Origin of the sequence: Serinibacter arcticus, from assembly GCF_004786095.1 — a bacterium.
GTDB lineage: Bacteria > Actinomycetota > Actinomycetes > Actinomycetales > Beutenbergiaceae > Litorihabitans > Litorihabitans arcticus.
In genome coordinates this window covers 633,265-689,210 of record NZ_RHPJ01000002.1, presented here as the reverse complement: position 1 = coordinate 689,210, position 55,946 = coordinate 633,265, and the positions used below count along the sequence as shown (strand labels likewise).

The following is a 55,946-nucleotide window of genomic DNA, read 5'->3' as shown; positions in this document are numbered from 1 at the left end:
CCTCACTGCACCCCGCTCCGCCCCCGGCTCGCCGGGGCGGAGCACCGGACCCTGGAGCCCCTGATGACCCCCACCGCACGCACCACCCCCCGTCGCGCCCGCGGCTCCCTCGCGATCGCGACCCTCGCCGTCGCCGCCCTCGGTCTCTCCGCCTGCTCCGGCGGGGACGACGCCGAGAGCGCCGCGACCTCCGGTTCCGGCGACGCCGCGGTGTCGCTCGGCGATATCAGCGTCCAGCTCAGCTGGATCAAGAACGAGGAGTTCGCGGGCGAGTTCTTCGCCCTCGAGAACGGCTACTACACCGACGCCGGTCTGGGCGAGGTCACGCTGACCGCCGGCCCCTCCACGGGTGCCGCCGAGCTCATCTCCGGCACCACCGACGTCGCACTGTCCGACGCCGTCTCGATCGGCTCCGTCGTCGCGAGCGAGGGCGCCCCGCTGAAGATCATCGGCACCACCTTCCAGAAGAACCCCTTCACGGTCCTCTCGCTGGCTGACGGTGCCGACATCGCCACGCCCGAGGACCTGATCGGCAAGAAGATCGGCGTCCAGGACTCCAACACCGCCCTGTTCCAGGCGCTGCTGGCGGCCAACGACATCGACCCGAGCGAGGTCGAGGTCGTGCCGGTGCAGTACGACCCCGCGCCCCTGGTCTCCGGCGAGGTCGACGGCTTCATCGCCTACCTCACCAACGAGGCCATCACGGTGGAGTCGGGCGGCAACCCGACCACGAACCTCGCCTTCGCCGACAACGGCCTGCCGTTCGTCGCGGAGAGCGTGGCCGTGACCGACGACGCGATCGCGAACGACCGCGAGAAGCTCAAGGCCTTCCTGGTGGCCGAGATCAAGGGCTGGACCGACGCGGTGAACGACCCCGAGGAGGGTGCGCGCCTCGCGTACGAGGTGTACGGCGCCGATCTCGACCTCGACCCGGAGAAGACCCTGGCCGGCGCGACCGCGCAGAACGAGCTCATCGTGTCCGACGAGACCGAGGCGAACGGCCTGTTCACGATCTCCGAGGAGCTGCAGGCCTCGACGGTGGAGAGCCTCGCCGGCGCCGGCATCGACCTCGAGGCGTCCGACCTCTTCGACCTCTCGCTCCTGGCCGAGGTCTACGAGGAGAACCCCGAGCTCGTCGACTACGCGGGCTGAGGCGCGGCAGACCATGAGCGCTCCCACGAGCCCGACCACCGCCTCCGCACCGACCGGAGCCACGGGCACCACCGGCAGCCTCGGCACGGGGCTGCGCCTGGAGGGCCTGTCGAAGGTCTTCGCCACCGGGCGCAACCGCGTCACGGCCCTGGCGGACACCGACCTCTTCACCGACCAGGGCACGTTCCTGTCGCTGCTCGGCCCCTCGGGCTGCGGCAAGTCGACGATCCTGCGCATCCTGGCCGGACTCGAGGAGCCGACGGGCGGCACGGCCCTGGTGGACGGGATGACCCCGTGGGAGCTGCGGCGCGGGAACCACCTGGGCATCGCGTTCCAGGACTCCGCGCTGCTGCCGTGGCGCAGCGTGCTGTCCAACGTCCGGCTGCCGTTCGAGGTGGCCGGGCGCAAGGTGGACGACGACTACGTGCGCGAGATGATCGCGCTCGTCGGGCTGAACGGCTTCGAGAAGGCCAAGCCCGCCCAGCTCTCCGGCGGGATGAGGCAGCGGGTCTCCATCGCCCGCTCCCTCATCCTGCGGCCGGACGTGCTGCTGTTCGACGAGCCGTTCGGCGCGCTGGACGACATGACGCGCCAGCGCCTCAACCTCGAGCTGCTGCGCATCTGGACCGAGCGGCCAGCCACCACGCTGCTGGTCACGCACGGCATCTCCGAGGCGATCTTCCTGTCGGACAAGGTCGCGGTCATGAGTCCGCGCCCCGGTCGGATCAAGGAGGTCATGACGATCGACCTGCCGCGACCGCGGACCCCGGAGATGATGCGGACGCCGGAGTTCCACACGTACGTGGACCAGGCGTCCGAAATCCTGTTCGGCGAGGGCGGGGCGGCGACCGATGACCACTGACGCGCCGGCCGCCGTCGTGCCGGTCTCTCCGGACAGCCGCGACAGCCGGGATGCGACGGCCCTGCCCGCCCCCGGTGCGCGGCGGCTCCCGCCGTGGGCGATCGGCGTGCTGGGTGGCGTCGTCATCGTCGCGCTCTGGTGGCTGCTCGCGCTGTGGGCCGCGGCCATCCCGACGCCGGTCGAGGTCGTGGCGGAGCTCGGCGACGCCGGGTGGGCCTACTTCTGGCGAAACTTCTCCGTCACGCTCGCGGGGGCGGGGACGGGGTACCTGTGGGGAAACGGGCTCGCACTCGTGCTGTCCGGCCTCGTGATCGTGGTGCCGCGCCTCGAGGGCCTCATCACGCAGCTCGCGATCATCACCTACTGCATCCCGATCGTCGCGGTCGGGATCCTCGCCGTCGTCCTCATCCAGCCGCCGGCGGCCGGACAGCCCTCGGGAACGGCCGTGCTGCTCGCATCGCTGTCGGTCTTCTTCACCACCGTCGTGGCCACGCTGCTCGGCCTCAAGTCCGCCGACGCCTCGGCGCTCGACGTCGTGGCGGTCTTCGGTGGCAGCCGCTTCACGCAGCTGGTCAAGGTGCGGCTCGTGGCCGCGCTGCCCGCCATCCTCAACGGCCTGCAGATCGCCGTCCCCGCGGCCTTCCTCGGCGCCGTGCTCGGCGAGTTCTTCGGCAAGATCGAGGCTGGCGTCGGTCTCGCCATGACCCTCGCGATGCAGAACTCCGACGCTCCCCGGGTCTGGGCGCTCGCGCTGGCGAGCGGCGTCGTGGCGCTGGCCGGGTTCGCGCTGGTGGGTCTCGTCGCACGGCTCGTCGCCCCGTGGTCGAAGGGGGCGGCGTCGTGACCGCGGGAACCGTGGCCGCGCCGACCTCACCGGCGGCGCCCACCGCGCCCGACGCCGTGACGTCCCGCGTCAGCCGTGAGGCCCGCCAGGCGGTGGTCAAGGCGCTGACGCGCTCGCTCTCCACGTTCGCGCTGACGATCGTGGCGGTCGTGGTGCTGTGGTTCGGGGTGCTCGCGGTCTTCGACATCTCGCCGTTGATCGCCAAGAACCCGCTCGACGTCTGGAACTACCTCACGACCGTTCCGGCGGCGCCCGCCAACCGTGAGCTGATCGCCGCCAACCTCGGCGTGACGCTCGGTCATTCGCTGATCGGCTTCGTCGCCGGGCTCGTGGCGGCGATGGTCGGGGCGCTGCTGTTCCAGCTCAGCAAGGGCGTCGAGCACGCTCTCATGCCGGCGGCGATGCTGCTGCGCTCCGTCCCGCTGATCGCGATGGCACCCGTCATCATCCTGATCTTCGGCCGCGATCTCGCCACCGTCGCCGTCATCGGCGGCATCGTGGTGCTCTTCCCGGCGCTCGTGACGATCTCGTTCGGGCTGCGGTCCGCGGCCGGTCACATGAACGACCTGGTCGCCGTCTACGGCGGTGGCACCGTCTCGACCCTGCGACACGTGGCGATCCCGTCCTCGCTGCCCGCGTTCTTCGCGGCCGTGCGGATCTCGGTGCCCGGCGCGATCACGGGCGCGCTCCTGGCCGAGTGGCTCGCCGTCGGCGGCGGGATCGGTGGCTCGATCGGCGGCTTCGTCCCGCAGGCGCAGTTCACGGCCCTGTGGACGTCGGTCGTGGCCGTCACGGCGGTCTCGCTCGTGCTCTACAACGTGGTGCAGATCCTGGAGAACGTGGTGCTCGCCCGCATGGGCATGACACCCCAGAAGGGCCTCTAGCCCGGACGTCCGCCCCGGGTGAGCACGGCCGGAACCGCCCGCCCCACCGTTGGCTGTCACTCCTGGTCCGGATCACCGCCGGCAACCGGACGCACCGTGACAGCCAACGGCGACGACCACCCGGAACCGGCCGTACCGTGCCAGTCACCCGGTCACCCGGTCACCCGGTCACCCGGTCACCCGGTTACCCGGTTACCCGGTCGCCGTCGGCGGCTCGTTCGCTGTGCGCCCGTGGTCGCGTCGGCCCACCCGGTGCGGCCACCCGTGCACACCGAGCGGGCGAGACGGCTATCCGTGCACAGCGAACCAGCCCTGCGAAGGACGGCCCGATGACCGACTCGCCGGCCCGTCCACAGCCGGCCCGTCCACAGCCAGCCGGCCGGTCGGTCGGTCGGTCGGTCGGCGTCAGTGCCTCAGCGGGTCAGGACGCCGTCGCTGTCGCCCCACCCGTCGCACCGGCCTCGGCCGCCGCCCGCCACACGCGGTCGCGCGAGAACGGCTGCGTGAAGACCCGGGCGCCGGTCGCGCGCGCGATCGCGTTCCCCACGGCGGGTGCCACCGGGTTGTACGGCGACTCGCTCATCGACTTGGCGCCGAACGGCCCCAGCTCGTCGCTCGTCCGCGCGAAGTACACCTCGGTCGTCGGCACGTCCGCGAACTGCGGCACGCGGTAGAACCGGAACACCGAGGAGGTGACCGTGCCGGCGCCGTCGGTCATGACCTCCTCCAGCAGCGCGCTGCCGAGTCCCTGCGCCGCGCCGCCCTCGACCTGACCGCGGCACTGCGCGGGGTTGAGGACCACACCGGCGTCGGCCGCCTGGACCGACTGCAGCACCCGCACGCTGCCGGTCTCGACGTCGACGGCGACGCGCACCGCGTGCACGTTGAACGCCAGCGACCTGACGTACGCGCGCTCCTCCACGCTCGCGCGCAGCCCGTCGGTCACGAGGTCCTCCGGCGCGGCGGCGGCCAGCACGTCCGCCCACGGGACGGTCCGGCCGTCGACGATCGCGCCGCCCGGCCCCAGCTCGACGTCGTCGGCGGCCACGTCGCCGGCGAACACGTCGTCACCCTCGCCGCCCCCGACCACCCCGCGCGCCAACCCCGCCACCAGCGTCCGCAGCTTCGTGCAGGCCGCGTGCAGCGCCCTGCCCGCCACGGTGATGCCCGAGGACGCGAACGCCCCCGTGTCGTGGCCGACGAGGTCGGTGTCGGAGCGGCGCAGCACCAGGCGGTCGCCGCCGATGCCGAGCACCGTCGTGGCGATCTGCCGGTGGACCGTGGAGGTGCCGTTGCCGAACTCGGCCGATCCGACGTCGAGCACCACCACGCCGTCGGGCCGCAGCGTCGCGCTCGCGTCGGAGAAGTGTCCGCGCGGCGCCATCGTGGACAGCATCGAGAGCGCCATCCCCTCCCCCACGGCCCAGCCCGCGGGCGCCTCGACGCCGTTCCCGCGCCGCAGCGCCGCCTGCGCCAGGTCGAGGCACTGGTCGAGCCCGTAGCTGCCCCACACGATGTCCTCCTCGTGGTCGGGGTGCGTGACGTGGATCGGATCGCCGCGCCTGACGGCGTTGAGCCGACGCAGGTCGAACGGGTCGATGCCGAGCTCCTGCGCGAGCAGGTCCATCGCCGACTCCACGCCGAGGATCACCTGCCCGAGGCCGTACCCCCGGAACGCGCCCGAGGGCACGTTGTTCGTGTACACCGCCTCGGCGTCCACGCGCGTCACGGGCGAGCGGTAGACGCCGATCGACTCCGAGCAGCCGTGGAACATCACACCGATCGCGTGGTTGCCGTAGGCGCCCGTGTCGCTCAGCACGTCGATCTTCATGGCCGTCAGGACGCCGTCGGTGCCGGCCCCGAGGGTCACCGAGACGCGCATCGGGTGCCGGAACGAGGACCGCACGAACTCGTCGTTGCGGGAGAACTCGTAGGCGACCGGCCGGGACGTCCGCAGCACCGCGAGCGCCACCAGGTCCTCGGTGAAGATCTCCTGCTTGCCGCCGAAACCGCCGCCGACGCGCGCCGCGAAGACCCGCACCCGCTCGCGCGGCAGGTCGAGCAGCAGCGCGAGCTCGTCGCGCACGAGGAACGGCACCTGCGTGCTGGAGCGGATGACGAGGCGTCCGTCGTCGTCGAGCCACCCGATCGAGCCGTGCGTCTCCAGCTGCGCGTGGCTCACGCGACTGGTCTGCCACGTGCCGCCGACGGTGACGGCGCTGGCCGCGAGCGCCGCGTCCACGTCGCCGCCGTAGCCGCCGTGCAGCGCCGCGACGACGTTGCGCCCCGACTCGTGCACGCGGTCGCTCTCGTCGAGCTCGGGGTGCAGGACCGGGGCGCCCGGTGACCGGGCGGCCTCGGGCTCGAAGACGGCCGGCAGCACCTCGTAGTCGATCCGCACCAGCGCACACGCGGCGGCCGCGGCGGCCGCGGTCTCCGCCACGACGGCGACCACGCGCTGGCCGATGTGGCGCACCACGTCGTCGAGCATCCGGGTGTCGTCGGGGTCGTCGTCGCGGAACTGGTGGCGGGCCGTGGAGTACCGGCGACGGGGGACGTCCTCGTGCGTGAGGATCACCACGACGCCCGGCACGGCGCGGGCCGCCGTGGTGTCGATGGCCACCACGCGCGCGTGCGCGTGCGGTGATCCGACGACACGCAGCGTCAGCGTCCCCGGCACCACGGTGTCGAACGTGAACGGCTCCAGACCCTGCACGATCTCTCGTCCGCGCGGCGGGCGGACGGAGTCGCCCACGCCGCCGGACATCGGGGCCCCTGCGGGGTCGACGGCCTCGACGGGCTCGGGCTCAGCCTCGACCGGAGCCGCAGGAGCCGACGCGAGCGCCGCCGTCGGGCAGCCACCGCACCCGTCGCCCGCTCCCCCGCCCACACCGGCGCAGATCGCCTCGCGGATCGGCCGGTAGCCCGTGCAGCGGCACAGGTTGCCCTTCATGCGGCGGTCGAGGTCGCCCAGGTCCTCCGGGCCCAGCGTCGAGGCCGTCACGCTCATGCCCGGTGTGCAGAAGCCGCACTGGAACCCGAAGCTCTCCACCAGCGCCTCCTGCACCGGGTGGAGCTCGTCGCCGGGCGCGAGGCCGGCGGCCGTCGTCACGCTCCGGCCCTCGGCTCGCCCGGCCGGGACGATGCACGAGTGCACGGCCTCGCCGTCGAGCAGGACCGAGCACGCGCCGCAGTCACCGGCGTCGCAGCCCTTCTTGACCTCGAGGTGCCCGCTCTCGCGCAGCAGCGTGCGCAGGCACTGCCCGGGCGCCGGCGCGGGCGTCTCGACGGCGGAGTCGTTGATCGTGAGCCTCATGCGGTCTCCTGCAGCAGGTCGTGGCGGACCCGGAGCGCGAGCGTCGCGCTGACGGCGCGCCGCCAGTCCGCGGGTCCCATCGGGTCGGAGTAGTAGCCCTCGGCGGCCTCGACGTCGGCGCGCAGCTCGGCCGCCGTGGGCACACCGGGGTAGCGCAGCACGACGGGTCGCGACGTCGCGGCGGTCACGCCGACGACCACCGCGCCGTCGGCGTCCACGCGTCCCGTCACCACCGACCCGGACCGTCCCAGCTCGGCCAGCGCGATCCGGCGCAGCGTGGCGCGCGAGCGCAGCGCCGCGGCGGGGATCTCGACGGCGCGCAGGATCTCCCCCGGCGCCAGGGCGTTCGTGGTGTCCCCGGTGGGGAGGTCGGCGACGGGCAGCCGGCGCTCGGACCCGTCAGCGGCCCAGCAGTGCGCGACGCCGTCGAGCGCGACGGCGAAGCTGATCATCGCCGCCGCCGCGTAGGTGCGGCAGACGTTGCCGCCGACGGTCGCCGTCGTCCAGATCTTGAACGACGCGAGCAGCGCGTCTGCCGCGCGCGGCGCGAGCGCGAGGGCAGCCCAGTCCGACGGCGGCGTCGCGAGCGAGGTGGTCCGCCGCGTCTGGCGGCCCTGCGCCCACTCCACGAGCGTCGCGATCGGGCACGTGGCCCCGATCCGCAGACCCTCGGGCCCGACCTCGAGGTCGGGCCACCCCATCGTCGTGAGGTCGACGAACCCGGTGGTGCGCGGCTGCGGCTCGCTCATCAGCCACGTCCCGCCCGCGATGGGCACCTCACCGGGCGCGAGCGCGAGGTCGGCGCGGGTGCGGGCGGCGCGGAAGGAGCTGATCGTCGTGACGTCCACGGCGTCCTACAGCCGCTCGGCGAGCGCGCGCGAGGCCGCCGCCACCTCGCGGGCGATGACGGCCTCCTCAGCGGTGACGAGCGCGCCGTCGGCCACGATCGTCCGGCCGCCGACGAGGCTGCGCACGATCGGGGGCAGCGCACCGAGGCCGAGTGCGGCGACGGGGTCGAGGATGCCGGCGTGCTCCACGCCGTCCACCCGCCACACCACCAGGTCGGCGAGCATGCCCGCCGCGAGCGAGCCGAGGTCGGCCTCACGCCCGAGCACGCGAGCGCCGCCCGCCGTCGCCATCCACAGCCCGTGCCGCACGCTCAGCGAGTCGGCACCCGACCGCAGGCGGCCCATGAGGACCGACTCGCGGATCTCGACGCCGAGCTGTCCCGACTCGTTGGAGGCGGCACCGTCGACCCCGAGCCCGACGGCGACGCCCGCGGTCAGGAGGTCGTGCACCGGCGCGATACCGGCGGCCAGGCGGCCGTTGGAGGACGGGCAGTGCGCCACCCCCGTTCCCGTCGCGGCGTAGCGGCGGATCGCGCTCTCGTCGAGGTGCACGCAGTGCGCCATCCAGACGTCCGGCCCGAGCCACCCGAGGTCCTCGAGGTAGGCGGTCGGGCTCTTGCCGAACCGCTCGGCGCAGTACGCGTCCTCCTCCACCGTCTCGGACGCGTGCGTGTGCAGCCGGACCCCGAGGTCGCGCGCGAGCACGGCCGACTCGCGCAGCAGGTCGGCCGTGACCGAGAACGGTGAGCACGGCGCGATCGCGACCTGCACGAGCGCGTCCGGCGAGGGGTCGTGGTAGCGCTCGACCGCCTCCTGCGACGCCGTCAGCGCGGCCTGCGTCGTCTCGACGGCGAAGTCCGGCGGCAGCCCGCCCTGCGAGGCGCCGAGGTCCATCGAGCCGCGCGTCGCGTGCAGGCGCACGCCGATCCGGCCCGCGGCCTCGACCAGCGCCCCGACGATGTCGCCCGACCCCCGGGGAAAGATGTAGTGGTGGTCACCGACGGTGGTGCAGCCCGAGCGCGCCAGCACCGCCATCGCGCCCGCCGCGCCGGAACCGGTCAGGCCGGCGTCGATGCGTGACCACAGCGGGTACAGCGCCGTGAGCCAGTCGAACAGGATCGAGTCCTGCGCGTACCCGCGCGTGAGCCACTGGTAGAGGTGGTGGTGGGTGTTGATCAGCCCGGGCGTGACGAGGCAGCCGGTCGCGTCCACGACGTCGGCGCCCTCGCGGAGCGCGGCGGGAGCCGGCCCGGCCCCGACGGCCAGGATGCGCGCTCCCTCCACGACGACGTGGCCGCGCGCGTGCTCGGTCCCCGCGCCATCGACCGTGGCGACGTAGCCGTTCTCGATCACCGTCCGCCGCGCCCCGGGCGCGCTCGTGCGCGCCGTCTTGTGCGGCGTCGCCGCCGTCGTCCTCGGGTCCGTACCGCTGCCGGTCATGCCACCGCTCCTGCCGCGACCGCCGGGCTCACCGCGGTCGCCGTCGTCGTGACCGGCCGGTGGACCCGGCCGGTGAGCTCGTTCAGGGGGCGCGCGCTCGCGCCGTGCCGGGCGGCGACGACCTCCGCGAGGATCGCCAGCGCCGTCTCGCCCGGGCTGCTGCCCCCGAGGTCGAGTCCGAGGGGCGAGCGCAGCCGCGCGATCCTGTCGGCGCGCAGCCCGCCCTCGTGGAGCAGACGTCGACGGCGCGCGACCGTGGCCCGCGATCCCATCGCGCCGACGAACGCGACCGGCAGCGCCAGCGCGACCAGGAGCACGGGGACGTCGACGCGCTCGTCGTGCGTGAGGACGCAGATCGCGGTGCGCGGGTCGACCCCGTGCGGAGCGAGCGACGCGAGGTGCTCGGCCGGGTCGGCGACCAGCACCGCGGCGGCGTCCGGGAACCGCTCCGCCGTCGCGAGGAGTCCCGAGTCGTCGCACACGGTGACCGCGAACCCGACGGCGGCGGCCACGCGGCACAGCGCCACGGCGTGCTCACCGGCGCCGACGATCAACAGCGGGGGGCGCGGCTCGTGCCGCAGCACCAGGAGACGCGCCTCGCCGGAGTCGACACCGTCGGCGCCGGGGGCGCCAGCGCCGTCGTCGCACCCGGGCACGACGATCGTTCCCGTCCCCGGACCCGAGCGGATCAGCCCGACGGCGGCCGCGCGTCCGGCGGTGGCGTCCGCCAGCGCGGCCACCGCCACGGTGTCCGTGGGCAGCACCCGGTGGGCGACGACGTCGATCGATCCGCCGCACGCGAGCGCGAACGTGGCCGACGACGCCTCCCCCGTCCTCAGGGCGTCGAGCGCGAGCAGCACCGCGTCGGACTCGGCGCACCCGCCCGAGAGCGATCCGAGCACCTGCGCCTGCGCGGTGACGGCCATGGTGGCGCCGACCACGCGCGGCGCGCTGCCGCGGACGCGCGTGATGGTGACGAGTGCGACGGCGTCGCCACCCCGCAGCAGGGGAAGGAGGTGGGCGGCGTGCTCGAACATTCCCTGAGGGTACGGACAACCTGTAACGACCGCGCTACGCTCGCGTATCGCTCAGGCTCGCGGCGCGCGTCGGCCCGGCACCGCGGCGAACGAGCCGGCCGGGGGTGTCGGCCCAGGGGGAGACACCGAGATGGTCCAGCCGAGCAGTCGCCCGACGGGGCGGGCGCTGCCCGCCGCACCGAGCGTGACGGGTGCGGCCCTGACGGGACTCGTGCTCGCCGCCGGTGCGGGCCGCCGCTACGGCGGCCCGAAGGCGCTCGCGATCACCGCCGACGGCACGCCCTGGCTCCACCTGGCGGTCGCCGCCCTGCGGGCCGGTGGCTGCGCACGCGTGCTGGTGACGCTCGGCGCCGGGGCCTCCGACGCCCTGCCGCTCGTGCCGCCCGGGGTCGAGCCCGTCCTCGTGCCCGGCTGGAACGAGGGCATCGCCGCCAGCCTGCGCCACGGGCTGGGGGCGGCGGGCGGGCACGGGGCCGACGCGGTCGTGGTGGTCACGGTCGACACCCCCACGATGCCCGCCGGGGCCGTGCGGCGGATCGCCTCCGCCGCCGGCCCGGATCCGACGGACGCGCTCGTCCAGGCCGTCTACGGCGGCCGCCCCGGGCACCCCGTGCTGATCGGTCGCCGTCACGTCCCGGCGATCACCGCCGCCGTCTCGCGGGACGTCGGAGCCCGGCCGTACCTGCTCGCGAACGCCGCGCGGGAGGTCGAGTGCGGGGACCTCTGGGACGGCGCCGACCTCGACGGCCGCAGTGAGGGGCCGGCTCAGCCCAGCAGGTCGTGACGCGCGATCGTCGCCTCGCGCTGCGGGCCGACGCCGACGGCCGAGATCCGGGTGCCCGAGATCTTCTCGAGGTGCTCGACGTAGCGCTGCGCGTTGACGGGGAGGTCCTCGAACGTGCGGGCGCCCGAGATGTCCTCCCACCAGCCGTCGAGGTGCTCGTAGATCGGGACCGCGTGGTGGAACGCGCTCTGGTCCACGGGCATCTCGTCGTAGCGGACGCCGTCGACGTCGTAGGCCACGCAGACCGGCACCTTCTCCAGCCCGGTGAGCACGTCGAGCTTGGTCAGCACGAGGTCGGTCAGCCCGTTGATGCGCGAGGAGTAGCGGGCGATCACGGCGTCGTACCAGCCGCAGCGGCGCGACCGCCCGGTGGTGACACCGAACTCGCCACCCGTCTTGCGGAGGAACTCGCCCATGTCGTCGAGCAGCTCGGTCGGGAACGGACCCTCGCCGACGCGCGTGGTGTACGCCTTGATGACGCCGACGACGCGGTCGATGCGCGTCGGGCCGATCCCCGAACCGGTGCACGCGCCCGCGGCCGTGGCCGAGGAGGACGTGACGAACGGGTAGGTGCCGTGGTCGACGTCGAGCATCGTGGCCTGGCCGGCCTCGAACAGCACGATCTCGCCGCGGTCGAGCGCACCGTTCAGCACGAGCGAGGTGTCGGCGACCATCGGCTTCAGGCGGTCGGACCACGCGAGCAGCGCGTCCACGGTCTCGTCCACCGTGACGGCGCGCCGGTTGTAGACCTTGAGCAGGATCTGGTTCTTCAGCTCCAGCGCGCCCTCGATCTTCTCGCGCAGGATCTTCTCGTCGTACAGGTCCTGGACCCGGATGCCGACGCGGTTCATCTTGTCCGCGTACGTCGGGCCGATGCCGCGGCCCGTGGTGCCGATCTGCCGCTTGCCGAGGAAGCGCTCCGTGACCTTGTCCAGCGTCCGGTTGTACGGCGCGATGACGTGCGCGCTCGAGCTGACCAGGAGCCGTGACACGTCCACGCCACGGGTCTCGAGGTGGTCCAGCTCGGAGAACAGGACCTGGAGGTCGACCACGACGCCGTTGCCGATGACGGGCGTGACCCCGGGGCTGAGGATGCCGGAGGGCAGGAGGTGGAGGGCGTACTTCTCGTCGCCGATCACCACGGTGTGCCCCGCGTTGTTCCCGCCGTTGAACTTCACGACGTAGTCCACGCGCGACCCGAGCTGATCGGTCGCCTTACCCTTGCCCTCGTCGCCCCACTGGGCCCCGACGACGACGACTGCTGGCATGCCTTACTCCTGTCCTGGGGCGGCGGGCGCCTCGCCCACCGGGACGCCCTGCGCCAGGACGGCGGGGGCGGTCGGGTCCGACTGGTCGACGAACTCCGTGATGCGGTCGGCCTCCTCGATCTCTCCGAGCGCGCGAGCGGCGTCGCCGAGCGCGAGGAGAGCAGCGAGGAAGCCGCGGTTGGTCGGGTGGCTGACGGGGACCGGTCCCTGTCCGCGCCAGCCGGCACGCCGCAGCGCGTCCAGCCCGCGGTGGTAGCCGACCCGCGCGTAGGCGTAGGCCGTCACAGCGTCGGCCGGGACCGCCCCGCCGTCGGCCGCGAGGCCGTCGAGCTCCGTGCGCGCCAGGAGCGCCCACGCGAGGCTCGAGTCGGGATGGGAGGCGGCTGCGGCGCGCACCGCCTCGACGTCGCCGCTGTCGACGACGCCGTTCGCGGCGCCCAGCAGCGCGGCGACCGCGGCGTCCGGGTGGTCGGCGGGAAGACGGGTGGACGGCGGGCCGATGCTGACGGCGGCGCCCAGGTTCTCGTGACTCACCCGGTCATCCTCCCATCCCGGTGCGACACCCGTGCCGGTCCCGCGCACGAGCGCCTGACGGCACGACCCCCGTCAGCGCGAACGGGCGGGCGGACCGTGAGGTCCACCCGCCCGTTCGTCGCACCGGGTGCGTCAGCTCGGCTCAGAGCTTGTTGCCGGCGCTGCGCAGCTGCTGGCTCGCCTCGACGATGCGGGCGGCCATGCCGGCCTCGGCCAGCTTGCCCCAGGCGCGCGGGTCGTAGGCCTTCTTGTTGCCCACCTCGCCGTCGATCTTGAGCACGCCGTCGTAGTTGCTGAACATGTGGCTGACCACGGGACGCGTGAACGCGTACTGCGTGTCGGTGTCGATGTTCATCTTGATGACGCCGTTGTCGACGGCCTCGGAGATCTCGGCGGCGGTGGAGCCGGAGCCGCCGTGGAAGACCAGGTCGAACGGGTTGGCCTTGCCGAGCTCGGCGCCGACCGCGTCCTGGATCTCCTTGAGGATGGCCGGGCGCAGCTTGACCGCGCCGGGCTTGTAGACGCCGTGCACGTTGCCGAACGTGAGGGCCGTCAGGTAGCGGCCCTTCTCGCCCGTGCCGAGGGCGCGAACCGTCGCGAGACCGTCCTCGACCGTCGTGTACAGCTTGTCGTTGATCTCGGCCTCGTGGCCGTCCTCCTCGCCACCCACGACGCCGACCTCGATCTCGAGGATGGTGCGGGCGGCCTGGCTGAGCTCGAGCAGCTCGGCGGCGATGACGAGGTTCTCGTCCAGCGGGATGTCGCTGCCGTCGAACATGTGCGACTGGAACAGCGGGTTCTCGCCGCGCTTGACCTGCTCGGCCTCGTGGGCCAGGAGCGGGCGGACCCAGGAGTCGAGGTTCTTCTTGACGCAGTGGTCCGTGTGGAGCGCGATGGTGACGTTGTAGTTCTTCGCGACCTCGGTCGCGTAGGCGGCGAGCGCCAGGGAGCCGGAGACGCGGTCCTTGATCGTGGAGCCGGAGGCGTACTCGGCGCCGCCGACGGAGACCTGGATGATGCCGTCGCTCTCGGCCTCGGCGAAGCCCTGGATCGCGGCGGTCACGGTCTGGGAGGACGTGATGTTGACCGCCGGGTAGGCGAACGAGCCGGCCTTGGCCCGGTCGATCATCTCGGCGTAGACCTCGGGGGTTGCGATGGGCATGGGTACTCCTCGGATTGCAGTTCGATGCCAGTACCGGCCAAGTCTGTCAGACGGGGGGCGATCGATCCCAGGACGTCCGTCCCGTGGCCCTTCGCGTCAGGCGTCAGGGCTCCCCAGGTGCTCGCTCGCCCACGCGTACATCGCGACGGCGGCCGCCGCCCCCGCGTTGATCGACCTGGTCGACCCGTGCTGGGTGATGTGCCGGACCTCGCGGCACGCGGCGAGCATCTCGGGACTCAACCCCGGCCCCTCGGAGCCGAAGACCAGCACCGCCCCGGCGGGCAGCCCGCCGGTCTCGATCGCCCTCGATCCCGGCACGTTGTCGATGCCGACGACGGCGAGGCCCTCCTCCGTCGCCCACGCCGCGAACGTCGCGGCGTCGGGGTGGTGGTGGACGCTCAGGTAGCGGTCGGTGACCATCGCCCCGCGACGGTTCCAGCGCCGTCGTCCGACCACGTGGACCCCCGCGACGTTGTAGGCGTTCGCGGTCCGCACGATCGAGCCGATGTTCATGTCGTGGGCGAGGTTCTCGATCGCGACGTGCAGCGGCGTGCGACGCGCGGCGAGGTCGGCGACGACGGCCTCGAGCGTCCAGTACCGGTAGCGGTCCACGACGTTGCGCCGGTCGCCGTGCTCCAGCAGCTCGGGGTCGTAGCGCGCCTCGGTCGGCCAGTCCTCGCGGCCACCGGGCCACGGCCCGACGCCGACCTCGCGCTCGGCGTCCTCACCGGTGTCGCCGGTGTCGCCGGTGTCGCCGGTGTCGTTCGTACCCGTGGACTCGTTCACGGCGTCCAGACTAGGCGCGGTCTCAGGGCGTGACGACGACGGCGGAGCTGTGGCGGTGCTCCCACCACAGCGCGAGCGCCACGACGGCGCCGCCCGCGAGCGCGAGGGCCGCGGCGACGGCGAGCTCGGCGCCTTCCGGCGGTGCGAGCACGGCGGTGCCGTCGCGCCACGGCCACAGCGCGCGCAGCGACCCGACCATGAGACCGGTCAGCACGGCCATCGTGGCCTGCCGGCGGTGGTGCAGGAGCCAGCGCAGCACCTTGACGAAGGACCCCAGGCCGACGGCGGCGCCGGCGATGAAGACCCCGACGAACGCGAGGTCCCGCGCCGCGAGCGCCTGCTGGACGGGGACGTACAGACCCAGGGCCAGGAGCACGAACGAGCCCGAGAGCCCCGGGACCACGAGCGCGTTGATCGCGACGGCGGCGCCCACGAACACGAGCCACAGCGGTGGGGCGTCGACGTCGAGCGCCGGCAGGCCCGTCAGCACGAAGGCGGCCACGGCCCCGGCAGCGGCCAGGGCGAGGTCGCGCGGACCGAACCGGTGCGGTGCCAGTCGCAGCGGGACCAGCACCGACACGGCGATCATGCCGAGGAAGACGGCGCTGACCTGCACCGGGTGCGCCTCGAGCAGCGGGGCGACGGTGCTGAGCGTGGCGAGCAGCACGATCGCCATCCCGGCGAGCACGGGCACGAGGAAGCGCCAGTCGATCTCGGAGGCCGCCGCGCGCAGGGCGGCGCCGCTGCGACGGCGCAGCAGGGTCGAGACCCCGATGCGGGCCACGTGCACGAGCTGTCCCGCGGCGTCGATCAGTCGGTCGAACAGGCCCACGACCAGGGCGACCGTGCCGCCAGAGATGCCGGGGACGCCCTCGGCCGCGCCGACGAGGCCACCGCGCACCATCAGTCCGGGGGCGTCGCGCCAACGGGCGCGGGCGACGGCCGGGGCCTCGTCGGCCGCGGGCCGGAGGGGAGGACGGTCCGGGGGTGCGGCCCCGCCGGGGCCGGCGTCGTCGTTCCGGAGCACGCTCGGGCGCGCGGGATCGGTCGGTGAGGTCACGGGAGCCGTTCGGGTCGGTATCGGTCGGGACGTCGGTCGATGTCGACGGCGCGGAGCGCCTCCTCCACCCTAGGCGGGCGTCGGACCGAGCCTCTCGGAACCGACCGGCGGTCAGTAACCCTTCACCGGACGAGCACTCGCGAGGTACCTCTCGAACACGGCCGCCAGTGCCGCGCGATCGCACTCGTCGAGCTCGACCTCGTAGATGGCTCCCCGGTAGCCGAACGTGACGACGTGCTCGTGGTCGTCGCGGCCACCGTCGGTGTCGTCGTCCGCGAGCACCACACCCTTGATCCGGACCACGGACCCTCCCACGGCATTGATCGACTGGTACCGACCGGACACTACAACAATAGAGTCGGTTCCGATCCCACGAGTTTCGGCCGCGTCGGACGGCAGGGGCTCAGCGCGTGGCGGGCAGGCCCAGGTCGTCGGTGTCGAGGATCCAGAAGTAGGGCAGACCCGTCTCGGCGACGGCCTCGCGCGCCCCCGTGTCGCGGTCCACGACGACGGCGCACGCCACCACCTCGGCCCCGGCCGCGCGCAGCGCCTCGACGGCCTGGATGATGCTGCCGCCCGTGGTGGAGGTGTCGTCGAGAGCGACGACGCGCCTGCCGGCCACGTCGGGACCCTCGACCTGGCGACCCATGCCGTGGCTCTTGGCGGCCTTGCGGACGACGAACGCGTCGAGCTCGAGACCGCGCGAGGCCGCGGCGTGCAGCATGGCTGCGGCCACCGGGTCGGCACCCATGGTCAGGCCGCCGACGGCGTCGATCTCCGCTGTCCCGAAACCCTCCTCCTCGAGGCGGTCGAGCAGGAGGTGCCCGATCAGCGGCGCGGCCTCGTGGTGCAGCGTGGCCCGGCGCATGTCGACGTAGTAGTCGGCCTCGCGTCCGGAGGCGAGAGTGACGCGGCCGTGCACGACGGCGAGGTCGGCCACCAGGGTGGCGAGGCGGGACTTCGGGCTGTCGGCTGAGGCGCTCACGGAACCCGAGCGTATCGGGCCCGGCGCGGTCAGCGCGTGTCGCCCGCCACGTAGAACCACGTGCCGGCGTTGCGCACGAAGGTGCTGACCTCCTCCAGCACGCCACGGTCCGTCGCGCTGCGATAGCTCGCCCGGAAGTGGACCGTGCCGGTCGAGTCGCTCTCGCCGCCGCGGGTCGTGCCGACGATCTGCAGACCGACCCAGGCGACGGTGTCGTCCAGATCCAGGTCCTCGGGCCGCGAGCTCGCGTGCCACGTGCGGCGCAGGTGCTCGATGTCGCGGAGCGCGTAGGCGGTGAACCGCGATCGCATCAGCGCGACCGCCGTCGGGGCGGGAGCCCCGGCGAGATAGGGACCGCAGCACTCGGCGTGCGGCAGGCGGCTGCGGCACGGGCAGCGCTCGCCGGCCGGGACGACGGCGGCAGCGGCAGCGGCTGGCTCCGACGGGTGCTCGTGCGTCACCGGCGGTGGCTCCCCAGCGCGCGCACGAGCGGGACCGGGGCGTGGCGCAGGAGCGCCGAGACCACGCGGTAGCGCGCGGTCGGCGTGACCTCGACGCGCCCGCGCCGCACGGCGTCGAGGGACTCGGCCACGACGCGCTCGACGCTCAGCCAGGCGCCGTCCGGGTAGGGCGGGCGCCGACCGCCGAGGCGCGCGTGGAACTCGGTGCGGACGAAACCGGGATTGACCACCGTGGCCGTCACCCCGGTGCCCGCCAGCTGACCGGCCACGGCCTGGGTGAAGGTGTTGAGCCACGCCTTGTGGGCGGCGTACGTGCCGGAGACCGTGAGCGCCGCGACCGACCCGACGTTGAGCACCCCGCCCCGCCCGCGCGGCACCATCGCGTCGGCCGCGGCCCGCGTCAGGAGCATGACGGCGCGCACCATCACGTCCAGCGCCGCCTCCTCGGCGGCCGGGTCGCTGGTCAGGAAGGACTCGCGGAGGCCGTAGCCGGCGTTGTTGACCAGGAGGTCGACCGGACGCTCGGCGTCGCGCAGGCGCGCGGCGACGCGCTCGACGTCGTCGGTCACCGACAGGTCGGCTCGCAGCACCTCGGCCCCGACCCCGGCGGCGGCCCGCAGCTGCGCGGCGAGCGTCTCCAGGCGCCCGGCGTCGCGTGCGACGAGCACGACGTCGTGCCCGGACTCGGCCAGCTGCCACGCGAACTCGCGGCCCAGTCCGGCGCTGGCGCCCGTGATCAGTGCTGTTCCCATGGCTCCATCATCACCCCGGCGTCCCTCGCGGACGGCCGCGGTGTCGGGCCCCGCCGGTAGGTTGGGCGCATGCTGATCGCCACCTGGAACGTCAACTCCATCCGCGCCCGCGTCGACCGCGTGACGGCGTTCCTGGAGCGCAGCGGGGTGGACGTGCTGGCGATGCAGGAGACCAAGTGCAAGGACGAGCAGTTCCCCGTGATGCCGTTCGAGGCCATCGGCTACGAGGTCGCCCACCACGGCCTCAGCCAGTGGAACGGCGTGGCGATCGCCTCGCGCGTCGGGCTGTCCGACGTCGAGACCTCGTTCGCGCAGCAGCCCGCGTGGGGCGACCCTGCGGTCACCGAGGCGCGCGCGATGGGCGCGACGTGCGGCGGCGTGCGGGTGTGGAGCCTGTACGTGCCCAACGGCCGAACGATCGAGGACCCGCACTACTCCTACAAGCTCGCGTGGCTGCGGGCGCTGCGCGACGAGGCGCAGGACTGGTCCACCTCGACCACGCCCACGATGCTCGTGGGTGACTGGAACATCGCGCCGCTCGACACCGACGTCTGGGACCGCGCGTTCTTCGAGGGCTCGACGCACGTGACCGAGCCCGAGCGCGACGCGCTGACCGCGATCGAGACCGCGGGCTACACGGAGCTGACCCGTCGGTACACGCCGGACGAGTACACCTACTGGGACTACACGCAGCTGCGGTTCCCCAAGCGCCAGGGCATGCGGATCGACCTGGCGCTCGGCAACGCGGCGGCGACGGCGCGCCTCGCAGGCGCCCGCATCGACCGCGAGGAGCGCAAGGGCAAGGGCGCGAGCGACCACGCCCCCGTGGTCGTCGAGCTGACCGACTGATGGCCAAGGAGCCGCCCGGCGGGCGCGAGGTGCCGGAGGTCCCCGCCATCCCGACGGCGAACGGCGGCCAGGACGCGCCGCCGCCCTCGGGGTGGCAGCCGGGTTCGGCCCGCAGCCCCTACGCGGCTCCCCCGCGCGTGGAACGTGCCCCGCAGCCGGCACCGGTCGTGCCGCCGCGCCCGGGGACCGGCGGCGCACCGAGCCCGAGCGCGGGACCCTCCTTCGCGATGCCGCAGATGGCCAGGGCTCCGCTCGACGGCGTCTCGGTCGCCTCCGTGGTCGCCGGCGCACTCGGCACCGGTCCGATCGCGCTGGCGCTCGGCCTGATCGGCCTCCGGCGCACGACGCGCTCCTACCGCCGCAGCCCTCGGATCGCGGCGACCGGCGTCGTCCTCGGTTCGATCGGCACGATCGCCCTGGTCGTGGTCGGGATCGTCGCGGGGCTCGGCGGCTTCGCCGGCGGTGGCGGCACGTCCGAACCCGGCGACGTCGCCGCACCGCGCGTCGTCCACTCCAGCCTCGTCGCGCCGGGCAACTGCGTGCAGTTCCTCCCGGCGCAGCAGGAGGTCGGCGAGGTCACCCTGGTGCCGTGCGCGACCGAGCACGTCGCCCAGGCGCTGACCACCCGGGAGGTCGACGATGCCACCTACCCCGGTCCGGAGGGAGCCCTCGAGGCGGCTGCGGCCGCGTGCGAGGACGAGCTCGCCACCCGCGGTCTCGACGACCCGGCGTACCTCCCGTGGTCGTTCGTCCCGACTCCGCAGGGGTGGGACGCCGGAGAGCGCACCGCCACCTGCCTCGTCCGCTCGGCGGGGGCGCCGCTCACCGTGGACCTGCTGGGCTGACCGACACCTCGCCCGGGCGGTCGGCCCGTGTAGTTTCGTCGCATGACCGAGCCCTCCGGCCCCGCCGACCCGCAGCGCCCGGCACCTCCCGCAGGACACCCGCATCAGGGATACGGCCAGCAGGGCTACCCGCAGCAGGGCTACCCGCAGCCCCAGGCGCAGGCGCACCAGGGCTACCCCCAGCCCCAGCAGTACGGACCGCCGGGCGGCCAGCAGTACGGACCGCCGGGCGGCCAGCAGTACGGACCGCCGGGCGGCCAGCCGTACCCCGGCGCCACCCCGCCCCGCCCGGCCAACCCCGGCGCGGGCATGGGCTGGCTCGGCGCCGGTCTCGGGCTGATCGTCGGATTCGTCGGGATCGTCCTGGGCGCGATCTCGATCTCCCGGTCGGCGAAGGCCAGGGCCTCGCGCGCCCCGGGCACGGTCGCGGTCGTCGTCGGCTCGCTCCAGGTCGTCGCCGTGGTCACCACGATCCTGGTGCTGGTCTTCCGCGGCACGTTCGGCCCCGTGACGCTGAGCGACAACCCCGGGGACACGGACAGCCCGCGGGAGATCGGCTCCGTCGACTTCAGCGTGGGCAACTGCCTGGAGTCGGTCGACGGCGACGGCACGTCCTTCACCCACCTCCCCTGCGCCGACCCGCACGCGGCCGAGGTCGTCTACACCTACGAGCCGAGCGGCGGCGCCTATCCGGGCGAGGACGCCATCACCGAGGAGGCCGACGAGGTCTGCCTCGACGAGATCTCCCTGACCGTGCCCGTCGGCGTCGACACCAGCAACCTGACCTACGACTTCTGGTACCCCGCGGCGTCCGCGTGGGACGACGGGGACCGCACCGTGGCGTGCGTCCTCGTCGGCGACGGCGTCGACCTCACGGGCAGCGCGATCGCGGGCGACCTCGCGGTGAGCTGACACCGCCACGGGCCGAGGTGGTCCAGGTCGACGTGAGCGCTGCGGCGTCGACGTCGCCCCGGCTCACGGCCCGGCGAACGGTCGTCACGGCCGCGCGTCCGCGAGCGCCGGAGCGAGCGCCGCGATCCCCTCGAAGACGTCGTCGGCCAGCGCGAACTGGGTCTCGGGGATCGGGGCGGGCACGACGACCTCAGTGATGCCGAGCGCGGCGTGCGCGAGCGCGAACTCCTCGAACGCGTCGGCGGACTCGAGCGCACGCTCGGGCAGGAAGCCGGTCAGCAGGATCCGCTCGATCGACGCCGGATCGCGGTTCTCCGCCTCGCACGCCGCCTCGAGTCGACCGACCTGCGCGGCGATCGCGTCGCGCGACTGCTGCGCTGTGCCCTCCTCGAACGTGGCCGGATCGCCCGTCGTCACCCAGGCCTGCCCGAAGCGGGCCGCGAGGCGCAGCCCGCGCGGACCGGTCGCGGCGACGGCGAACGGGATCCGCGGTCGCTGCACGCACCCGGGGATCGTGCGCGCCTCCACCGCGGAGAAGTACTCCCCCGCCACCGTCACGTCCGACGTCGTCAGCAGCTGGTCGAGCTGGCTCACGAGCTCGCCGAACCGGTCGGCCCGCTCCCGGGGCGAGAGCGGCGGGATCCCGACGGCCGCGGCGTCGAACCCGTCGGTGCCGGCGCCGAGACCGATCGTGATCCGGCCGCCCGAGATGTCGTCGAGCGTCATCAGGTCCTTGGCGAGCGTCACCGGGTGGCGGAAGTTCGGCGTCGTGACCAGCGTGCCGAGGCGCAGGCGCTCGGTCACCGAGGCCGCCTGCGCGAGGGTCAGGAGCGCGTCGTACCAGGGGCCGTCGCGGAACGTGCGCCACGAGAGGTGGTCGTAGGTGTACGCGGCGTGGAAGCCCAGCTCCTCGGCGCGGCGCCACTGCGCCACGGCCTCCGCGCGGGCGTGCACGGGCAGGATGACGGTGCTCAGACGCATCCCCCGAACCTACCGCGAGCGCCCGTCGCCACCCTCGCGGGGCGTCGCCTCACCCCGCGGTCAGAACCAGACCCGAGGCGTCCCGACCGTGCGCCCGATCCACCACGACGGCGTCGCCGTCCTGGACCTCGCCCCCCAGCAGCATCCGCGCCAGGCGGTCACCGATCTCGCGCTGCACGAGTCGGCGCAGCGGTCGCGCGCCGTACGCCGGATCGAAGCCCTCGAGCGCCAGCCACTCGCGGGCCGCGGGCGTCACCTCGAGCCGCAGCCGGCGATCGGCCAGGCGGGCGCCCAGCCGGTCGAGCTGCAGGTCCACGATCGAGGTGAGCTCCGCCAGCGAGAGCGCGTCGAAGATGACGACGTCGTCGAGCCGGTTGAGGAACTCCGGCCGGAACGCGGTCCGGACGGCGTCCATCACGAGCGCACGCCGCGCGGCGTCCTCGAGCGTCGGGTCCACGAGGGCGTGCGAGCCGAGGTTGGAGGTGAGCACGAGGATGACGTTGCGGAAGTCGACCGTGCGGCCCTGGCCGTCGGTGAGCCGGCCGTCGTCGAGCACCTGCAGGAGGACGTCGAAGACCTCGGGGTGCGCCTTCTCGACCTCGTCGAGCAGCACGACCGAGTACGGCCGACGCCGGACGGCCTCGGTCAGCTGCCCACCCTCCTCGTAGCCGACGTAGCCCGGGGGCGCCCCGACCAGGCGGGCGACGCTGTGCTTCTCGCCGTACTCCGACATGTCGATGCGCACCATGGCCCGCTCGTCGTCGAAGAGGAAGTCCGCGAGCGCCTTCGCCAGCTCGGTCTTGCCCACCCCGGTCGGGCCGAGGAACAGGAACGACCCGGTCGGCCTGTCGGGATCGGCGATCCCGGCCCGCGAGCGCCGTACCGCGTCGGAGACCGCGGCGACCGCCGCCCGCTGGCCGATCAGCCGTTCGCCGAGGACGTCCTCCATCCGCAGCAGCTTGGCCGTCTCGCCCTCGAGCAGCCGGCCGGCAGGGATGCCGGTCCACATCGCTACGACCTCGGCGATCTCGTCCGTGCCCACCCTGTCCGCGATCATCGGGACGGCCGACGACGCGGCCCCGCCGGTCTCGCTGCTCTCGGCCTGCGCGAGCTCTGCCTGGACGGCCGGGATCGTCTCGAAGAGCAGCTTGCCGCGCTCCTCGTAGCGACCCTCGCGCTCCAGCCGGTCCGCGTCCGTGCGCAGCTCGTCGAGCCGCACCCGCAGGTCGCCCACGCGGTTCGTGCCGGACTTCTCCGCCTCCCAGCGGGCCGTCAGCGCCGCGAGCTCCTCGGAGCGGTCGGCAAGGTCGCGGCGCAGCCGTTCGAGCCGCTCGCGCGTGGCGTCGTCGTCGGACTCCCCGCCCGAACCACCCGTCAGGTAGGCCTCCTCCATCCGGAGGCGGTCGACGGCGCGCTGCAGCACGTCGATCTCGACCGGGGAGGAGTCCAGCTCCATCCGCAGCCGCGACGCCGCCTCGTCCACCAGGTCGATGGCCTTGTCCGGCAGCTGACGGCCCGTGATGTAGCGGTCCGACAGCGTGGCGGCGGCCACGAGCGCGGCGTCGGAGATGGTCACCTTGTGGTGCGCCTCGTACTTCGGCGCGATGCCGCGCAGGATGGCGACCGTGTCCTCGACCGAGGGCTCCCCCACGAAGACCTGCTGGAAGCGCCGCTCGAGCGCCGGGTCCTTCTCGATGTTCTCGCGGAACTCGTCCAGCGTCGTCGCGCCGATCATGCGCAGCTCGCCGCGCGCGAGCATCGGCTTGAGCATGTTGGAGGCGTCCATCGCCCCCTCGCTCGCGCCGGCGCCCACGACCGTGTGCAGCTCGTCGATGAACGTGACGACCTCGCCGTCGGAGCCCTGGATCTCCTCGAGCACGGCCTTGAGCCGCTCCTCGAACTCGCCCCGGTACTTCGCCCCGGCGATCATCGAACCGAGGTCGAGCGAGACGAGGCGCTTGCCGCGCAGCGACTCGGGGACGTCGCCGTCGACCATCCGCTGCGCCAGGCCCTCCACGACGGCGGTCTTGCCCACGCCGGGCTCGCCGATGAGCACGGGGTTGTTCTTGGTGCGGCGCGAGAGCACCTGCACCACGCGTCGGATCTCGGAGTCACGGCCGATCACCGGGTCGATCCGACCCTCGCGAGCCCGTGCGGTGAGGTCCTGGCCGTACTTGTCCAGCGCCTGGAACGTGCCCTCGGGGTCGGGCGAGGTGACGCGTCCGCGGCGCACGCCCGGCAGCGCCGCGGCGAGCGTGTCGCGCGAGGCGCCGGCCGAGCGCAGGGTGTCACCGGCGCTCCCCCGGTCGGCGGCGAGCGCGAGCAGCAGGTGCTCGGTGGAGACGTAGTCGTCCCCGAGCGCGCGTGCCTCCTCGCCCGCCTGCGTCAGGATGCCGAGCAGCTGGCGCGAGGGCTGCGGCTGCGCGGTCGTCGCACCGCTGACGCTGGGCAGCGTCGCCAGCACCCCGTGGATGCGGCGCTCGAGCGCGGCGAGGTCGACGCCCTGGGCGCCCAGCAGGGCGAGCGCGATGCCCTCGGCCTGCTCCAGCAGCGCGGTCAGCAGGTGCGCGGGTTCGAGGTGGGGGTGGCCGGCGCTCGTCGCACGGGCGAGGGCGGCGGCGATCGCCTCCTGGGACTTGGTGGTCAGCTTCTCGTTCACGACTCTCTCCTCGGGCCTCGATCCAGCCGCCGGGTACACCGGACGCAAAGTTGAGTCTACTCCGCTCAATCTCGATCACGCCAGGGCCCCTCGGGCGTGTGAACAGGCCTCGCGGCAGTGGCTGTGCCACGATCAGCCCATGCACAGGCGTCGGATCCGCGGGATCGCTGCTGCCCTTTCCGCCCTCCTGGCGCTGGTCGTCCTGTCCGGATGCGTCAGGACCGACGGGGACCTCACGGTCTCGCGCGCCAACACGGTCAGCGGCACGATCCAGATCCTCGGCCAGCTCGCCGACGAGAGCGAGGCGTCGCAGCAGGCCGTCGTCGCGCAGGTCACGACGATCGAGACGCGCGCCCTTCCCGGGCTGCGCGACCTCGCCGGGGTGACCGCCTCGGCCGTCACTCCCGAACCGGGCTGGTACGGCACCGAGCTGGTGCTCGACGACGTCCCGCTCGCCTCGTTCACGCTCGGCGGCACGCCGCTCGTCACCAGGGACGGCGACGAGTTCGTCGTCGCGGGCGTCATCGACGCGACGGTCCAGCCCGACGTGCCCGCCCCCGCGGCCGAGGGCGAGCCCCGACCCGGCGCCGCCGACTCCACGGTGCGGCTCGCGCTGACCTTCCCGGGTGACGTCACGGACGTCGGCGGCAGCGAGGAGCTCGCCGTCGTGGACGGTTCGACCGTCACCTGGAGCACCACCTACGACACCCCGCTGACGCTGGAGGCGACGGCGTCGGCCACGTCCTCGGCGTTCCCGCCCTGGATCTGGCGGGCCCTGATCTGGGGCGTGGGGGCGCTCGTCGTGCTCGCCGTCGCCGGCCTGGTCACGGTCGGGATCCGCAGCCGCCACGACGGTTGAGCGTGCCGACCATCGTCGTCGCGGCCGGCGTGCTGCACGACGGCGCCGGACGCCTCCTGCTCGTGCGCAAGCGCGGCACCGAGGCCTTCATGCAGCCGGGTGGCAAGCCGGACGGCGGCGAGGCACCCGACGTCGCGCTCGTCCGCGAGGTGACGGAGGAGCTGGGACTCACGATCGCCGTCGACCGGCTGGAGCCCCTGGGGACGTTCTCGGCGGAGGCGGCCAACGAGCCCGACCACCACGTGCTCGCGCACGCGTGGACGGTGCTGCTCACGACGCAGGAGGTCGACGCCGTCGCCCCTGCAGCGGAGATCGAGCAGGCGGTGTGGGTGACCGTGGCGGAGGCGCGGACGCTGCCGCTGGCGCCGCTGACGGCGATCCACCTGCTCCCGCTCGTCCCCGCGTAGGGCGCAGGGGCCCGGCGGTTCTCAGCCCTGCTCGACCGCGTCCGGCAGCGTGGCGGCCGTGACCACAGCGCCGTCGTCCTGGCGGATCTCGAGCCGTTCGACGTCGGCCCGCATCACCGCGGCGTTCATGCGGCAGTCGATCGTCACCGCGCTGGCGAGGAACGAGCCCGAGTCGTACTCCTGACCGTCCGGACCGATCAGCACGACGTCGTAGCCCTCGCCCACCGGCAGGCCCTCGATCTCGAGCACGGTCTCGGTGCCCCACGTGTGGGCGACGAGCGAGGCGTCGATGCTGGCGCCGTCGACCGCACCGGGGCCGCCGTCGAGCGCGAGCGCCTCGACCGCGCCGAGGGTGCCGGGCGGACCCTGCGGTGGCCCGTCCTGGAGCCCGGGGGCGACGACGAAGCCCGCCGCCGTGACGAGCACACCGCCGGCGAAGCACGCCGCCGGTGCCCAGAACGAGCGACGACGGGGCGCCCGCGCGCGGCGCTGCTGCGCCGGCTGCGGGACCGGGGCGTCGGTGGTCGCCCCCAGCACCCGCGCGCGCAGGGCGTCCGACGGCGTCTCCTCGCGCCAGTCCGCGACGTCGCGCCGCAGGTCCGCCACGGTCGCGCCGAGCTGCTCCAGCTCGACTCGCAGCGCGGGGTCGGCCTCGACCAGCGCCGCCAGCTCGCGGCGCTCGCCGGCGTCCAGGTCGCCCGCCAGCGCACCGGCCATCAGCTCGGCCGCGCGGTCCTCGAACCCCTCGTTCACGTGGTCGGTCATCTCGTCCCCTCCTGCTGCTCCAGGTGGCGCCGCAGTGCTCTCAGTCCGTAGAAGGTGCGGGTGCGCAGGGTCGCGACTGGCACACCCAGGCGCTCCGACAGCTCCGGGTAGCCCACCCCCACGAGGTGGACAGCGACCACCGCCTCGCGGTGCTCCTCGCTCAGCGTCGCGAGCGCCTGGGTCATCGCGAGACGTTCCACCGGATCGGTCGGGCCGGCGCCCGCAACCTCGGGGAACGAGCCGTCGTCGACCGGTTCCGGGATCCGCTCCCCGCGGCGGTAGCTGTCCTTGACGACGTTGCGCGCAATGGCGAACAGCCAGGTCCGCACCCCGCCGCGCGTGACGTCGAACCGGTCGCGCGCCCGCCACGCGCGCACGAACGTCTCCTGCACGCAGTCCTCGGCGGTGCCGCGATCACGCACGGCGTTGAGGGCGAAGCCGAAGATCTCGCGGGCGTGGCTGTCGTAGGCGTCGGCGACGTCGAAGGCGATCGGGTGGCGGGGAGCGACGTCGGCAGCGGCGTCGAGGCGGTCGTCACCGTCGTCGTCGGGCGCGTGGGGAACGGCGCGCAGACCTGCCAGCGTGACCACGCTCCCACTCGGTGCTCCCGAACCCGGACGCGTCATCGTAAGCACAGCGCGCCTCCCCACCCTGGTCCGGGCCGCGACCTTCCCACGGCGTCTGCAAAGAAGTACGCGCCACGGGCCCGTCGCGTTCACCGAAAAATTCTTTCGTGATCGCGTGAACGCACCGCCTGTGACGGCGGTAACACCTGGTGATCGAGGCGCACCGCCGCCCTCCCCACCACGAGAGGTACGAGCCATGACCCAGCACACGTCCCGCCGCCGCACGCTCCTGACCGGCGTCGCCGGTGTCGGAGCCCTCAGCCTGATGCTCGTCGCCGGCCCCGCCAGCGCCGACACCGAGGTCGCCGAGCCCGACACCTTCACGAGCGCCTTCACGGTCTGGGCCACGCCCGAGGCCGTCATCAACAACGACGGCGTCGCCACGCCGGGCGAGCCCGGCGCCATGGGTGAGTTCACCTTCCGCATCAACTCCGACCTCGAGATCATCTGCTACGACATCACCCTCGAGGGCGTCACGGGCGACTACCAGAGCCCCGCGAAGACGGCCACCCACATCCACGAGGCGGCCGTCGGCCAGCCCGGACCGCCGCGCATCTCCTTCCCGAACCCCGCCCCGGTCGGCGACGGACCGCGGACCAGCTCCGGCTGCCTCCAGGGCCCGTTCACCACCGGGATCACCTCCCCGGCCGGCGCGGACACCGGCGAGGGCTTCACGCTCGCCCAGATCGAGGCGAACCCGGCCGGCTTCACGGGCGACTCGCACACCGTGAACTACGCGGCCGGCGTCGTGCGCGGCCAGCTCTCGCAGGTCCCGCTGGGCGGCCTCGAGACCGGCGGCGGCGGCACCGCCGACCAGGGCACCTCGATGCTCCCGTTCGTGGGCGCGGGCGTGCTCGTGGCCGCGGGAGCGGCGGGCTTCGGCGCCTACCGCGTCCGCCAGAACCGGGCATGACCACGGCCCGTCGCGTCGCTCCCCTCGCGGGGGCGGCGCGCCGGGGCCGTGCGGGTTCACCCGCCCGCGCGGCCCGACCGGTGCTCGCCGGCGTCGCCGCGCTCCTGACGGCGGCGCTCCTGGCGGGGTGCTCGGGTCAGGACCCGACGCTGAAGGACGCCACCCCGCCCGCCGCGCAGCCGTCTCCGGCCGCGACCAAGGCGGACGCCAGCACCACCCCCACCCCGGAGCAGGCGACGGCGACCGCCCCGGAGGCGGAGCCGGCGCCCGCCGAGCCCGTGACACCGCAGCCCGAGCCCGCCCCCTCGCTCGGCGTCGGCGTCGACCCCGCGTTCCTCTCGATCCCCGACATCGAGGTGAGCGAGGACATGATGAGCCTCGGCATCAAGGACGACGGCACGATGCAGGTCCCCAACGACTGGGACCGCGTCGGCTGGTTCTCGGGCGGGGGCCGCCCCGGCGGCCGCGGCCCGACCGTGATCGCGGGCCACGTCGACTCCCCCACCGGACCCGCGGTGTTCTTCCGCCTGACCGAGCTGGAGGTCGGAGACCGCGCCGAGGTGACCGACGTCGACGGCGTCGTGCACGCCTACGAGGTCTACCGGGTCGAGAACTTCTTCAAGGACGACTACCCCACCGGCGAGGTCTTCGGCGCCCTTCCCACCGACGAGCTCCGGCTCATCACGTGCACGGGAGAGTTCGACACGAGCTCGCAGCGGCACGACCAGAACCGCGTGGTGTTCGCGCGGGCCGTGACCGCCTGAGCCGGGCCGACCACCTGACCCGCCCCGGCCCAGGTGGTCGTGCGACGATGCGAGGGTGAAGGACCTGGTTCTCGACGCCGTCGCCCGCCTCCGCGCGGGCGGCGTCCCCGGTGAGGTCCTGGGCCTGCGCCGCACCCCGCGCCGCGTGCTCGGCGTGGGGCGCGGCGACCGCGTCATCCAGGTCGGTGAGGCGTGGCGCCTGGGGGCGCTGCTCCTGCTGACCGACGGCGGTCTCGCGCTCCCCGGCGAGGTCGTGCGCACCGAGCGGGAGACCACGCGCGGCTACACCGCCGACTCCGCCCGCCACCGCGCCGACCTGCGCACGCAGGCGCGCCGGGGCGGGATCCCCGACGGTCGGGTGGTCCACCTGGACTGGCGCGCCGCCGTCGTCGGCACCCCGCCCCTGGCCGAGCGCGACGGCGAGGTCTGGTTCACCTGGAGCGCGGGGGCGCAGCCGGTCCGGCTGGTCGACTACGTCACCGAACGGGTCGAGCTCGCCCTGCTCCGCCTCTGACTCGCGAGGCACTTCCGGGCGTTCGCGAGGCAGTTTCGGGCGTTCGCGAGGCACTTTCGGGGCGACCTCAGGCGTCGTCGGACGCCGTCGCGAGCGCCTCGCGCACGGCGGGGGCCACGGCGAGCACACCGAGGTAGGCGTGCGTCAGCACGAGGTCCGCGAACTCCTCGTCCACGAACTGCAGATCGAGGTCCTTCGTCGTGTGCACGAGCGCGAGCTCGGCCTCGAGGTCCCGCCCGAGCTCGGCCAGGTCGGCGCGCTGCTGGGCCTCCCCGCCGTCGTCCTCCGCGATCTCGATGGCCTCCTCGACCTCCGCGAGGAAGTCCACGAGCGCCTCGTGGACGGCGTCCTCGGTCGCCCGAGCCCTGACGAGATCGGCGACGTAGGCGGCGACCGGTCCGGTCGCGGGCCACGGCGTGCCCTCGTGGATCACGGCGCCGGCGAGGTGCTCGACGGCGGCCTCGCGCGCCACGGCGTCGTCCCCCGTCAGCGCCCGCAGGTGGTCGGGGGTGTCGGTCGCGAAACCGTGCGCGTGCAGCAGCCGATCGGTCACGGGGATGTCCATGGGTCCATTCTCCCCCGCGCGATCACGGCGTGGGCGACGGCGGAGCGGGCCACGGGTCGGCCAGCTCCAGGTGGCGCGCGGTCGCGAGCAGCGCGCCGTCCTGCCCGAGTCGTCCGGTCAGCATCGCGCCGAACGGCAGCTCGACGTCGTCGAGGACCGCGCGGTGCACCGGCAGCGACACCGACGGCAGCCCCGCGATGTTCGCGATCGACGTCCACGGCGTGAAGCGCTTCTGGTCCTCGAAGTCGCGCGCGGGGTCGGCGTCGTTCCTGATCGAGCCCACCGGCGCCGGCGGTCCGGCCAGCGACGGCGTCACCACGACGTCGAACGCGTCCCACGCCGTCGCCACCTGCCGCGCCACCCGCTGCGCATCCGCCACGGCGCGCGCGTAGTCCGCCCCCGACACCGACCGCCCGACCTCGCGCAGCCAGCGCGTCAGGGGCTCGAGCAGCTCCTCGGCCTCGTCCGGCACGGGCAGCGTCAGCGCCCCGACCGACCACAGCGGCATGAACGCCAGCCACTCCTGCGGCGTGAACGGCACCGGCGCCGTCCCGACGACGGCGCCGCCCGCCTCCAGCGTCCGCACCGCCCGCTCGGCCGCCGCCACCGCCTCGGGGTGCACGACGGCGTCGCCCGCCACCACGGGGGCGGTCAGGATGCCGACGCGCAGCCCGCGCACGGCCCCGTCGTCGTCGCCGTCCAGCGCCGCCGCGAGCAGGCCGCCGGACGCACGCGGCGCCCCCGACCGGCCGGGCCGCGGCCCGTCGCCCGGCCACCCCCGGCCCAGCACGTCCAGCGCGAGCGCCGTGTCCAGCACGGTGCGCGAGACGACGCCCTGCGTCGCGAGCCCGTTCCCGTCCACACCCCACGGACCCGTGCTGACCAGTCCGCGCGACGGCTTGAACCCGACGATCCCGCAGCTCGCGGCCGGGATGCGGATGGACCCGCCGCCGTCGGACGCGTGCGCGAGCGGCACGATCCCGGCGGCGACGGCGGCCGCGGCGCCACCGCTGGAACCGCCGGCCCCACGGCGCAGGTCCCACGGCGTGCGCGCCGCGACGATCGAGCCGTCCGGCCCCGTGCGCGGTTCGGTGTACGGCGGGAAACCGAACTCCGGCGTCGCCGTCTTGCCGATCATCGTCGAGCCCGCCTCGCGCAGCCGGACCACGGTGCCGTCGTCGACCTCCGGGACGATCGGCTGCGCGGCGAGCACGCGCGACCCCGCGCGCAGCGGCACCCCCGCGACCTGGTTGAGGTCCTTGACCGGGATCGGCACCCCGGCGAGCTCGAGCCCCGTGATGCCGTCGCCGCCCTCGCCCCGCGCGACGGCCGCATCGACCTCGCGCGCCTGCGCGAGCGCGAGCTCCGGCGTCAGCTCGACGAACGCCCCGACCGCGGGTCCCCGCCGCGCCGCACGCTCGAGCGCGGCCGTCGTCACCTCGACGGCGCCGACCTCACCGCGGCGGACGGCGGCGGCGATCTCCAGGGCTGTCTCCATCCCCCGACCCTACGCAGCGCAGCCGCAGCAATGCCGCCGCGCCGCAGCGCCGCAGCGCCGCGGCCCTTCCGACGCCGAGAGCGACCCGCCCGCGTCCGGAACGACCTCGACGAGGTCGCTCTCGGCGCGGACGGGTCGCTCTCGCGGGACGGGGTGGGGCGGGTCCTCCGGCGTCAGCCGACCTCGGGCGACCCGAGGCGCTGGTCGAACCGCCACAGGAACGCCGCCATCGCGTCGCGGGCGACGGGCTGCAGCGGCTGGTACAGGTCGCGGCCGTCGTTGCCCTCCCACCCCGTGGCGATGCCCGTCGACTGCATCCACACGATCGCGTCGTAGAACGCGGCGCCCGGCTCGACGTCGACGAACGGCGACGACGCCGGCAGCCCGACGGTCGGCGAGCCGGCGGCGCGGTGCAGGAACGCGGCCATCGCGTCGCGCGCGATCGGCTGCAGCGGGCGGTAGGTCGCGGTGCCGTCGGCCTCGGCCCACCCCGTCGCGAGGCCCTCCTGCTCCATCCAGACGATCTCGCGGTAGAACTGGTCGTCGGTCGAGACGTCCGCGAACGGCGAGGTGCCGGGCAGCTCGACGGCGGGCGATCCGGCCCAGCGGTACAGGAACGCCGCCATCGCGTCGCGCGCGATGGGCAGCAGCGGGCGGTACTCGCGCGTGCCGTCGGCCGTCACCCACCCGGTCGAGATGCGCTCGCGCGCGAGCCAGTCGATCGCCTCGGCGAAGTCGTTGCCGGCCGTGTCGGTGAACCTGATCTCCGCGTCGATCTCGTAGAGCGTCGTCGTGCCGGAGACCTCGTTGCCCACGAGCAGCGCGGGGGTGCCGGTGGGCGAACCCTCGGCGGGGATGAACGCCAGGCCCTCGGGACCGAGGTCGCCCGCCGCGGCGAGCACCCGCGCGGGGTCGCCGCCGTCCTCGATCGCGTCGCCCGCGGAGACGGAGAAGTCGCGGTTGTTGATGTAGGTCACGAACGAGGTCTCCGCCGGGACGGTGACGTCGAGGACGGCGATGCCGCCGACGCGCTCGAACCCGACGAAGGCGTAGGTGCGGCCGTCGATCCGGCCGAGCGCGACGCCCTCCGGCTCCGGGCCCTTGGCGTCGCTGCGCGACTCCAGGTCGCTCGTGGCGTGGTTCGAGTTGAAGAACTCGGGGATCGCCTGCGCCACGACGTCCTCGAACAGCTGGCCGGAGTCGAACACGCGCTCGCCGTCGGCCGAGTAGATCGAGATCGAGCGCGTGCCGAAGGAGTGCAGCTGCTCGTAGCAGGTGCCGTCGGCGTTCAGGCCGGAGGCGATCGTGACCTCGAGGCGACCGAGGTCGGCGTCGCCGCGCAGGCCGGCTGCGGGGCTGTCGGCGCAGATCGGCGCCAGTCCGCCCTTGCCGAGGTCCTTCACGCGCTCGGCCTCGACGTAGTCGCCCCACTCGCGTGCGTCACCCTCGTTGGCGGTGACGATGTAGGTCTCGCCCGCGGCGCTGTACGAGGCGATCGAGTCGGGCATCGGCAGCCCGTGCACCGGGACGGTGCGCACGTCCACGCGGCCGTCGCGGTCGCTCGGGTCGATCCCGGAGCCGACCTGCGAGTGGTCGACCGTGCCGAGCGGCAGGAGGTCGGTGACCTCGGCCGCCTCGAGGTCGACGACGGCGAGCGCGTTGGCCTCCTGCAGCGAGACCCAGGCCGTTCGGCCGTCGGCCGCGACCGTGACGTACTCCGGCTCGAGGTTGCGCGAGACCGGGCGGTCGGCGCCGTGCGGCTGCTCGCCGAACACGCGCACCCCGGCGGGGAGCTCGCGCGTCCCGTCGGCCTCGTTGGCGTGGAACGTCGCGGTGCGGACGTCGGCCGCGGCGGGCGCCGTGAGCGTGGCGGGCAGCGCGACGACGGCGATCGACCCCTCGGGGTCGATCGAGTAGTCGTCGGCGGGCTCGCCCTCGTTCGCCACGACGGCGGCGGTCCCGTCGGGGGTCAGCGTCACCATGTCGGGCAGGGCGCCGACCGGCACCGACCCCAGCGCGGTGTGCGCGGTCGCGTCGAAGAACACGAGCCAGCCCGCGTCGGTCTTGACCGGGTTCTCGACGGCGACGACCACGAGTCCGTCGGCGCGCACGACGACCGAGTTGGCCACCGCACCCGCCCCGACGCCGGGTACGGCCGTGGCGTCGAGCGTGGCGACCTTCGTCAGGTCACCGGCGGTCGCGGTCGAGAGCACGTCGACGACGCCGGCGCGCGCGTTCACGACGAACGCCTGCTGCGTCGGGGCGTGGAACGTCACGATCTCGGCGGCGCTCTCCTCGAACGCGCCGTCGAGGTGGGTGGCGACCGGCGTCAGGTCGAGCGCGGCGCCGGGGGCGGAGAACCGGATCGGCTCGACGGCGGTGGGATCGGCGGCGGCGGGCACCGCGACCAGGAGGGCGGCGGCGACGCCGGCGGCGGCGATGCCGGCGCAGGCGGCGGCGGGACGGGCGGCGCGGCGGCGGGCGGCGGTGCGCGGGAGGGGGTGGGTGGTCACGGCGCGAACCTAGGGCGCCAGGATGACGCCCCGGCGAGCACCGGGCGACCGGCGGGCGAACGGTCGGGGCGGAAACCGATCGGACGGTTCTCGCGACCCCCGTGGTTCGATCGATGACGACCGATCCGATCCGTGAGGACCCCGCATGTCGCCCCAGCACGACCCGAGCCCGACCCCCCTGCCGTGGCGCGTCGGCAGCGTTCCGCTGGACGCCACGACGGGCGAGGACCCCGCGCCGGTCGACGGTCGGGACGACGACGGGTATGCCGATCTTCGCACCTACGCCACCATCGGCGACGGCCGCACGGTCGCGCTCGTCGCGCGCGACGGCGACATCGACTGGCTGCCGCTGCCCGACCTCGACTCGGTTCCCGTGTTCGCCGCGCTGCTCGACGCGCAGGAGGGTGGCCGGCTCGGCCTCGCACCCGAGGAGCCGTTCCTGACGTCCCGGCGCTACCTGCCCGGCACCAACGTGCTCGAGACCACCTACACGACCGACTCGGGCACCGTTCGCGTGACCGACTCCCTCAACACCGGGCTCGCGGGCCGGCTGCCGTGGTGCGAGCTCGCCCGCCGGATCGACGGCGTCACGGGCAGCGTCCGCCTGCGCGGCACGGTCGCCCCCGGTACCCGGCTCCGCACCGCCTCACCGTGGATCAGCGACACCCAGCACGGCACCGTGCTGCGGGTGGACGGCCTCACGCTCGCCGTCCGCACCCTGAACGAGACCGACGTCGACATCACGCGTCGCGACATCACCGCCGACTTCGTCACCTCCCCCGGCTCGCGCCACCTCATCGGGGTGGTCAGCACGAACGACGAACCGCTGTTCCTGCCCGATCCGGCCGACGTGGACGCCGGGGTCGACCGGACCGTCGAGGCCTGGCAGCGGTGGGCGACGATGCTCACCTACCGCGGCCCGTTCTCGGACCAGGTCGCGCGCAGCGCCCTCGTGCTCAAGCAGCTCATCCACGCCCCCACCGGGGCGATCGCGGCCGCCGGGACGACGTCGCTCCCGGAGTCCGCGACGACGTCGAAGAACTGGGACTACCGCTACTCGTGGATCCGCGACACGGCGTTCTCGCTGACAGCGCTGTTCCAGCTCGGGGTGCGGGAGGAGACGCACGCCTCGATCACCTGGCTGCTGCGGATCCTGCGCGAGCAGACCGACCGGCTCGGCGTGCTGCACGCTCTCGACGGCAGCGCTCCCGGATCGGAGGTCACCTCCTACGACGTGCCCGGGTGGCGCGGGTCGCAGCCTGTCGTCACCGGCAACCGCGCCACCGACCAGCTGCAGCTGGGCGTCTACGGCGACCTGTTCAGCACCGTGCAGGTCTACGTCGACAACGGCAACGTGCTGGACGCCCCGACGGGCCGCCTCCTGACCACGGTCGCCGACAGGGCCGCCGACGACTGGCGCCGCCCCGACGCCGGGATGTGGGAGCTGGAGGAGGACCGCCACTACACCACCTCCAAGCTCGGGTGCTGGCAGGCGCTGACGCACGCCGCCCACCTCGCCGAGGTCGGGCAGATCGACGGCGACGTCGAGCGCTGGCGGCACGAGGCCGACGCGATCCGGGCCTGGGTCGAGGAGCACGCGTGGTCGGAGACTCTCGGCGCCTACGAGTTCTACCCCGGCAGCGGCGAGCTGGACGCCTCGATCCTGCTGCACGCCATCAGCGGCTTCGAGCGCGGCGACCGGATGAGGCGCACGCTCGACGCCCTGGCCGAGGAGCTCGGCGAGGGTCCGCACCTGCACCGCTACACGGGGATGGCGCAGGAGGAGGAGACGTTCGTCGCCTGCTCGTTCTGGATGGTCGCCGCCCGCGCGCTGTGCGGTCAGCTCGCGGAGGCCGAGGCGCTGATGGAGCAGCTGGTGCGCGAGGTGCCGAACGACGTCGGCGTGATGGCCGAGATGCTCGACCCGGCGACCGGCGCGCACGTCGGCAACCTCCCGCAGGCCCTCAGCCACCTGGCGCTCGTCAACGCCGCCCTCACGATCGACAGCGTGCGGCGCGGCGACGTCGGACCCGTCACCTGAACCCCACCACCCGTCAGCACCACCACCACCCTCCCCGAGCAGAAGGACGAGACATGGACCTCGGCATCGCAGGACGCACCGCACTGATCACCGGCGCCGACTCCGGCATCGGTTGGGAGACCGCCCGGCTGCTGCTGGCGGAGGGCGTGCGCGTCGTCGTCAGCGACAAGGACGCCGGCTCGCTCGCCGAGGCGGTGGAGCGCCTGGGCGACCAGGGTGACCGCGTGCACGCCGTCGCCGCCGACCTGGACGACCTCGAGCAGATCGCCCGCCTGGAGCGCGAGGTGAGCGACGCCGTCGGCGACATCGACATCCTCGTGAACTCCGCGGGCGTCACGGGCGCGCAGGGCCTCTTCCACGAGATCGACGACGCCGGCTGGGTCGACACCCTGACCACCGACCTGCTCGCCCCGATCCGCGTGACGCGGGCGTTCCTGCCGGCGCTGCGGCGCGGCGGCTGGGGCCGCATCGTGTACCTCAACTCCGAGGACGCGGTGCAGCCCTACGACGACGAGCTTCCCTACTGCGCCGCCAAGGCCGGGCTGCTGTCGTTCGCCAGGGGCCTCGCGCGCAGCTACGCGTCGGAGGGCCTGCTGGTCAACAGCGTCTCCCCCGCCTTCATCGAGACGCCGATGACCGACGCGATGATGGACAAGCGCGCCGACGAGCTCGGCACCGACCGGGACGCCGCGATCGAGAGCTTCCTGGAGGAGGAGCGCCCGTACATGGAGCTCGGCCGTCGCGGTCGCCCCGAGGAGGTCGCCCCCGTCATCGCGTTCCTGTGCTCCGACCTGGCCGGCTTCGTCAACGGCGCGAACTACCGGGTCGACTCGGGCTCGGTCGCCACGCTGTGACCGAGGTGCTGGCGCACACGCTGCACGGCGACGGCGGCGCACCCGTCCTGGTGCTGCTGCACGCCTTCCCGCTGTCGTCGCGCACGTGGGACCCGCTGCTGCCGCACCTGCGCGAGTGGCGCGTGCTGACGATCGACCTGCCGGGTCTGGGCGCCAGCGGTGTGCCGACGACCGCGCCGTCCATGGCCGCCGTCGCCTCGCTGGTCGCCGCGACCATGACGGCCGCGGGGGTCGAGGCGGCCACGGTGCTCGGCCTGTCCACCGGCGGCTACGTCGCCCTCCAGCTCGCCGCCGACCATCCCGACCGGGTCACCGCGCTGGCGCTGAGCAGCACGAGCGTCGGGGTGGGGGCGCCGGACGATCCCGAGCAGCGCCGTCGCGACGCGGCCCGACTGCGCGCGGAGGACTCGATCGGCCCCGTGGCCGACAGCGAGGACGACGCGCTCGGCGCCACGTCGCGCCGGGAGCAGCCCGAGCTGCTCGAGGCCGTGCGGGAGATCATCGCCGACACCTCCGCCGCCGGGGCCGCGTGGCTGGCCGAGGCGATCGCCACGCGCGCGCCGCGGGCCGACACGCTCGAGGCGTTCGCGGGTCCCGTCCTGCTGCTGTTCGGCGAGGAGGACACGGCCACGCCGCCCGACCGCGAGCTGCCCGCGATGGAGGGTGCCCGGCGCGGCGACGAGCGCACCCGCGTCGCGCGGCTGCCCCGGACCGGGCACCTCACCGCCACCGAGCGCCCGGTCGCCGTCGCGGGAGAGCTGTCCTGGCTCCGGGCGCACGCGGGGACCTAGGGTCGCCACCATGGTCAGGTTGCGGCGCAGCACCACGAGCGGTCCGGGTCTCACGCGCGTGCGCTCCGGCCGGGGCTGGAGCTTCCGCGGGGCCGACGGCGCCCGGGTCACCGACGCCGAGACCCGCGAGCGCATCACGTCGCTCGCCATCCCGCCCGCGTGGCACGACGTGTGGATCTGCCCGTACCCGAACGGTCACGTGCAGGCGACCGGGATCGACGACGCCGGGCGCCGCCAGTACCTCTACCACCCGGCCTGGCGCGAGCGCCGCGACCGCGCGAAGTACGCCAGGGCCCTCGAGCTCGCCGCCACGCTGCCGGCGGCCAGGCGCAGCGTCACCCTCGACCTGCGGCGCGAGGACCTCGGCCGCGCGCGGGTGCTCGCGGGCGCGTTCCGCATCCTCGACAGCGCCAACCTGCGGGTCGGCTCCGAGCGGTACGTGAAGAAGCACGGGTCGTTCGGCCTCACCACGCTGCTCGGCGCGCACGCCTCCGTCCGCGGTGGGGACACCGTGGTGCTGGAGTTCCCGGCCAAGAGCGGCCAGGAGTGGTCCAGCGAGGTGACGGACCCCGACCTCGCCGTGCTCGTCGCGCGCCTGAAGCGCCGCGGCCCTCGCGCGCGCCTCATCGCCTGGCAGCACGACGACGGCACGTGGCACCCGCTGAGCGCGGAGGAGATCAACGAGGACGTGCGCGCGCGCACGGGGGGCGACTTCACCGCCAAGGACTTCCGCACGCTGCACGGGACGGCCGCGGCCGCCGTCGAGCTGGCGCGCCAGGGGACGCAGCCCACGCAGGTGGCGCGCCGCCGCGCCGTCGCCCGCGCGATGGAGGCGGCCGCCGCCGAGCTGGGCAACACGCCGTCGATCGCGCGGACCAGCTACGTCGACCCGCGGCTCGTGGACCTGTACACCGACGGCGTCACGATGGACCCCCGGCGCGCCCCCGCCGTCGAGAGCGAGCTGCGCGCGCTGCTCTCGTGACGGGAGGAGCCGGCGGGGTTTCCGCCGGACTCAGTCCTGCGGCACGCGGACCACGAGCGAGCCCGGGTCGACCTTCACCTTGAAGCCGATGGCCTCACCGAACGGATCGCCGTCGAGCTCGACCTCGGCCGGCTCGTCCAGGCGCAGGTCCAGGTCCTTGCCGGTGGAGTAGACGAGCGACTCGACCTTCGAGCGGGGTGCCTTGTGGCCACCGGGGAGCCGGCGCACGATGCCGTTCTCCCAGATGATCTTGGTCAGCGCCTGCACCCAGCCGAGCAACGTCTCGGGGCGGAGCGCGACGATGTCGAGCACGCCGTCGTCGACCGCGGCGTCGGGCAGCAGGAGGATGTTGGCCGGGAGCGTGCCGCAGTTGCCCACGATGATGGTGTGCGCCTTGACCTTGCGGGGCTCGTTGTCGTCGAGCCGGAACGTGAAGTGCAGGACGTTGGGGTCCTTCACCACGCGGGAGATCGCCTGGACGTAGGCGAGCCAGCCGGCCTTCTTCTTGAGGTCGTCGTCGGTCTCGGACAGCATCCGGGCGTCGAGGCCCATGCCCGCCATGACGACGAACGTGTGGTCGGTCCGGCCACCGTCCTGCCGACGCAGCGTCATCACACCGCTGTCGATCGCGCGGTCGGTCCCCGTCAGGGCCACCCGCAGGGAGTGGTCGACGTCGTCGAGCCCGAGCCCGAGGTTGCGCGCGAGCAGGTTGCCGGTGCCCGAGGGGAGCAGGCCGAGCGCGGTGCCGGAGCCGCGGAGCGCCTCGGCGACCGCGCGGACGGTGCCGTCGCCGCCGGCGGCGATCACGACATCGACCCCCGCCTCGAGCGCCTCGCGCGCCGGGCCCTGGCCGGGGTCCTCCTTCGAGGTCTCGAGCCACAGGGTCTCCGACCAGCCGAGCTCGGCCTCCAGCGCCTCCAGCGACCGGCGCACGGCGTCGGTGTCGATCTTCACGGGGTTGTAGACCAGTGCGGCCCGAGGCGTGTGGGTCACGGCACTCCCTTTCGTCTTGCGTCGATCCACTCTGACACACGGGCCCGAACGGGCGGCGGATAGGCTCGGAGCACGTCCGTTTCCGTCCGCAGAGGATGCCGTGAGCCGCTTCGACCCGCTAGACGCCGTGCTGTTCGACCTCGACGGCGTCCTGACGCCGACGGCCGAGGTCCACATGCTCGCGTGGGCCCGCCTGTTCGAGTCCTACCTCGCCGCCCGGGGTGCCGCCCCCTACACCGAGCAGGACTACTTCGACCACATCGACGGCAAGCCGCGCTACGACGGCGTCCGCTCCCTGCTGGCCTCGCGCGGCATCGTGCTGCCCTACGGCGAGCCCACCGACGCCCCAGAGCTCGAGACCGTGTGCGGCCTCGGGAACCGCAAGAACGGTGTCTTCACCTCCGTCCTGGAGTCCGACGGCGTCGCGGCGTACCCGGGCTCGATCGCGTTCCTCGACGCGCTCGCCGCGCGGACGGGGGACGACGCCGTCGCCGTCGCCGTCGTCTCCTCCTCCCGCAACGCGCGCGCGGTCCTGACGGCCGCCGGTCTCCTCGACCGCTTCGAGGTGATCGTCGACGGCGCGGTGGCCGCCGCCCGCGGCATCGCCGGCAAGCCCGCCCCCGACACCTACCTCGACGCCGCGGCCCAGCTCGGCGTCGCCGCGGACCGCGCCGTCGTGGTGGAGGACGCCATCTCGGGGGTCGCCGCCGGCCGCGCCGGCGCCTTCGGGCTCGTGCTCGGGGTGGACCGCGGAGCCGGGCACGACGAGCTGGTCGCGCACGGCGCCGACGCCGTCGTGGACGACCTGGGCGACCTCGTGACGGACGGGGCGGTGGCGTGAGGCCGCCGAGCACGGCCGACCCGCTGGACCGCTCCCGCTTCCCGATCGACCCGTGGGCGCTGCGCGAGCGGCGCTACGAGTCCGAGGACCTGGGCACCACCGAGACGCTCTTCTCGGTGGGCAACGGCTACCTCGGGCTGCGCGGGAACATCGAGGAGGGCCGTGACTCCTACGCGCACGGCACCTTCGTCAACGGCTTCCACGAGGTGTGGCCGATCCACCACGCCGAGGAGGCCTTCGGGTTCGCCAAGGTCGGCCAGACGATCGTCAACGCGCCCGACGCCAAGATCATGCGGCTCTACGTCGACGACGAGCCGCTCCTGCTGAGCGTGGCCGACCTCGAGGAGTACGAGCGCTCGCTCGACTTCCGCGACGGCGTGCTGACCCGCGAGCTGCTGTGGCGCACCCCGTCGGGCAAGCGCGTGCGGCTGCGCAGCCGCCGGATGGTCTCGTTCGCCGAGCGCCACCTGGCGGTCATGGACTACGAGATCACGATGGTCGACTCCGACGCCCCGGTCGCCGTCTCGTGCCAGATCCTCAACCGCCAGGACGGTCAGGACGAGTACCACGTCAAGGACGCGGCGATGGGGTCGGGCTTCGACCCGCGCCGCGCCGCGAACCTGTCGGGCCGCGTGCTGCAGCCCCAGGTGGCGTGGGAGGGCGACGGCCGCAGCGTGCTCGGCTACCGCGTGACCTCCTCGGGGATGACGCTCGCCGTCGCCGCCGACCACACGATCGCCACGACGGACGCCTACGAGATCCGCTCCTCGGTCGAGGACGACCTCGCCAAGCACGTCTACCGGATCCAGGCCACGGCCGGCACGACGACGCGCATCACCAAGGTCGTCAGCTACCACACCTCCCGTGGCGTGCCCGCGGTCGAGCTCGTGGACCGCTGCCGTCGGGTGCTGGACCGGGTCAAGGAGACCGGCATCCAGCCCGTGCTGGACGCGCAGCGCGCGTGGCTGGACGACTTCTGGGCGCGCAGCGACGTGGAGATCACCGGACAGGATGCGCTGCAGCAGGCCGTCCGGTGGAACCTGTTCCAGCTCATCCAGGCGTCGGCGCGCGCCGAGGGTGCCGGCGTTCCCGCCAAGGGTGTGACCGGATCGGGCTACGACGGGCACTACTTCTGGGACACCGAGATCTACGTGCTCCCGTTCCTCACCTACACCTCGCCGTACTTCGCCAGGAACGCGCTGCGGTTCCGCTACTCGATGCTCGACCACGCCCGGCAGCGCGCCAAGGAGCTGAACCAGCGCGGGGCGCTGTACCCGTGGCGGACGATCAACGGTGAGGAGGCGTCGGCCTACTACGCGGCAGGAACGGCGCAGTACCACATCGACGCGGACATCGCCCACGCGCTGACGCAGTACGTCACGGCCACCGGCGACACCTCCTTCCTCGACCGGGAGGCGATCGACGTGCTGGTGGAGACCGCCAGGCTGTGGGCCGACCTCGGCTTCTGGCGCGAGGCGGGCGACGCCGATCCCGTCTTCCACATCCACGGCGTCACGGGTCCGGACGAGTACACCGCCGTCGTCAACGACAACCTGTTCACCAACGTGATGGCGCGCGCGAACCTGCGCTCCGCCGTCCGCGCGCTGCGGTCGCTGGCGGGGCGCGACGCCGACGCGTACCAGCGCGTGCTCGACCGCCTCGCGCTGGGCGAGGAGGAGATCGTCGAGCTCGCGCGCATCGCCGAGGGCATGCACGTCCCGTTCGACGACAACCTGGGCATCCACCCGCAGGACGACGACTTCCTGTCCAAGGAGATCTGGGACCTGGCGAACACCCCGGCGGACAAGCGGCCGCTGCTGCTGAACTACCACCCGCTGGTCATCTACCGCCACCAGGTGCTCAAGCAGGCCGACGTCGTGCTGGCGCTGTTCCTCCAGGGCGACGAGTTCACGCTCGAGGAGAAGCTCGCCAACTTCGAGTACTACGACCCGCTGACCACCGGCGACTCCACGCTGTCGGCCGTGGTGCAGTCGATCGTGGCGGCCGAGGTCGGCTACGGCGACCTCGCCGCGGCGTACTTCACCTCCGCGGTCTACGTCGACCTCGCCGACCTGCACCGCAACGCCGACGCCGGGGTCCACGTGGCCTCGCTCGGCGGGGTCTGGAACGCACTCGTCAGCGGCTTCGGAGGCATGCGCGACTACCTGGGCGGGTGGACGTTCGACCCGCGCCTGCCCGCGGGCTGGGACTCGCTGTCCTACCGGCTGACCCTCGGGGGCAACCGGCTGCGCGTGACGGTGCTGCCGGAGGAGATGCTCTTCGAGCTCGAGACGGGTGACGCCGAAAGCCTCCGCGTGCACGTGCAGGGCGCCGAGGTGCTCGTCGCGCGCGGCGGCGTCACGCGCGTGCCGGTGACGCGGATCGAGCAGCGCGAGGGCCGGCCCAGCGTGCGCGACATCGAGGGCTCGGTCCGCGAGGACGGTTCGATCCTCTCCGCGAGGGTCCCGTCCCACCCGAACGGCGACTGACCCGCCGGTCGCAACGCCGGGCGAGAACGCCGGGTGCGGCTCCAGCAGCCCGCTCGAGCCGCACCGGCCGTTCTCGGGACAGGTCCTGGGTCGAGCGGGTGGCGCGGTCCTGGCCCACCGGCATTCTCGGCGGGGTCGGGGGGCGTCGTAGGGTCGGGGGCATGACCAGTGAGACCTCCGGCACGCCCGCGGCCGCTCCCGATCACGCGATCGACCCGTTCCTGTGGCTCGAGGAGGTCGAGGGCGAGCGCGCCCTGGCCTGGGTCCGCGAGCGCAACGCGCACGCCGAGGCCGCCCTCACCGGCACCCGCCGGTTCGCCTCGACGAAGGCGTCCGTCCTCGAGGTGCTGGACTCGGCGGACAAGATCCCCGCCGTCGGCAAGGCGGGGGACCACCTCTACAACGTCTGGGTCGACGCCGACCACGAGCGCGGTCTGTGGCGCCGCACCTCGCTGGAGAGCTACCGCACGGACCGCCCCGAGTGGGAGCTGCTGCTCGACGTCGACGCGCTGAACGAGGCCGAGGGCGAGGACTGGGTCTGGCACGGCGCGCAGCTGCTGCGCACGGGTCCGCTCGCCTTCACCCGCGCGATCGTCGACCTCTCCCACGGCGGCAGCGACGCCGACGTCTCGCGCGAGTTCGACCTCACCACCAAGCAGTTCATCGCCCCCGAGGACGGCGGGTTCTACCGCGCCGAGGCCAAGGGCGGCCTGAGCTGGATCGACGGCGACACCGTGTTCGTGCAGTCCGCGGCCGACGGCGAGCCCACCTCCTCCGGCTACCCCCGCCGCGCGCGCCGCGTGCGCCGCGGCCAGAGCCTGGAGCAGGCCGAGATCGTCTACGAGGGCGAGACCACGGACCTGTACATCTCCGCGCACCACGACCGCACCCCGGGCTTCGAGCGCGACTGGGTCTCGCGCGCCTTGACCTTCTACACCAGCGAGCTCCACCTCCTGCTGCCCGACGGCGGGCTCGAGCTCCTCGACGTGCCCGCCTCGGCCGAGGCGGGCGTCCACCGCAGCTGGCTGCTGGTCGAGCTGCGCGACGACTGGGAGGTCGGCGGGGCCACGCACGCGGGCGGATCGCTCGTCGCGATCGAGTTCGAGGCGTTCCGCGCCGGGTCGCGCGCGTTCACCACGCTGTTCGCCCCGACACCGTCGACGGCGCTCGTCGGCGCCACCTGGACGCGCCACCACCTCGTGCTCAACGTTCTCGAGGACGTCAAGAACCGGCTCGAGGTGCTCACGCCCCCGGAGTCCGTCGACGGCGGCGAGCCCCGCGACTGGGCCCGCCGCCCGTTCACCGCCGCCCCCGCCCTCGGCACCGTCGGGGTCGCCGGTGTGGACCGCGACGGCGAGGGCGACCTCGCCGACGCCCTGTGGATGACCTCGACCGACTACCTCACGCCGTCGACGCTGTCGCTGGTCCGCCTCGACGAGCACGGCGCGGAGACCGCGGTCGAACCGCTCAAGTCCGCCCCCGCCTTCTTCGACGCCGACGGCCTCGTCGCCGAGCAGCACTTCGCGACCTCGCAGGACGGCACGCGCGTGCCCTACTTCGTGGTGCGCCGCGAGGACCTCGCGCTCGACGGCACCGCGCCGACGCTGCTGTACGGCTACGGCGGCTTCGAGATCTCGCTGACGCCGGGCTACTCCGGCGGTCTCGGCCGCGCGTGGCTCAGCCGGGGCGGCGTGTACGTCGTCGCGAACATCCGCGGCGGCGGCGAGTACGGACCGTCCTGGCACCAGGCCGCGCTCAAGGCGAACCGGCACCGCGCGTACGAGGACTTCGCCGCCGTCGCGCGCGACCTCGTCACGCGCGGCCTCACCTCGCCCCAGCACCTCGGGGTGCAGGGCGGGTCCAACGGCGGCCTGCTGACGGGCAACATGCTGACCCAGTACCCCGAGCTGTTCGGCGCCGTCGTGGTCCAGGTCCCGCTGCTGGACATGCAGCGCTACCACCTGCTCCTGGCGGGAGCCTCGTGGGTCGCGGAGTACGGCGACCCGGAGGACCCCGCCGAGTGGGAGGCGCTGCGGACGTTCTCCCCGTACCACCTGTTCGACTCCGAGCGCTCCTACCCGCCCGTCCTGTTCACCACCTCCACCAAGGACGACCGCGTGCACCCGGGGCACGCGCGCAAGCTGGCCGCCCGCATGCTCGAGGCGGGCAAGGACGTCACGTCCTACGAGAACATCGAAGGTGGGCACGGCGGCTCCGCCACCAACACCCAGGCCGCGCACATGGCCGCGCTGGCCTACACGTTCCTGTGGACGCGGCTGACCGGCGGTGGTCCCGGCGACGCGGGCCACCCGGGGGGTCCCGCGACGGCGTCGTAGGTTCGCGGCACTCCCGCAGGAACGACCCACGCGGGTCCCGCCGGTACGATTCCCGTGGTCGCGGCACCTCGACCGTCCGCGGTCAGTGATCGGAGTCGACGTGACGCACCAGGCACCCACCCTGGACGAGGTGGCGCGCGAGGCCGGTGTCTCACGCTCCACGGCGAGTCGCGCCATCAACGGCGGCGATCGGGTCTCGCCCGCGTCGCAGGCCGCCGTCGAGGCCGCCATCGCCCACCTCGGCTTCACCCCCAACCGAGCCGCCCGCGCGCTCGCGACGTCCCAGACCGGGTCGATCGCGCTCGTCATCCCCGAACCGGACGACCTGTTCGTCTCCGACCCGTTCCTCCTCGGCGTCGTGCGCGGGGTCAGCGGCGCGCTCGCCGGCACGCAGACGCAGCTCGTGCTCCTCATCAACCACGCCGGGCAGCCGGTCGGGCAGATGGCCCGCTACCTCCGTGCCGGACACGTGGACGGCGCGATCATCACGTCCCCGCACCGGGGCGACGGCCTCGAGGACGCCCTGCGCGGCTCGCGCAGCGTGGTGTTCATCGGGCGCCCGTTCAGGTCGGAGGGGATCAGCTACGTCGACGTCGACAACGTCGAGGGCGGCCGCCTCGCCGCCCAGACGCTGCTCGACGCCGGACGCCGCCGGCTCGGCACGGTCACCGGTCCGACCGACATGACCGCGGCCATCGACCGCCTCGACGGGTTCACCCGCGCGCTGGCCGACGCCGGGCTCCCGGCCGACGCCGTCGACGACGGCGGCTTCACCGCGGCCGGCGGCGAGGCCGCGGCCCATCGCCTGCTCGACCGCCACCCGGACCTCGACGGTCTCGTGGTGGCCTCCGACGTGATGGCGGTCGGGGTCAGGCACGCGCTGGAGGACCGCGGGCTGCGCGTGCCGGAGGACGTCGCGATCGTCGGGTTCGACAACCTCGGCGCCGCCGCCGCGATGACCCCCCGCCTGACCACGGTCCACAACCCCCTGGTGGAGATGGTCGACGCCGCCGCGCGGATCCTGATCGGCCGGCTCGACGGCGGTGGCACCCCCGGGGAGAACCTCGTCCTCCCGCCCCACCTCGTGCCCGGAAGCACGGTCTGACGATGCAGCAGCAGGTCCCCGCCGACCGCGGGCAGCGCCGCACCTCACCCTTCAGGTACGGGGTCGGCATGTTCGGCACCTCGATCCCGATCAACCTGATCAAGGGCTCGATGCTCTACTTCTACGTCGAGCTCCTCGGGATGGACGCGACGGTGTTCGCCGGCGTCTACGCGATCTACGGGATCCTCGACGCGATCGACAACCCCGTCTTCGGCTACCTCTCCGACCGCACCCGATCCCGCTGGGGGCGGCGCAAGCCGTACCTGGTCGTCGGGTCGCTCGTGCTCCTCGGGGCGATGATCGCGCTGTTCAGCGTGCCGGGCTCGGTCGCTGCGTCCGCGACGTCGCTCGTGATCTGGTTCGCGGTCTTCGCGATCCTCAGCGAGATGGCCGACTCGCTCATCAACGCCAACTACGGCGCGCTCCTGCCGGAGCTGTTCCCGGCCGAGCGCGTCCGGGCCTCCGCCAACGGCATCCGCCAGGGCGCGCAGCTGGTCGCGATGATCCTGGCGCTCGGGCTGACCCCGGTGCTGGCGCAGAACGTGCTGGGCTGCCCGGTCGACGCCGTCGGCTGCACGGACCCGACCGTCGGCTACTCCCGCCTGGCGGTCATCTTCGGCGTCATCGGCGTCGGCGTCATCCTGTACATGGCGTTCGGCATCAGGGAGAACCCGGCGATCGCGGACGAGAAGCGCCCGCCGTTCTTCGCCTCGATCCGCCAGATCGTGACGAACCGCTACTTCTGGACGATCGGCGTCGTCAACGCCTGCTACGGCTCGGCGATCGCCATCGTGCTGAACGGGCTGCAGTTCTACGTCCGCTACGTGCTGGGCGGCGGTGGGCTGGAGGCGACGATCCTGCAGGTCGCCGTCGTCGTCGGCGCGATCGGGATGCTCGCGCTGTGGGCGCGGGCCGTGCGCCGGTACGGCGCGGAGCGGGTCTGGAAGACGGCGTTGCCCATCGCGGCGCTCGCGTTCGTGCCGATCTACTTCGCCGACTCCCTGCTGACGGCCGTGCTCGCCGGCCTGTGCATCGCCGTCGGCTACTCGGGCGTGCTCGCGACGAACGACCTCATCATGGCGCGCGTCCTCGACGACGACGCCCGTCGTCACGGCATCCACCGCGAGGGCATCTTCCTCTCGGCCTTCGGCGTGCTCGGCCGGCTGAACGGCCTCATCGTGGCCGGAGCGCTCGCGTCGCTCACGCTGTTCTTCGGGTTCCGCAACGGCGCCGACCCCGGCGACGACCCGGCGACCGCGTTCCGCGTCTACCTGTCCGTCTACCCGACGATCCTGCTCGCGATCGGGACCGTGGTCTCACGTTTCGTGCACGTGCCGGGGTGGAACGGCTCCGACGACGACTCCGGCGACGGCGTGTCCGAGCACGGCGGGTCACCGCGCGCCGAGCGCGTGGAGACGTTCCGCGGCGACCTCGGCGACTGACGTCGACCGCGGCGGCCCGCACCTTCGCGAAACCTCCACGCGAGCCACCTCAGCCACCCCACCCGCGCGGCGGGTCGGTCGGTAGGGTTCACGAGTGATCTTCAAGGCCGTCGGCGAGAGCAAGCCCTACCCCGACCACGGCCTCGTCAGCACGCGTGACTGGGCGCACCTCCCGCCCCGCCAGCTCCGGCTGGACCAGCTCACCACCGTCCGGACGCAGCTCGACCTGCGCGTCCTCCTGGCCGAGGACTCGACCTTCTACGGCGACCTGTTCGCGCACGTGGTCGCGTGGCGGGGCGAGCTCTACCTGGAGGACGGGTTGCAGCGGGCGCTGCGCTCCGCGCTGCAGCAGCGCACCACCATCCACGCACGCGTCCTGGAGCTCGGCTGATGCCCGCCTCGACTACGGTGGGATCGTGACCACCACGCCCTCCCAGGACGTCGCGCGCGGCAAGACGCTGCGCCGTCGTCACCTGCTGCAGCGGCAGACCATCGTGTTCGGCACCCTCGCGGTCATCCTGATCGCGACGGGTCTGGCCGGGCTCGGAGTCTTCCTGGGCATCCTCCCCAGCCCGTTCGACCGCGACTTCACGGACCTGCGGGCGCAGGAGGAGGCGGCGCAGTTCACCCCGTGCCCCGCGGCCGGCGCCCTCCCCGTGACCTACGACCAGATCACCGCGAACGTCTACAACGGCACCACGCGATCCGGCCTCGCCGGAAGCGTCAGCCAGGCGATCTCCGGTGTCGGCGTCGTGATCGGGACGACGGCGAACTACGCCGCGGGCACCTACCCCGGCACCGCGCTCATCGTGACGGGGGGCGACGGCGTCACGCAGGCCTACACGCTCGCGGCCCTGTTCCCGAGCACCGAGATCCTGTTCGATCCCGCCCGCACCGACGCGACCATCGACCTGGTCCTCGGCGAGGGGTACGAGAACATGAACGACCCGGCGGTCGCCACGCTCGACCCCGCGGCCCCGATCGTGGGGCTCGAGGGTTGCGCCCTGCCGCCCGAGACCTCCGACACCGACGCAGCCTGAGCGAGGACACCGTGACGAACCCCTACGGCTCCGAGGACGGTCAGTCCTCCGGTCAGCAGCCCCCCTACGGCGCGCCGGGCTACGGCCAGCCCGCCGCGCCGTCGTACGGCTCCTCGTCGGGTTACGGCGGCGTGCAGGACGCGGCGCACGGCGCCCCGCCCGCCCCGCCCTACGGTGCGCCGTCGCCCTACGCGGCCTCGCCCTACGCCACGACGCCGTACGCCTCCGGTGGGTACGGTGGCCAGCCGCAGCAGAACCAGATGGCGCTCATCGCGCTCGTCTGCTCGCTCGCCGGCCTGGTCACGGGACTGTCCGTGTTCGCCGGGATCGTGTGCGGCCACATCGCCCTGTCCCAGCTGCGCCAGAACCCGCAGCAGACGGGTCGGGGCATGGCCGTCGCCGCGCTGTGGGTCGGGTACGGCCTGCTGGCGCTGGGGATCGCCGCCGTCGTCGCCTACATCGCCATCTTCGCCGCCGTGGTCAGCAGCAGCTCGTACTGAGCCGACGCCGCCCGAGCCGCGGCAGCGGGATGGGCACCTCTCCCCACCCGTCGGTGCCGCGCCGGCGCCGCGGGTTCGGTACGTTCGAGGCATGAGAACCTCACGCACCCTGTTGACGATCGCCGCCGCCTCTGCCCTCTCCCTCGGACTCGCCGCCTGCGGCGGCTCCGGTGACGAGGAGAGCTCGCCCACCGGCTCCGCCACCACCGAGGAGTCGGCGTCGCCGTCGGCCACCGAGTCGCCCTCGGAGTCCGAGAGCGCGTCCGAGGACGCCACCGCCGACAGCGGCGACGCGACCGCCCAGTTCCTGGACGCCTACGCCCAGGGTCTCGAGAACCTGACGACCGCCACCATCGCCGTGACGTCGTCCATCGGCGGCATGGAGACCGTCTCCGACGGCGTCGTGGACTACACCACCACCCCGCCGTCCTCGCAGATGGCCCTGAACCTGGGCGGCCAGTCCGTCGAGATGGTCATGGTCGACGGGGCCATCTACATGAACATGGGCGAGATGACCGGCGGCATGTGGACGCAGATGGACGAGGCGACGGCCGAGGCCAGCGGTGCGAACGCCGACCCCCTGGCGCAGATGCGGATGTTCCAGGACGCCATCACGGGCGCCGAGCTCGTCGGCCAGGAGGACGTCAACGGCGCCCAGGCCGACCACTGGAAGCTCACGGTCGACTCCGCCGCCATCGCGGGTGACGCGGCCGGTGCCGCCGCCCTTCCCGACATCATCGCCTACGACGTGTGGCTCGACGGCGAGGGTCGTTTCGTGAAGTCGCTCGTCGCGATGGAGGTCGCGGGCCAGTCCACGAGCACCGAGACGATCATGTCCGGCTTCGGCGAGCCGGTGACGATCACCGCTCCCCCGGCCGACCAGATCACCGAGATGCCCAGCGTCGGCTGATCGCCCCGCCGCCTCCGCGGCACAGCACGAACCGCAGCAGCCCACGAGGGGCGGTCCCGTCAGGGACCGCCCCTCGCGGCGTCTCGCAGTGTGTGGGACGAGGCGTGGGACGGGCGCGGGGTCAGCGGTCGCAGCTGCAGACGGCGTTCGACTCCACGACCCGCTCGCCCTCCTCCGGCCTCGCCCAGGCCTCGGCCTCCTCGCGCGTCGCGAACCACCGCGGGGCCAGGCGGCCGTTGGCCATCATGACGCTGATCTCGATCTGCTCGCGCGGATCCGTCCAGGTGGTGCTCATGGCGTCCTCCTTCTCCTCACCCTGGTCAACACCGCGCTCCCGGGACCTGTTCCGGCCCGACGGCGCACGCCTGGCACAGTGGGCGGATGAGTCGCCCCCAGGACCCCCGCACCTACGACCTCGACGCTCTGCGCGATCGGGTCCTCCCCGAGCGTGACGGTCAGGTCAGCACGAGCATCCCGCAGCTCGCCGACGCCGATCCCGACCTGTGCGCGGTCGCCGTCGCCCTCCCGGACGGCACCGTCCGCTCCTCGGCGCAGGGGGACGTCGCCGTCAGCGTCCAGTCGGCGGTCAAGCCGTTCCTGTTCGCGCTCGCGCTCCTGGACACGGACGGCGAGGCGATCGAGCGCATCGGCATCGAGCCGACGGGCGAGGCGTTCGACGCCATCAAGCTGGAGAGCGGCACGGGCCGCCCGCCGAACCCCATGGTCAACGCCGGCGCGCTGCTGACGGCGGCCCTCGTGGAGGGCGACGGCGTGGACGAGCGCTCCGAGCGCATCCTGCGCGGGCTGTCCGCGTTCGCCGGCACCGACCTCGTGGTCGACGACGACGTCGCCACCAGCGAGCACCTGCTCGGCGACCGCAACCACGCCCTCGCCCACCTGATGCGCGCCGAGGGGACGCTGGCGGTGGGGGCGGACGACGCCGTCGCCGTCTACGCGCGGGCTTGCGCGGTCATGGTGGACGCGCGGTCCCTGGCCGTCATGGGCGCCACGCTGGCCGGCGGCGGGGTCAACCCGGTCACGGGCGTGCGGGTCGTCCCGGCGACCGTCGCGCGCGACGTCGTCTCGGTGATGGCCACGTGCGGCGTCTACGACGGATCGGGCCGGTGGATGCGGCGCGTGGGGGTGGCGGCGAAGTCGAGCGTCTCGGGCGGCGTGGTGCTGTCGGCGCGTGGCGGCCTGGGTGCGGCGGTCCTGAGTCCCCCGCTGGACGCCCAGGGGACCAGCGTGCGCGGGCGCATCGCCTCCGAGATCCTCGCGGACGACCTCGGGCTGCACGTCTTCGGCGGCTGGGACGGCCGCACCGCGACGTGAGGGCGGCGTAGGATCTGTTGAGACGTCTCGGTGCGTGCCCCCGCACCGGACGAGAGCACGACGAGTGCCGAACGAGAACGACGGACGACATCGTTCTCCCCCGCCCCCGGCCGTTCCGACATCGAGCGCCCGCATCCGGACACCATGCGTCTGCGACCGGCCACGCCGTCGCAAGCAGCGCGCTCGAGCACGTGCTCGCGGGAGACCGACGTGGTTGACAGGACGACCGTCGTGAAGGTCGACGACCTCGACCCCTCGATCGACGTCGACGTGCGCACGGTCACCTTCGCCTACGAGGGCACGGAGTACGAGATCGACCTCGGGCGCAGCAATCGCGAGGCCCTGGCGGAGATCCTCGCGGACTACGTCGACGCCGGCCGACCGACGCGCGGACCCGCAGCCACGACCCGCCGCGCCCGGGCCCGCGCCGAGGCGGCGGAGATACGCGCGTGGGCGGCCGCCCACGGCATCGAGCTGAGCGACCGCGGTCGCCTCCCCGCCCGGGTGCGCGCCCGGTACGAGAGTGAGCGCGCACACTGAACGCAGAGGCGGCGTCGGCGTCGGCATCGGGACGGGACCTCCCGGGAGCCTTGACTACACTGCCCTCGATGCCCAGACCACCCAGCGACCGCCCGGTCCGGATAGCCGACGCCGCCCTCGAGCTGATCGCGACCTCCGGCCTGCACGCCGTCACCCACCGCGCCATCGACTCTCACCTCGGCTACCCGCAGGGGACGACGTCGTACTACGCGCGGACCCGCGCCGAGCTGCTCACGCGTGCCACCGAGCTCCTGGCGGAGCGCTTCGACGCGAAGATCGACGTGACCGCGCTGGACGACGTGCGCACGGACGACGAGGCGATCGCCGTGATCGTCGGCATGATGCGCCGGCTCCAGGACGCGGAGTCGGACCAGATCGCGCACTACGTGCTGCTGATCGAGCTGCGGAAAGACCCGGAGCTCGCCGCTCTCCTCGGCGCGGCCTCGCCGGCCCGCCGGGCGATGCACCGGATGACGGCCCAGCTCATCGAGCGTTGCGGCTACACCGACGCCGAGGAGCACGCCTCCGGGCTGCTCGCGCTCCTGAGCGGCCTGATGCTCGCACGCCTCACGGGCAACCAGCAGGTGCCGGTCGAGAGCGCCGTCGCCACGTTCTGGGGCGGGATGCGCCGACCCGTCAGACCGTGACGCGCCCTGCAGCGATGTAGCGCCGCAGCACAGCGTCGAGCGCGTGCTGCTGCGCCGCGTCCAGCTCGACCTCGAACTGCTGGCCGCGATATCCGAAGCAGACGGTGTCGGTGCCGTCGTCGCCCTCGTCGTCGGGAGCCACGTCGTCGCTGTCGGGAGCCATTGTTCGCCGGGTCATACCGCCTCCTGAATGATCGGCGCCGAACTTGGTGGGAACACGTTAGCACTACGTTAGTAGGGCGTCTGCCGCCGTTGTCGGTCGTCCGACACCGTCAGCCGCGACGCCCGAAAACCATCCCCGCGACGATCACGGTGGCCATCGAGACCAGCCCCGCGACGGGAGCGGTGGCCGCCAGATCGGCGTCGCGCGACACGAACGACACGACGGGGTTCGAGAGGATGGCGGGCACGTCTCGGGGTTCGGAGCCGATGCACGTCCGGATGGGGCCGGCCGCTCGAGGGTGACGGTGCCGCGAGCCGCCGGAGGCGACGGGGCCACGGCGTCCCTCCCGGTGCGGTGGTCGCTCCATCGTCTCTCGCGCACCTTCCCACCGCACCGGCCCAGGCGTACGGTCGGCCCATGGTCACCGACGACCCCGTCATCACCAACCCCGACCACTACCGGACTCTGTGGGAGAACGAGCACGTCCGGGTGCTCGGGTACACCGACGTCCCCGGCGACGCCACGACGCCGCACGACCACCCGAACTCGGTCATGGTCACGCTCAGCGCCTTCGGCCGACGTCTCTCCGCGGGCGATCGCGTCTTCGACACGCAGCTGCCGTCCGTGGTCGCCGGCCTCTGCGCGTCCGGGGCGCGACGTCGGACCGACGGACGAGCGACACCCCCCGCGCGGAACCCCTTCGGGCTCCCCGCGAGGGGTGTCGTCACTCCGGGGCTCTGAGACGTGTCAGAACCCGTACGCGGTAGCGGTGGGATTTGAACCCACGGTGGACTTTCACCCACACACGCTTTCGAGGCGTGCTCCTTAGGCCGCTCGGACACGCTACCTGGCCGAGCGAGTCTACCCACGAGCCCGCCGACTTCCCAAAACGACCCCGTGCCACCGCCCGACGCCGCGGAATTCCGGCCATGGGCACGGCGTTGCACCAGAGGCGATGACGACTCCCTCCCCTCTCCCCTCGGTCCCGGCGGCACCAGCGCCCGCTGCTCCCCCGTCGACCCCGTCGACCCCGTCGGTCACGCCGGCGCCGCGCACGCTGCACTCCACGTGGGCGCCGAGCTACGCCGACCGCCGACCGCCCGCGACCGAGGCCGACCTCGACGCCGCCGCCGAGATCCTGCGTGGACACCGCGTCGTCGCGCTCACCGGCGCGGGGATCTCGACCGACTCGGGCATCCCGGACTACCGCGGGCCCGATGCCGCTCCCCGGTCGCCGATGACGTACCAGCAGTTCGTGGGCGACCCGGGCTTCCGTCGTCACTACTGGGCCCGCAACCACGTGGGTTGGCACCACGTGAACGAGACGACGCCGAACGCCGGCCACCGCGCGCTGGCCGCCCTCGAGCACGCCGGCGTCGTGACCGGTGTCATCACGCAGAACGTCGACCGCCTCCACACCCTGGCCGGGTCCCGCGCGGTCATCGACCTGCACGGCCACTACAACGAGGTCGTCTGCCTGTCCTGCGGGCACGTCATCTCGCGGGCCGCGCTCGACGAGCGGCTGCTCGCGCTCAACCCGGGCTTCCTGGAGGAGATGACCGAGCTCGGCGACGTCGAGATCGCGCCGGACGCCGATGCGGTCATCGAGCAGACCAACCACTTCCGCACCGCGTCCTGCGAACGCTGCGGCGGCATCCTGAAGCCGCACATCGTCTACTTCGGCGAGAACGTCCCCAAGGAGCGGGTCGCGCGCGCGTACGCGGCGGTCGACGACGCCGACGCGCTGCTGGCCGCCGGGACCTCGCTCGCGGTGCAGTCCGGTCTGCGCCTGGTCAAGCGCGCCGCGCGCGACGGCAAGCCCGTGGTCATCGTGAACCGGGGTGTCACACGGGGCGACGAGCTCGCGACCCTGCGCCTGAACGCCGGCACGTCGCAGGCGCTCGAGCACCTCGCCGCCCGACTCCCGTGAGCCGCGCTCCCGTGACGCGCCCGTTCGCCACCACGGCGGCGGCCTTCGGCCTCGTGGGCGTGGGCGCCGCCGTCGGCACGTTCGTGCGTCACGCCGCCGGGCTGGCGACCCCGGTCGTCGACGGCCCGCTGCAGCCCCAGCTGCTCGTCACGCTGGCGATCAACCTGCTCGGCTCGTTCCTGCTGGGCGTGCTCGTCGGGCGGCTGACGCTGCTGGCCGACACCGGTCGGATGAGCGCGGCCCGCGCCGCACGCCTGCGACTGCTGCTCGGCACCGGCGTGCTCGGCGGCTTCACCACGTACTCGGCGTTCGCGCTCGAGGCCGTCACGACGGCGCAGGGCGGCTCCGCGACCGACGCGCTCGTCGGCGTCGCGTACGTCGCTCTCAGCGTCGCCGCCGGCGTCACGCTCGCGTGGGCGGGGCTCCGCGCGGGGCGTCGGGGCGACCGCACGCCCGACGTCGGCGGGGACGACGGCGAGGGTGCGGCGACCGGACGGGACCGGACGTGATCGTGCTCGTCGCCCTTGGCGGCGCGATCGGCGCGATGGCGCGCTACGCCGTCGACCTGCTGCTCGGAGCGCGCTGGTCCGCACGCCGCGGACGCGGCCGTCGCGGTGTCGCGCTCGCGGTCATCAACATCACGGGGTCGCTGCTGATCGGCCTGGTCGCCGGGCTGGCACTGCGCGGACTCGTGTCCGACGAGCTGCGCACCGTGCTCGCGACCGGGGTCCTCGGCGGGTACACGACCTTCTCGGCGGCGAGCCTCGACGTCGTCGAGCAGGCCGAGCGCGAGGGACGCGCAGCCGCCCTGCGCCGCGCGATCGCGGTGCCCGCCGCCGCCGTGATCGCGTGCGCCGTCGGACTCTGGCTCAGCTCTCCGCGCTGACCGAGGACGGGCCGGCCTCGGGGGTGGCGGGGCGCGGCCGCCGTCGCGCCCGGAAGAACGCCCGCAGCTCGTCACCGCACTCGGCCTCGCGCACCCCACCGATCACCTCGACGGCATGGTTGAGGCGGGGGTCGCGCACGACGTCGGTCACCGATCCGGCGGCCCCGGCCTTCGGGTCGAACGCCCCGAAGACCAGCAGCGGCAGTCGGGCGAGCACCATGGCGCCGGCGCACATCGTGCAGGGCTCGAGCGTGACCGCCAGCGTGCAGCCCTCGAGCC

58 protein-coding genes and 1 tRNA gene (1 of these 59 running past the window's edge) are annotated in these 55,946 nt (G+C 73.6%); 33 read left to right on the top strand and 26 right to left on the bottom strand.

All coding sequences use genetic code 11. From position 1 onward, the window contains the following. Positions 1-63: 63 nt before the first annotated feature. Genes SERN_RS07805 through SERN_RS07790 form a run of 4 tightly spaced genes read left to right on the top strand, consistent with a single transcriptional unit; the run spans position 64 to position 3,742 of the window. The gene (locus SERN_RS07805; protein ID WP_135849536.1) at positions 64-1,152 is read left to right on the top strand and encodes an ABC transporter substrate-binding protein; all 1,089 of its coding nucleotides are present in this window, start codon (positions 64-66) and stop codon (positions 1,150-1,152) included. A 13-nt stretch (positions 1,153-1,165) separates the two neighbouring features. Further along, positions 1,166-2,014 carry an ABC transporter ATP-binding protein gene (locus SERN_RS07800; RefSeq protein WP_135849535.1) on the top strand — a complete coding sequence of 283 codons (849 nt, stop codon included), beginning with the start codon at positions 1,166-1,168 and terminating at the stop codon, positions 2,012-2,014. After that, on the top strand, positions 2,004-2,858 hold the full coding sequence (locus SERN_RS07795) for an ABC transporter permease (RefSeq protein ID WP_135849534.1): 855 nt from the start codon (positions 2,004-2,006) through the stop codon (positions 2,856-2,858). The genes SERN_RS07800 and SERN_RS07795 overlap by 11 nt, the downstream gene beginning before the upstream one ends. Next, positions 2,855-3,742, top strand: coding sequence for an ABC transporter permease (locus SERN_RS07790; RefSeq protein ID WP_233251537.1), 888 nt, complete (start codon positions 2,855-2,857; stop codon positions 3,740-3,742). Before SERN_RS07795 ends, SERN_RS07790 begins: the two co-directional genes overlap by 4 nt. Positions 3,743-4,163: 421 nt before the next feature. Here the strand turns inward: SERN_RS07790 and SERN_RS07785 are convergent, their stop codons facing one another. Genes SERN_RS07785 through SERN_RS07770 form a run of 4 tightly spaced genes read right to left on the bottom strand, consistent with a single transcriptional unit; the run spans position 4,164 to position 10,383 of the window. Continuing rightward, entirely contained in the window at positions 4,164-7,058 is a 2,895-nt protein-coding gene (locus SERN_RS07785) for a molybdopterin-dependent oxidoreductase (protein ID WP_135849533.1), read from the bottom strand. Then, positions 7,055-7,906 (bottom strand): FAD binding domain-containing protein, encoded by an 852-nt coding sequence (locus SERN_RS07780; protein WP_135849532.1) that lies wholly within the window; start codon positions 7,904-7,906, stop codon positions 7,055-7,057. The genes SERN_RS07785 and SERN_RS07780 overlap by 4 nt, the downstream gene beginning before the upstream one ends. Before the next feature lie 6 nt (positions 7,907-7,912). Next, positions 7,913-9,346: an 8-oxoguanine deaminase gene (locus tag SERN_RS07775; protein WP_135849531.1), complete on the bottom strand. Its 1,434-nt coding sequence runs from the start codon at positions 9,344-9,346 to the stop codon at positions 7,913-7,915. Further along, a complete protein-coding gene (locus SERN_RS07770; RefSeq protein ID WP_135849530.1) occupies positions 9,343-10,383 on the bottom strand; it encodes an XdhC family protein in 1,041 nt (346 codons plus the stop codon). Before SERN_RS07770 ends, SERN_RS07775 begins: the two co-directional genes overlap by 4 nt. Before the next feature lie 130 nt (positions 10,384-10,513). On the opposite strand from SERN_RS07770, the gene SERN_RS07765 reads away from it, so the two are divergent. Beyond that, positions 10,514-11,167, top strand: a complete 654-nt coding sequence (locus SERN_RS07765; protein ID WP_135849529.1) for a nucleotidyltransferase family protein — start codon at positions 10,514-10,516, stop codon at positions 11,165-11,167. Here SERN_RS07765 and SERN_RS07760 read toward each other — a convergent pair. The 9 genes from SERN_RS07760 to SERN_RS07720 all read right to left on the bottom strand — a co-directional run bounded on the left by SERN_RS07760 (position 11,149) and on the right by SERN_RS07720 (position 18,175). Beyond that, on the bottom strand, positions 11,149-12,435 hold the full coding sequence (locus SERN_RS07760) for an adenylosuccinate synthase (RefSeq protein ID WP_135849528.1): 1,287 nt from the start codon (positions 12,433-12,435) through the stop codon (positions 11,149-11,151). The genes SERN_RS07765 and SERN_RS07760 overlap by 19 nt on opposite strands. A 3-nt stretch (positions 12,436-12,438) precedes the next feature. Next, positions 12,439-12,969, bottom strand: coding sequence for a DUF3151 family protein (locus SERN_RS07755; RefSeq protein WP_135849527.1), 531 nt, complete (start codon positions 12,967-12,969; stop codon positions 12,439-12,441). Between the two features lie 142 nt (positions 12,970-13,111). Further along, on the bottom strand, positions 13,112-14,131 hold the full coding sequence (gene fbaA, locus SERN_RS07750) for a class II fructose-bisphosphate aldolase (RefSeq protein ID WP_135849526.1): 1,020 nt from the start codon (positions 14,129-14,131) through the stop codon (positions 13,112-13,114). 96 nt (positions 14,132-14,227) lie between these two features. Beyond that, positions 14,228-14,917 carry a TrmH family RNA methyltransferase gene (locus SERN_RS07745; RefSeq protein ID WP_135849525.1) on the bottom strand — a complete coding sequence of 230 codons (690 nt, stop codon included), beginning with the start codon at positions 14,915-14,917 and terminating at the stop codon, positions 14,228-14,230. A 22-nt stretch (positions 14,918-14,939) separates the two neighbouring features. After that, positions 14,940-15,977 (bottom strand): DUF368 domain-containing protein, encoded by a 1,038-nt coding sequence (locus tag SERN_RS07740; RefSeq protein ID WP_135849524.1) that lies wholly within the window; start codon positions 15,975-15,977, stop codon positions 14,940-14,942. Positions 15,978-16,088: 111 nt separating this feature from the next. Further along, the gene (locus tag SERN_RS15305) at positions 16,089-16,280 is read right to left on the bottom strand and encodes an Lsr2 dimerization domain-containing protein (protein ID WP_158292611.1); all 192 of its coding nucleotides are present in this window, start codon (positions 16,278-16,280) and stop codon (positions 16,089-16,091) included. A gap of 100 nt (positions 16,281-16,380) precedes the next feature. Further along, positions 16,381-16,962 carry an orotate phosphoribosyltransferase gene (gene pyrE, locus SERN_RS07730; protein WP_135849522.1) on the bottom strand — a complete coding sequence of 194 codons (582 nt, stop codon included), beginning with the start codon at positions 16,960-16,962 and terminating at the stop codon, positions 16,381-16,383. 29 nt (positions 16,963-16,991) lie between these two features. Further along, positions 16,992-17,423 carry a YchJ family protein gene (locus SERN_RS07725; RefSeq protein WP_135849521.1) on the bottom strand — a complete coding sequence of 144 codons (432 nt, stop codon included), beginning with the start codon at positions 17,421-17,423 and terminating at the stop codon, positions 16,992-16,994. Continuing rightward, complete coding sequence (locus SERN_RS07720) at positions 17,420-18,175, bottom strand: SDR family NAD(P)-dependent oxidoreductase (protein ID WP_135849520.1); 756 nt, start codon at positions 18,173-18,175, stop codon at positions 17,420-17,422. Before SERN_RS07720 ends, SERN_RS07725 begins: the two co-directional genes overlap by 4 nt. Positions 18,176-18,244: 69 nt before the next feature. Between SERN_RS07720 and SERN_RS07715 the strand changes: the two genes are divergently transcribed. Genes SERN_RS07715 through SERN_RS07705 form a run of 3 tightly spaced genes read left to right on the top strand, consistent with a single transcriptional unit; the run spans position 18,245 to position 20,781 of the window. Continuing rightward, positions 18,245-19,024 carry an exodeoxyribonuclease III gene (locus SERN_RS07715; protein WP_135849519.1) on the top strand — a complete coding sequence of 260 codons (780 nt, stop codon included), beginning with the start codon at positions 18,245-18,247 and terminating at the stop codon, positions 19,022-19,024. Further along, positions 19,024-19,869 (top strand): septum formation family protein, encoded by an 846-nt coding sequence (locus tag SERN_RS07710; RefSeq protein WP_135849518.1) that lies wholly within the window; start codon positions 19,024-19,026, stop codon positions 19,867-19,869. Before SERN_RS07715 ends, SERN_RS07710 begins: the two co-directional genes overlap by 1 nt. A 42-nt stretch (positions 19,870-19,911) precedes the next feature. Next, a complete protein-coding gene (locus SERN_RS07705; protein WP_135849517.1) occupies positions 19,912-20,781 on the top strand; it encodes a septum formation family protein in 870 nt (289 codons plus the stop codon). Between the two features lie 84 nt (positions 20,782-20,865). Here SERN_RS07705 and SERN_RS07700 read toward each other — a convergent pair whose 3' ends face one another. Continuing rightward, entirely contained in the window at positions 20,866-21,762 is an 897-nt protein-coding gene (locus SERN_RS07700; protein ID WP_135849516.1) for an LLM class flavin-dependent oxidoreductase, read from the bottom strand. A 49-nt stretch (positions 21,763-21,811) separates the two neighbouring features. Next, a complete protein-coding gene (gene clpB / locus SERN_RS07695) occupies positions 21,812-24,421 on the bottom strand; it encodes an ATP-dependent chaperone ClpB (protein ID WP_135849515.1) in 2,610 nt (869 codons plus the stop codon). A 139-nt stretch (positions 24,422-24,560) separates the two neighbouring features. Between clpB and SERN_RS07690 the strand changes: the two genes are divergently transcribed. Together SERN_RS07690 and SERN_RS07685 are read left to right on the top strand one after the other, a co-directional pair. Further along, positions 24,561-25,280, top strand: coding sequence for an LppM family (lipo)protein (locus SERN_RS07690; protein ID WP_135849514.1), 720 nt, complete (start codon positions 24,561-24,563; stop codon positions 25,278-25,280). A gap of 2 nt (positions 25,281-25,282) precedes the next feature. Further along, positions 25,283-25,687, top strand: coding sequence for an NUDIX hydrolase (locus SERN_RS07685; RefSeq protein WP_135849513.1), 405 nt, complete (start codon positions 25,283-25,285; stop codon positions 25,685-25,687). Positions 25,688-25,708: 21 nt separating this feature from the next. On the opposite strand, the gene SERN_RS07680 is transcribed toward SERN_RS07685, so the two are convergent. Then, the gene (locus tag SERN_RS07680; RefSeq protein WP_135849512.1) at positions 25,709-26,452 is read right to left on the bottom strand and encodes an anti-sigma factor; all 744 of its coding nucleotides are present in this window, start codon (positions 26,450-26,452) and stop codon (positions 25,709-25,711) included. Further along, positions 26,449-27,042: an RNA polymerase sigma factor gene (locus SERN_RS07675; RefSeq protein WP_199241540.1), complete on the bottom strand. Its 594-nt coding sequence runs from the start codon at positions 27,040-27,042 to the stop codon at positions 26,449-26,451. Before SERN_RS07675 ends, SERN_RS07680 begins: the two co-directional genes overlap by 4 nt. A 232-nt stretch (positions 27,043-27,274) precedes the next feature. Between SERN_RS07675 and SERN_RS07670 the strand changes: the two genes are divergently transcribed. The 3 genes from SERN_RS07670 to SERN_RS07660 are packed head-to-tail and all read left to right on the top strand — an operon-like array spanning position 27,275 to position 29,269. Beyond that, complete coding sequence (locus SERN_RS07670; RefSeq protein ID WP_135849510.1) at positions 27,275-27,991, top strand: CHRD domain-containing protein; 717 nt, start codon at positions 27,275-27,277, stop codon at positions 27,989-27,991. Next, positions 27,988-28,755 carry a class F sortase gene (locus SERN_RS07665; RefSeq protein ID WP_135849509.1) on the top strand — a complete coding sequence of 256 codons (768 nt, stop codon included), beginning with the start codon at positions 27,988-27,990 and terminating at the stop codon, positions 28,753-28,755. The genes SERN_RS07670 and SERN_RS07665 overlap by 4 nt, the downstream gene beginning before the upstream one ends. Before the next feature lie 55 nt (positions 28,756-28,810). Continuing rightward, on the top strand, positions 28,811-29,269 hold the full coding sequence (locus tag SERN_RS07660; RefSeq protein WP_135849508.1) for a glutaminase: 459 nt from the start codon (positions 28,811-28,813) through the stop codon (positions 29,267-29,269). Positions 29,270-29,336: 67 nt separating this feature from the next. Here the strand turns inward: SERN_RS07660 and SERN_RS07655 are convergent, their stop codons facing one another. From SERN_RS07655 to SERN_RS07645, 3 genes are all read right to left on the bottom strand, one after another. Continuing rightward, on the bottom strand, positions 29,337-29,834 hold the full coding sequence (locus SERN_RS07655) for a hypothetical protein (RefSeq protein WP_135849507.1): 498 nt from the start codon (positions 29,832-29,834) through the stop codon (positions 29,337-29,339). A 22-nt stretch (positions 29,835-29,856) separates the two neighbouring features. Continuing rightward, positions 29,857-31,332, bottom strand: coding sequence for an amidase (locus SERN_RS07650; protein ID WP_135849506.1), 1,476 nt, complete (start codon positions 31,330-31,332; stop codon positions 29,857-29,859). Positions 31,333-31,505: 173 nt separating this feature from the next. Further along, positions 31,506-33,845 (bottom strand): choice-of-anchor I family protein, encoded by a 2,340-nt coding sequence (locus SERN_RS07645; RefSeq protein ID WP_135849505.1) that lies wholly within the window; start codon positions 33,843-33,845, stop codon positions 31,506-31,508. Between the two features lie 145 nt (positions 33,846-33,990). Here SERN_RS07645 and SERN_RS07640 point away from each other — a divergent pair, with 145 nt between their 5' ends. From SERN_RS07640 to SERN_RS07625, 4 genes are read left to right on the top strand one after another with little or no spacing between them, the layout of a single operon-like run. Further along, positions 33,991-35,886, top strand: a complete 1,896-nt coding sequence (locus tag SERN_RS07640; RefSeq protein ID WP_135849504.1) for a glycoside hydrolase family 15 protein — start codon at positions 33,991-33,993, stop codon at positions 35,884-35,886. A 53-nt stretch (positions 35,887-35,939) separates the two neighbouring features. Next, positions 35,940-36,740: an SDR family NAD(P)-dependent oxidoreductase gene (locus tag SERN_RS07635; RefSeq protein ID WP_135849503.1), complete on the top strand. Its 801-nt coding sequence runs from the start codon at positions 35,940-35,942 to the stop codon at positions 36,738-36,740. Next, positions 36,737-37,531 (top strand): alpha/beta fold hydrolase, encoded by a 795-nt coding sequence (locus SERN_RS07630; RefSeq protein WP_158292610.1) that lies wholly within the window; start codon positions 36,737-36,739, stop codon positions 37,529-37,531. Before SERN_RS07635 ends, SERN_RS07630 begins: the two co-directional genes overlap by 4 nt. Before the next feature lie 10 nt (positions 37,532-37,541). Then, the gene (locus tag SERN_RS07625) at positions 37,542-38,513 is read left to right on the top strand and encodes a DNA topoisomerase IB (RefSeq protein WP_135849501.1); all 972 of its coding nucleotides are present in this window, start codon (positions 37,542-37,544) and stop codon (positions 38,511-38,513) included. A 30-nt stretch (positions 38,514-38,543) separates the two neighbouring features. Here the strand turns inward: SERN_RS07625 and SERN_RS07620 are convergent, their stop codons facing one another. After that, a complete protein-coding gene (locus SERN_RS07620) occupies positions 38,544-39,506 on the bottom strand; it encodes a diacylglycerol/lipid kinase family protein (protein ID WP_233251536.1) in 963 nt (320 codons plus the stop codon). A 100-nt stretch (positions 39,507-39,606) separates the two neighbouring features. Between SERN_RS07620 and SERN_RS07615 the strand changes: the two genes are divergently transcribed. From SERN_RS07615 to SERN_RS07580, 9 genes are all read left to right on the top strand, one after another. Continuing rightward, entirely contained in the window at positions 39,607-40,347 is a 741-nt protein-coding gene (locus tag SERN_RS07615) for an HAD family hydrolase (protein WP_135849499.1), read from the top strand. After that, a complete protein-coding gene (locus SERN_RS07610) occupies positions 40,344-42,836 on the top strand; it encodes a glycoside hydrolase family 65 protein (RefSeq protein ID WP_233251535.1) in 2,493 nt (830 codons plus the stop codon). Before SERN_RS07615 ends, SERN_RS07610 begins: the two co-directional genes overlap by 4 nt. 161 nt (positions 42,837-42,997) lie before the next feature. Further along, the gene (locus tag SERN_RS07605; RefSeq protein WP_135849498.1) at positions 42,998-45,172 is read left to right on the top strand and encodes a prolyl oligopeptidase family serine peptidase; all 2,175 of its coding nucleotides are present in this window, start codon (positions 42,998-43,000) and stop codon (positions 45,170-45,172) included. Between the two features lie 100 nt (positions 45,173-45,272). Continuing rightward, positions 45,273-46,277 carry a LacI family DNA-binding transcriptional regulator gene (locus SERN_RS07600; protein ID WP_135849497.1) on the top strand — a complete coding sequence of 335 codons (1,005 nt, stop codon included), beginning with the start codon at positions 45,273-45,275 and terminating at the stop codon, positions 46,275-46,277. A gap of 2 nt (positions 46,278-46,279) precedes the next feature. Next, positions 46,280-47,719, top strand: a complete 1,440-nt coding sequence (locus SERN_RS07595; protein ID WP_135849496.1) for an MFS transporter — start codon at positions 46,280-46,282, stop codon at positions 47,717-47,719. A 94-nt stretch (positions 47,720-47,813) separates the two neighbouring features. Continuing rightward, a complete protein-coding gene (locus SERN_RS15300; protein WP_158292609.1) occupies positions 47,814-48,110 on the top strand; it encodes a type II toxin-antitoxin system VapB family antitoxin in 297 nt (98 codons plus the stop codon). Between the two features lie 25 nt (positions 48,111-48,135). Next, the gene (locus SERN_RS07590) at positions 48,136-48,759 is read left to right on the top strand and encodes a LytR C-terminal domain-containing protein (RefSeq protein ID WP_158292608.1); all 624 of its coding nucleotides are present in this window, start codon (positions 48,136-48,138) and stop codon (positions 48,757-48,759) included. Between the two features lie 11 nt (positions 48,760-48,770). Then, a complete protein-coding gene (locus SERN_RS07585) occupies positions 48,771-49,259 on the top strand; it encodes a DUF4190 domain-containing protein (RefSeq protein ID WP_135849494.1) in 489 nt (162 codons plus the stop codon). 91 nt (positions 49,260-49,350) lie between these two features. Beyond that, positions 49,351-50,169 (top strand): LppX_LprAFG lipoprotein, encoded by an 819-nt coding sequence (locus SERN_RS07580; RefSeq protein ID WP_135849493.1) that lies wholly within the window; start codon positions 49,351-49,353, stop codon positions 50,167-50,169. A 121-nt stretch (positions 50,170-50,290) separates the two neighbouring features. Here the strand turns inward: SERN_RS07580 and SERN_RS15550 are convergent, their stop codons facing one another. Continuing rightward, entirely contained in the window at positions 50,291-50,464 is a 174-nt protein-coding gene (locus tag SERN_RS15550) for a hypothetical protein (RefSeq protein WP_199241539.1), read from the bottom strand. Positions 50,465-50,550: 86 nt separating this feature from the next. Between SERN_RS15550 and glsA the strand changes: the two genes are divergently transcribed. The 3 genes from glsA (at position 50,551) to SERN_RS07565 (ending at position 52,688) form a co-directional block, all read left to right on the top strand. Next, complete coding sequence (gene glsA, locus SERN_RS07575; protein ID WP_135849492.1) at positions 50,551-51,501, top strand: glutaminase A; 951 nt, start codon at positions 50,551-50,553, stop codon at positions 51,499-51,501. Positions 51,502-51,711: 210 nt separating this feature from the next. After that, positions 51,712-52,041: an Lsr2 dimerization domain-containing protein gene (locus SERN_RS07570; RefSeq protein WP_233251534.1), complete on the top strand. Its 330-nt coding sequence runs from the start codon at positions 51,712-51,714 to the stop codon at positions 52,039-52,041. Positions 52,042-52,109: 68 nt separating this feature from the next. Beyond that, positions 52,110-52,688, top strand: a complete 579-nt coding sequence (locus SERN_RS07565; RefSeq protein ID WP_135849490.1) for a TetR/AcrR family transcriptional regulator — start codon at positions 52,110-52,112, stop codon at positions 52,686-52,688. On the opposite strand, the gene SERN_RS07560 is transcribed toward SERN_RS07565, so the two are convergent. Both SERN_RS07560 and SERN_RS15295 read right to left on the bottom strand, forming a co-directional pair. Beyond that, positions 52,678-52,866: an Lsr2 dimerization domain-containing protein gene (locus tag SERN_RS07560; RefSeq protein WP_135849489.1), complete on the bottom strand. Its 189-nt coding sequence runs from the start codon at positions 52,864-52,866 to the stop codon at positions 52,678-52,680. The two genes, SERN_RS07565 and SERN_RS07560, sit on opposite strands and share 11 nt — an antisense overlap. Before the next feature lie 94 nt (positions 52,867-52,960). Further along, positions 52,961-53,098 carry a hypothetical protein gene (locus SERN_RS15295; protein WP_158292607.1) on the bottom strand — a complete coding sequence of 46 codons (138 nt, stop codon included), beginning with the start codon at positions 53,096-53,098 and terminating at the stop codon, positions 52,961-52,963. Positions 53,099-53,268: 170 nt separating this feature from the next. Between SERN_RS15295 and SERN_RS07555 the strand changes: the two genes are divergently transcribed. Then, positions 53,269-53,592 (top strand): cytoplasmic protein, encoded by a 324-nt coding sequence (locus tag SERN_RS07555; RefSeq protein WP_135849488.1) that lies wholly within the window; start codon positions 53,269-53,271, stop codon positions 53,590-53,592. 20 nt (positions 53,593-53,612) lie between these two features. Here SERN_RS07555 and SERN_RS07550 read toward each other — a convergent pair. Next, a tRNA-Ser gene (locus SERN_RS07550) sits at positions 53,613-53,699 on the bottom strand. A gap of 107 nt (positions 53,700-53,806) precedes the next feature. Here SERN_RS07550 and SERN_RS07545 point away from each other — a divergent pair. The 3 genes from SERN_RS07545 to SERN_RS07535 are packed head-to-tail and all read left to right on the top strand — an operon-like array spanning position 53,807 to position 55,667. After that, a complete protein-coding gene (locus SERN_RS07545) occupies positions 53,807-54,781 on the top strand; it encodes an NAD-dependent protein deacetylase (protein WP_135849487.1) in 975 nt (324 codons plus the stop codon). 11 nt (positions 54,782-54,792) lie between these two features. Next, positions 54,793-55,290 carry a fluoride efflux transporter FluC gene (locus SERN_RS07540; RefSeq protein ID WP_158292606.1) on the top strand — a complete coding sequence of 166 codons (498 nt, stop codon included), beginning with the start codon at positions 54,793-54,795 and terminating at the stop codon, positions 55,288-55,290. Further along, a complete protein-coding gene (locus SERN_RS07535; protein ID WP_135849485.1) occupies positions 55,287-55,667 on the top strand; it encodes a fluoride efflux transporter FluC in 381 nt (126 codons plus the stop codon). The genes SERN_RS07540 and SERN_RS07535 overlap by 4 nt, the downstream gene beginning before the upstream one ends. On the opposite strand, the gene tadA is transcribed toward SERN_RS07535, so the two are convergent. After that, positions 55,651-55,946 carry the 3' portion of a tRNA adenosine(34) deaminase TadA gene (gene tadA, locus SERN_RS07530; RefSeq protein ID WP_233251533.1) on the bottom strand. 220 nt of this gene lie beyond the right edge of the window, so the window shows 296 of its 516 coding nt (coding positions 221-516); its start codon lies beyond the right edge, outside the window — the gene reads right to left on this strand; it ends in the stop codon at positions 55,651-55,653. The two genes, SERN_RS07535 and tadA, sit on opposite strands and share 17 nt — an antisense overlap.

Coding starts and splice junctions, on each gene's coding strand:
- SERN_RS07565 (WP_135849490.1), top strand. CDS start 52,110: ATGCCCAGACCACCCAGCGACCGCCCGGTCCGGATAGCCGACGCCGCC.
- SERN_RS07715 (WP_135849519.1), top strand. CDS start 18,245: ATGCTGATCGCCACCTGGAACGTCAACTCCATCCGCGCCCGCGTCGAC.
- SERN_RS07710 (WP_135849518.1), top strand. CDS start 19,024: ATGGCCAAGGAGCCGCCCGGCGGGCGCGAGGTGCCGGAGGTCCCCGCC.
- SERN_RS07665 (WP_135849509.1), top strand. CDS start 27,988: ATGACCACGGCCCGTCGCGTCGCTCCCCTCGCGGGGGCGGCGCGCCGG.
- SERN_RS07635 (WP_135849503.1), top strand. CDS start 35,940: ATGGACCTCGGCATCGCAGGACGCACCGCACTGATCACCGGCGCCGAC.
- SERN_RS07650 (WP_135849506.1), bottom strand. CDS start 31,332: ATGGAGACAGCCCTGGAGATCGCCGCCGCCGTCCGCCGCGGTGAGGTC.
- SERN_RS07670 (WP_135849510.1), top strand. CDS start 27,275: ATGACCCAGCACACGTCCCGCCGCCGCACGCTCCTGACCGGCGTCGCC.
- SERN_RS07560 (WP_135849489.1), bottom strand. CDS start 52,866: ATGACCCGGCGAACAATGGCTCCCGACAGCGACGACGTGGCTCCCGAC.
- SERN_RS07545 (WP_135849487.1), top strand. CDS start 53,807: ATGACGACTCCCTCCCCTCTCCCCTCGGTCCCGGCGGCACCAGCGCCC.
- SERN_RS07760 (WP_135849528.1), bottom strand. CDS start 12,435: ATGCCAGCAGTCGTCGTCGTCGGGGCCCAGTGGGGCGACGAGGGCAAG.
- SERN_RS07655 (WP_135849507.1), bottom strand. CDS start 29,834: ATGGACATCCCCGTGACCGATCGGCTGCTGCACGCGCACGGTTTCGCG.
- SERN_RS07765 (WP_135849529.1), top strand. CDS start 10,514: ATGGTCCAGCCGAGCAGTCGCCCGACGGGGCGGGCGCTGCCCGCCGCA.
- SERN_RS07640 (WP_135849504.1), top strand. CDS start 33,991: ATGTCGCCCCAGCACGACCCGAGCCCGACCCCCCTGCCGTGGCGCGTC.
- SERN_RS07625 (WP_135849501.1), top strand. CDS start 37,542: ATGGTCAGGTTGCGGCGCAGCACCACGAGCGGTCCGGGTCTCACGCGC.
- SERN_RS07720 (WP_135849520.1), bottom strand. CDS start 18,175: ATGGGAACAGCACTGATCACGGGCGCCAGCGCCGGACTGGGCCGCGAG.
- glsA (WP_135849492.1), top strand. CDS start 50,551: ATGAGTCGCCCCCAGGACCCCCGCACCTACGACCTCGACGCTCTGCGC.
- SERN_RS07605 (WP_135849498.1), top strand. CDS start 42,998: ATGACCAGTGAGACCTCCGGCACGCCCGCGGCCGCTCCCGATCACGCG.
- SERN_RS07580 (WP_135849493.1), top strand. CDS start 49,351: ATGAGAACCTCACGCACCCTGTTGACGATCGCCGCCGCCTCTGCCCTC.
- SERN_RS07705 (WP_135849517.1), top strand. CDS start 19,912: ATGACCGAGCCCTCCGGCCCCGCCGACCCGCAGCGCCCGGCACCTCCC.
- SERN_RS07700 (WP_135849516.1), bottom strand. CDS start 21,762: ATGCGTCTGAGCACCGTCATCCTGCCCGTGCACGCCCGCGCGGAGGCC.
- SERN_RS07680 (WP_135849512.1), bottom strand. CDS start 26,452: ATGACCGACCACGTGAACGAGGGGTTCGAGGACCGCGCGGCCGAGCTG.
- SERN_RS07770 (WP_135849530.1), bottom strand. CDS start 10,383: ATGTTCGAGCACGCCGCCCACCTCCTTCCCCTGCTGCGGGGTGGCGAC.
- SERN_RS07805 (WP_135849536.1), top strand. CDS start 64: ATGACCCCCACCGCACGCACCACCCCCCGTCGCGCCCGCGGCTCCCTC.
- SERN_RS07595 (WP_135849496.1), top strand. CDS start 46,280: ATGCAGCAGCAGGTCCCCGCCGACCGCGGGCAGCGCCGCACCTCACCC.
- SERN_RS07795 (WP_135849534.1), top strand. CDS start 2,004: ATGACCACTGACGCGCCGGCCGCCGTCGTGCCGGTCTCTCCGGACAGC.
- SERN_RS15550 (WP_199241539.1), bottom strand. CDS start 50,464: ATGAGCACCACCTGGACGGATCCGCGCGAGCAGATCGAGATCAGCGTC.
- SERN_RS07555 (WP_135849488.1), top strand. CDS start 53,269: ATGGTCACCGACGACCCCGTCATCACCAACCCCGACCACTACCGGACT.
- SERN_RS07775 (WP_135849531.1), bottom strand. CDS start 9,346: ATGACCGGCAGCGGTACGGACCCGAGGACGACGGCGGCGACGCCGCAC.
- SERN_RS07800 (WP_135849535.1), top strand. CDS start 1,166: ATGAGCGCTCCCACGAGCCCGACCACCGCCTCCGCACCGACCGGAGCC.
- SERN_RS07785 (WP_135849533.1), bottom strand. CDS start 7,058: ATGAGGCTCACGATCAACGACTCCGCCGTCGAGACGCCCGCGCCGGCG.
- SERN_RS07690 (WP_135849514.1), top strand. CDS start 24,561: ATGCACAGGCGTCGGATCCGCGGGATCGCTGCTGCCCTTTCCGCCCTC.
- fbaA (WP_135849526.1), bottom strand. CDS start 14,131: ATGCCCATCGCAACCCCCGAGGTCTACGCCGAGATGATCGACCGGGCC.